Source organism: Actinacidiphila epipremni (genome assembly GCF_012034175.1).
Classification (GTDB): Bacteria; Actinomycetota; Actinomycetes; order Streptomycetales; family Streptomycetaceae; genus Actinacidiphila; species Actinacidiphila epipremni.
The window spans coordinates 114,713-163,091 of sequence record NZ_JAATEJ010000023.1 but is presented as its reverse complement, the minus strand read 5'-3'; the positions used below and the strand labels follow the sequence as shown (position 1 = coordinate 163,091).

43 protein-coding genes and 3 tRNA genes (1 of these 46 only partly in view) are annotated in these 48,379 nt (G+C 73.3%); 36 read left to right on the top strand and 10 right to left on the bottom strand.

What is annotated here, in order from left to right:
- Positions 1-7: 7 nt before the first annotated feature.
- Complete coding sequence (locus HCN08_RS25490) at positions 8-4,198, bottom strand: sensor histidine kinase (RefSeq protein WP_167985566.1); 4,191 nt, start codon at positions 4,196-4,198, stop codon at positions 8-10.
- Positions 4,199-4,779: 581 nt separating this feature from the next.
- On the opposite strand from HCN08_RS25490, the gene HCN08_RS25485 reads away from it, so the two are divergent.
- From HCN08_RS25485 to HCN08_RS25455, 7 genes are all read left to right on the top strand, one after another.
- A complete protein-coding gene (locus tag HCN08_RS25485) occupies positions 4,780-4,980 on the top strand; it encodes a hypothetical protein (protein ID WP_167985565.1) in 201 nt (66 codons plus the stop codon).
- 94 nt (positions 4,981-5,074) lie between these two features.
- A complete protein-coding gene (locus tag HCN08_RS25480) occupies positions 5,075-5,878 on the top strand; it encodes a fumarylacetoacetate hydrolase family protein (RefSeq protein ID WP_167985564.1) in 804 nt (267 codons plus the stop codon).
- Complete coding sequence (gltX, locus tag HCN08_RS25475) at positions 5,871-7,376, top strand: glutamate--tRNA ligase (RefSeq protein WP_167985563.1); 1,506 nt, start codon at positions 5,871-5,873, stop codon at positions 7,374-7,376. The genes HCN08_RS25480 and gltX overlap by 8 nt, the downstream gene beginning before the upstream one ends.
- Positions 7,377-7,385: 9 nt before the next feature.
- The gene (locus HCN08_RS25470) at positions 7,386-8,105 is read left to right on the top strand and encodes an HAD family hydrolase (protein WP_167985562.1); all 720 of its coding nucleotides are present in this window, start codon (positions 7,386-7,388) and stop codon (positions 8,103-8,105) included.
- 83 nt (positions 8,106-8,188) lie between these two features.
- Positions 8,189-8,260: transfer RNA gene (locus HCN08_RS25465), tRNA-Gln, on the top strand.
- Between the two features lie 14 nt (positions 8,261-8,274).
- Positions 8,275-8,347, top strand: a tRNA-Glu gene (locus tag HCN08_RS25460).
- Positions 8,348-8,412: 65 nt separating this feature from the next.
- Positions 8,413-8,485: transfer RNA gene (locus HCN08_RS25455), tRNA-Glu, on the top strand.
- A gap of 163 nt (positions 8,486-8,648) precedes the next feature.
- On the opposite strand, the gene ndgR is transcribed toward HCN08_RS25455, so the two are convergent.
- The gene (ndgR, locus tag HCN08_RS25450; protein ID WP_033173104.1) at positions 8,649-9,365 is read right to left on the bottom strand and encodes an IclR family transcriptional regulator NdgR; all 717 of its coding nucleotides are present in this window, start codon (positions 9,363-9,365) and stop codon (positions 8,649-8,651) included.
- Positions 9,366-9,511: 146 nt separating this feature from the next.
- Between ndgR and leuC the strand changes: the two genes are divergently transcribed.
- From leuC to HCN08_RS25430, 4 genes are all read left to right on the top strand, one after another.
- Positions 9,512-10,936 carry a 3-isopropylmalate dehydratase large subunit gene (gene leuC, locus HCN08_RS25445; protein WP_167985561.1) on the top strand — a complete coding sequence of 475 codons (1,425 nt, stop codon included), beginning with the start codon at positions 9,512-9,514 and terminating at the stop codon, positions 10,934-10,936.
- Between the two features lie 5 nt (positions 10,937-10,941).
- The gene (leuD, locus tag HCN08_RS25440; RefSeq protein ID WP_167985560.1) at positions 10,942-11,535 is read left to right on the top strand and encodes a 3-isopropylmalate dehydratase small subunit; all 594 of its coding nucleotides are present in this window, start codon (positions 10,942-10,944) and stop codon (positions 11,533-11,535) included.
- Positions 11,536-11,731: 196 nt separating this feature from the next.
- A complete protein-coding gene (locus tag HCN08_RS25435) occupies positions 11,732-11,956 on the top strand; it encodes an SCO5555 family protein (protein WP_167985559.1) in 225 nt (74 codons plus the stop codon).
- 131 nt (positions 11,957-12,087) lie between these two features.
- Positions 12,088-12,693 carry an HU family DNA-binding protein gene (locus tag HCN08_RS25430; RefSeq protein WP_167985558.1) on the top strand — a complete coding sequence of 202 codons (606 nt, stop codon included), beginning with the start codon at positions 12,088-12,090 and terminating at the stop codon, positions 12,691-12,693.
- A 155-nt stretch (positions 12,694-12,848) separates the two neighbouring features.
- Here the strand turns inward: HCN08_RS25430 and HCN08_RS25425 are convergent, their stop codons facing one another.
- Both HCN08_RS25425 and cofC read right to left on the bottom strand, forming a co-directional pair.
- Positions 12,849-13,067 carry a hypothetical protein gene (locus tag HCN08_RS25425; RefSeq protein WP_167985557.1) on the bottom strand — a complete coding sequence of 73 codons (219 nt, stop codon included), beginning with the start codon at positions 13,065-13,067 and terminating at the stop codon, positions 12,849-12,851.
- Positions 13,068-13,088: 21 nt separating this feature from the next.
- Entirely contained in the window at positions 13,089-13,730 is a 642-nt protein-coding gene (cofC, locus tag HCN08_RS25420; protein WP_322974673.1) for a 2-phospho-L-lactate guanylyltransferase, read from the bottom strand.
- A gap of 113 nt (positions 13,731-13,843) precedes the next feature.
- Here cofC and HCN08_RS25415 point away from each other — a divergent pair, with 113 nt between their 5' ends.
- Genes HCN08_RS25415 through HCN08_RS25405 form a run of 3 tightly spaced genes read left to right on the top strand, consistent with a single transcriptional unit; the run spans position 13,844 to position 16,761 of the window.
- Positions 13,844-14,566: a lysophospholipid acyltransferase family protein gene (locus HCN08_RS25415; RefSeq protein WP_167985556.1), complete on the top strand. Its 723-nt coding sequence runs from the start codon at positions 13,844-13,846 to the stop codon at positions 14,564-14,566.
- Between the two features lie 50 nt (positions 14,567-14,616).
- Positions 14,617-15,564: an NAD(P)H-dependent glycerol-3-phosphate dehydrogenase gene (locus HCN08_RS25410; protein ID WP_240970443.1), complete on the top strand. Its 948-nt coding sequence runs from the start codon at positions 14,617-14,619 to the stop codon at positions 15,562-15,564.
- 12 nt (positions 15,565-15,576) lie between these two features.
- Positions 15,577-16,761, top strand: coding sequence for a D-alanine--D-alanine ligase family protein (locus tag HCN08_RS25405; protein ID WP_167985554.1), 1,185 nt, complete (start codon positions 15,577-15,579; stop codon positions 16,759-16,761).
- 81 nt (positions 16,762-16,842) lie between these two features.
- Here the strand turns inward: HCN08_RS25405 and HCN08_RS25400 are convergent, their stop codons facing one another.
- Both HCN08_RS25400 and HCN08_RS25395 read right to left on the bottom strand, forming a co-directional pair.
- Positions 16,843-17,328 carry a DUF3515 domain-containing protein gene (locus HCN08_RS25400; RefSeq protein ID WP_322974672.1) on the bottom strand — a complete coding sequence of 162 codons (486 nt, stop codon included), beginning with the start codon at positions 17,326-17,328 and terminating at the stop codon, positions 16,843-16,845.
- Between the two features lie 19 nt (positions 17,329-17,347).
- On the bottom strand, positions 17,348-17,581 hold the full coding sequence (locus HCN08_RS25395; RefSeq protein WP_167985553.1) for an Lrp/AsnC family transcriptional regulator: 234 nt from the start codon (positions 17,579-17,581) through the stop codon (positions 17,348-17,350).
- Positions 17,582-17,742: 161 nt separating this feature from the next.
- On the opposite strand from HCN08_RS25395, the gene HCN08_RS25390 reads away from it, so the two are divergent.
- Together HCN08_RS25390 and thiD are read left to right on the top strand one after the other, a co-directional pair.
- Entirely contained in the window at positions 17,743-18,708 is a 966-nt protein-coding gene (locus tag HCN08_RS25390) for a thiamine-phosphate kinase (protein WP_167985552.1), read from the top strand.
- On the top strand, positions 18,705-19,526 hold the full coding sequence (gene thiD / locus HCN08_RS25385) for a bifunctional hydroxymethylpyrimidine kinase/phosphomethylpyrimidine kinase (RefSeq protein ID WP_167985551.1): 822 nt from the start codon (positions 18,705-18,707) through the stop codon (positions 19,524-19,526). Before HCN08_RS25390 ends, thiD begins: the two co-directional genes overlap by 4 nt.
- 61 nt (positions 19,527-19,587) lie before the next feature.
- Here thiD and rpmB read toward each other — a convergent pair whose 3' ends face one another.
- On the bottom strand, positions 19,588-19,773 hold the full coding sequence (gene rpmB, locus HCN08_RS25380; RefSeq protein ID WP_033173090.1) for a 50S ribosomal protein L28: 186 nt from the start codon (positions 19,771-19,773) through the stop codon (positions 19,588-19,590).
- 568 nt (positions 19,774-20,341) lie between these two features.
- On the opposite strand from rpmB, the gene HCN08_RS25375 reads away from it, so the two are divergent.
- From HCN08_RS25375 to mutM, 9 genes are all read left to right on the top strand, one after another.
- Positions 20,342-22,237, top strand: a complete 1,896-nt coding sequence (locus tag HCN08_RS25375; protein ID WP_322974671.1) for a DAK2 domain-containing protein — start codon at positions 20,342-20,344, stop codon at positions 22,235-22,237.
- A gap of 63 nt (positions 22,238-22,300) precedes the next feature.
- Complete coding sequence (gene recG, locus HCN08_RS25370) at positions 22,301-24,571, top strand: ATP-dependent DNA helicase RecG (protein WP_407648880.1); 2,271 nt, start codon at positions 22,301-22,303, stop codon at positions 24,569-24,571.
- Between the two features lie 124 nt (positions 24,572-24,695).
- The gene (gene rsmD, locus HCN08_RS25365) at positions 24,696-25,277 is read left to right on the top strand and encodes a 16S rRNA (guanine(966)-N(2))-methyltransferase RsmD (protein WP_167985548.1); all 582 of its coding nucleotides are present in this window, start codon (positions 24,696-24,698) and stop codon (positions 25,275-25,277) included.
- 83 nt (positions 25,278-25,360) lie between these two features.
- Positions 25,361-25,840, top strand: a complete 480-nt coding sequence (coaD, locus tag HCN08_RS25360; RefSeq protein ID WP_167985547.1) for a pantetheine-phosphate adenylyltransferase — start codon at positions 25,361-25,363, stop codon at positions 25,838-25,840.
- 10 nt (positions 25,841-25,850) lie between these two features.
- Entirely contained in the window at positions 25,851-27,083 is a 1,233-nt protein-coding gene (locus HCN08_RS25355; RefSeq protein ID WP_167985546.1) for an ATP synthase F0 subunit B, read from the top strand.
- 164 nt (positions 27,084-27,247) lie between these two features.
- Complete coding sequence (locus HCN08_RS25350) at positions 27,248-27,889, top strand: YceD family protein (protein ID WP_167985583.1); 642 nt, start codon at positions 27,248-27,250, stop codon at positions 27,887-27,889.
- 2 nt (positions 27,890-27,891) lie between these two features.
- Complete coding sequence (rpmF, locus tag HCN08_RS25345; protein ID WP_073500419.1) at positions 27,892-28,065, top strand: 50S ribosomal protein L32; 174 nt, start codon at positions 27,892-27,894, stop codon at positions 28,063-28,065.
- A gap of 19 nt (positions 28,066-28,084) precedes the next feature.
- Entirely contained in the window at positions 28,085-28,903 is an 819-nt protein-coding gene (gene rnc / locus HCN08_RS25340) for a ribonuclease III (protein ID WP_167985545.1), read from the top strand.
- Positions 28,904-28,931: 28 nt separating this feature from the next.
- Complete coding sequence (mutM, locus tag HCN08_RS25335) at positions 28,932-29,792, top strand: bifunctional DNA-formamidopyrimidine glycosylase/DNA-(apurinic or apyrimidinic site) lyase (RefSeq protein ID WP_167985544.1); 861 nt, start codon at positions 28,932-28,934, stop codon at positions 29,790-29,792.
- Between the two features lie 67 nt (positions 29,793-29,859).
- On the opposite strand, the gene HCN08_RS25330 is transcribed toward mutM, so the two are convergent.
- Positions 29,860-30,726, bottom strand: coding sequence for a CAP domain-containing protein (locus HCN08_RS25330; protein WP_322974670.1), 867 nt, complete (start codon positions 30,724-30,726; stop codon positions 29,860-29,862).
- Between the two features lie 145 nt (positions 30,727-30,871).
- On the opposite strand from HCN08_RS25330, the gene HCN08_RS25325 reads away from it, so the two are divergent.
- The 5 genes from HCN08_RS25325 to ftsY all read left to right on the top strand — a co-directional run bounded on the left by HCN08_RS25325 (position 30,872) and on the right by ftsY (position 38,588).
- Positions 30,872-31,189: an acylphosphatase gene (locus tag HCN08_RS25325; protein WP_167985543.1), complete on the top strand. Its 318-nt coding sequence runs from the start codon at positions 30,872-30,874 to the stop codon at positions 31,187-31,189.
- A 357-nt stretch (positions 31,190-31,546) separates the two neighbouring features.
- On the top strand, positions 31,547-31,747 hold the full coding sequence (locus HCN08_RS25320; protein WP_167985542.1) for a hypothetical protein: 201 nt from the start codon (positions 31,547-31,549) through the stop codon (positions 31,745-31,747).
- 259 nt (positions 31,748-32,006) lie between these two features.
- A complete protein-coding gene (locus HCN08_RS25315; RefSeq protein ID WP_167985541.1) occupies positions 32,007-35,795 on the top strand; it encodes an AAA family ATPase in 3,789 nt (1,262 codons plus the stop codon).
- A 96-nt stretch (positions 35,796-35,891) separates the two neighbouring features.
- Positions 35,892-37,310 carry a sugar porter family MFS transporter gene (locus HCN08_RS25310; protein WP_167985540.1) on the top strand — a complete coding sequence of 473 codons (1,419 nt, stop codon included), beginning with the start codon at positions 35,892-35,894 and terminating at the stop codon, positions 37,308-37,310.
- A 66-nt stretch (positions 37,311-37,376) separates the two neighbouring features.
- Positions 37,377-38,588, top strand: coding sequence for a signal recognition particle-docking protein FtsY (gene ftsY / locus HCN08_RS25305; protein ID WP_167985539.1), 1,212 nt, complete (start codon positions 37,377-37,379; stop codon positions 38,586-38,588).
- Between the two features lie 155 nt (positions 38,589-38,743).
- Here ftsY and HCN08_RS25300 read toward each other — a convergent pair whose 3' ends face one another.
- A complete protein-coding gene (locus HCN08_RS25300) occupies positions 38,744-39,469 on the bottom strand; it encodes a bifunctional DNA primase/polymerase (protein WP_167985538.1) in 726 nt (241 codons plus the stop codon).
- 354 nt (positions 39,470-39,823) lie between these two features.
- Here HCN08_RS25300 and nsdA point away from each other — a divergent pair, with 354 nt between their 5' ends.
- The 6 genes from nsdA to HCN08_RS25270 all read left to right on the top strand — a co-directional run bounded on the left by nsdA (position 39,824) and on the right by HCN08_RS25270 (position 48,046).
- A complete protein-coding gene (gene nsdA, locus HCN08_RS25295) occupies positions 39,824-41,296 on the top strand; it encodes a transcriptional repressor NsdA (protein WP_322974669.1) in 1,473 nt (490 codons plus the stop codon).
- 256 nt (positions 41,297-41,552) lie between these two features.
- Positions 41,553-42,881, top strand: a complete 1,329-nt coding sequence (locus HCN08_RS25290; RefSeq protein WP_167985536.1) for an ammonium transporter — start codon at positions 41,553-41,555, stop codon at positions 42,879-42,881.
- Entirely contained in the window at positions 42,878-43,216 is a 339-nt protein-coding gene (locus HCN08_RS25285) for a P-II family nitrogen regulator (RefSeq protein WP_167985535.1), read from the top strand. The genes HCN08_RS25290 and HCN08_RS25285 overlap by 4 nt, the downstream gene beginning before the upstream one ends.
- Before the next feature lie 26 nt (positions 43,217-43,242).
- Positions 43,243-45,672 (top strand): [protein-PII] uridylyltransferase, encoded by a 2,430-nt coding sequence (locus HCN08_RS25280; protein ID WP_167985534.1) that lies wholly within the window; start codon positions 43,243-43,245, stop codon positions 45,670-45,672.
- Between the two features lie 253 nt (positions 45,673-45,925).
- Positions 45,926-47,491, top strand: a complete 1,566-nt coding sequence (gene ffh, locus HCN08_RS25275; protein ID WP_167985533.1) for a signal recognition particle protein — start codon at positions 45,926-45,928, stop codon at positions 47,489-47,491.
- 36 nt (positions 47,492-47,527) lie between these two features.
- Positions 47,528-48,046, top strand: a complete 519-nt coding sequence (locus HCN08_RS25270) for a GNAT family N-acetyltransferase (protein ID WP_167985532.1) — start codon at positions 47,528-47,530, stop codon at positions 48,044-48,046.
- A gap of 40 nt (positions 48,047-48,086) precedes the next feature.
- On the opposite strand, the gene HCN08_RS25265 is transcribed toward HCN08_RS25270, so the two are convergent.
- A protein-coding gene (locus HCN08_RS25265) for a DUF402 domain-containing protein (protein ID WP_167985531.1) crosses the window boundary here: on the bottom strand, positions 48,087-48,379 show its 3' portion. The gene runs 229 nt beyond the window's last position; the window shows 293 of its 522 coding nt (coding positions 230-522); its start codon lies off the right edge, out of view; it ends in the stop codon at positions 48,087-48,089.

Below are 48,379 nucleotides of genomic sequence, written 5' to 3'. Positions count from 1 at the left end.
CACTCAACTAACGCTCCTGATGATTCGTACCGAAACCACGGCCGTCGGTGGTGCCACCGGCCTGCCGGCCCTGCTGGATACCCCGGCGGAGATTGGTCAGCCGGCCGCGGACGTCGTCCGGAGCGCGGGACACCTGAGGGCCGCCTGCCTGCGGCTGCGACGGCGCGGCGCCGCCCGCGACGAGGTTCGCCCGCGGGATGCGGCGCGGCAGGCCCGAGGGGGTCGCCCCGCCCGCCGCCGGCTCGCGGACCGCCTCGGCGCGCTGGCGCAGCGCGTCGTTGGGCGAGGACCGCCAGTTCGGCGTCTCGCGGGGGAGCGGCTGCGCCACCGGGCCCGCCTGCGCCTGGCCGCCCTGCGCGCCCTGCGGCGCGGCGGACCGCTGCGGTGCCGCGGCGGCCGGGCGTTCGGTACGGGGCCGCTGCTGCGCGGGCTGCTGCTGACCGGGGCCGGTACGGCCCACCGGGCGGGGCGGCGGGGCCTGCTGGCCGCGACCGCCCTGCTCGACGTGGATCTGCTGCATCCGCTCGGCCTGGCCGGTGCGGAACCAGTCCGACTCGATCGCCGAGAAGATCGGCGTGGGCTCGTCGCCGCGGGTCGGGGCCGGCGGCAGCGCCATCGGCTCGGCCGGCGGCTCGGGCCGCTGCGGCTGGCCGGGACGCGGCTGGAACAGCCCGCGCTGCCCGCCCTCGGGCCCGGCGCCGGGCTGCCCGCCCATCCGCTGCTGCCCGCCGTCGCCGAGTTCGGCGCCGTCCCGGGCCGGCATCTGCGGCCGGCCGGTGTCGTACGGCTGCTGCGGCGCGCCCTGCGAGCGGCCGACGGCCGGGGGCACCGGGAACTGCCCGGTACTGCCGTCGTACGGCCCGTCCGCGCGCACCTGCGGGAACTGCGCGGTGTCGCCCGGACCGCCCTGGCCCTGCTGCGGCGGGCGGTTGCCGCCCACCGGCGGCGGGACCGGGAACTGCCCGGTGCCGGCGTCGTACTGCCCCTCGGCGCGCACCTGCGGGAACTGCGCGGTGTCGCCGGGCCCGCCCTGGAGCGGGAACTGGCCGGTGTCACCGGGGCCGCCGGGACCGCCCTGCGCCGGGAACTGGCCCGGGCCGCCCTGCGCGGGGAACTGGCCGGTCTCGCCGGGGCCGCCCGGGCCGTTCTGCCCGTTCGGGACCGGGAAGCGGCCCGTGTCGCCGGGGCCGCCGGGCAGCCGGAACTGGCCGGTGGACTCGGCGCGGTCGCGCCCGGGGCGGGCGAACTGGCCGGTGTCACCGGGGCCGCCCGGACCGCCCTGCGCCGGGAACTGCCCGGTGCCGTACGTCTCCTGCGGGGTGCGCGGGCCCTGGCCGAAGTCCTGGCCGCCGTCGCCTCCGCCGCGGCGGGCCGGGAACTGCCCGGTGTCCTCGCGCGGGAAGGGGTCCTGCCCGAAGTCGTCGCGGGCCGCGGGCACCGCCGGGAACTGCGCGGTGTCGCCGGGGCCGCCCTGCGCCGGGAACTGGCTCGTTTCGCCGCCGCCCTGCTGCCGGGGGCCGGGACGGCCGCCGAAGACGTCGGAGCGGAAGCCGTTCGGGCCGGTGTTCTGCGGCTGCGGGGCCGGGAACTGGCCGCCGCGGCTGCCGCCCTGGCCTGCGCCGTACGGGTCGTCCGCGCCGCCCTGCCGGAAGTCCGCGCGGGCCGCGCTGTCCGGCATGGGGCCCGCCGGGTCGAAGGAGGGTGCCGCCTCGACGTCCTCGTGGCCGCGCGGGGTGTCCTGCAGGCCGCGGTCGTCGGCCGGGAAGCCGCCCTGGCCCTGCGGTCCCTCCTGCGCCGCCCAGCGCGGCGTCCCGGGCTGCTGCTGCGGGTTACCAGGCTGCTGCGGGCCCCCGGGCCGGCCGGCGCCGGCGCCCAGGGCCGGGCGCTGGCCGCCGCCGGCGACCTGGCCGCGCTGCGGGGTCCTGGCGACCTGCGGGGAGTTGCCGAAGGCGTTGGCGATGCCGTTGCCGCCGCCGGCCTGGCCGCCCGCGGCAGCGCCCTGGCCGCCGGCGCCCGCCGCCGCGGGGGCCGCGCCGGCGCGCTGCCCGCCGGCCATCGCGTTGCCCTTGGCCGCGCCGCCCTGCGTCACGTCGACCGGCAGCATGACCAGCGCGGTCGTACCGCCGGAGTCCGAGGGGCGCAGCTGGATGCGGATGCCGTGCCGCAGGGACAGCCGGCCGACCACGAACAGGCCCATGCGGCGGGAGACCGACACGTCCACGGTCGGCGGGTTCGCCAGGCGCTCGTTGATGTCGGCCAGGTCCTCGGGGGACAGGCCGATGCCGGTGTCGTGGATCTCGATCAGCACCCGCCCGTCGGGCAGGGCGTGACCGGTGACCCGCACCTTGGTCTGCGGGGAGGAGAACGACGTGGCGTTCTCCAGCAGCTCGGCGAGCAGGTGGACGAGGTCGTTGACGACGCGGCCGGTGACCTCGGCCGACGGTACCGACGTCAGTTCGATCCGCTCGTACTGCTCCACCTCGGAGGCCGCGGCGCGCAGCACGTCGACCAGCGGGACCGGCCGGGTCCACCGGCGGCCCGGCTCCTCACCGGCGAGGACCAGCAGGTTCTCACCGTTGCGGCGCATACGGGTCGCGAGGTGGTCGAGCTTGAACAGCGAGGACAGCTGGTCCGGGTCGGCCTCGCGGGACTCCAGTTCGGAGATCAGCGACAGCTGGCGCTGGATGAGGCCCTGGCTGCGGCGGGAGAGGTTGGTGAACATCGCGTTGACGTTGCCCCGCAGCAGGGCCTGCTCGGCGGCGAGCCGCACCGCCTCGCTGTGGACCTCGTCGAAGGCGCGGGCCACCTGGCCGATCTCGTCACGGCTGTTGATGCCGATCGACTCGACGGAGGTGTCGACGTCCTGCGGGTCGGCGTCCGACAGCTGCTTGACCAGCTCCGGCAGCCGCTTCTGGGCGACGTCCTGGGCGGTCTGCTGCAGCCGGCGCAGCGAGCGGATCATGGAGCGGGCGACGACGAAGGCGCCGACGACGGCGACACCGAGCACCAGCAGGATGATCGCACCGGAGATCAGCGCGTCCTGCTTGGCCTGGTCCTGCAGCTCCAGCGACTTCTGCCGCAGTTCGTCGAGCAGCGAGCGCTCGATGCGGTTCATCGCGTCGATCTTGGCCTTGGCGGCGTCGTCCCAGTCCAGGTACGACACGCCGGTCAGGTTCGAGATGCCCGTGGGGTCCTGGGCGATCCGCTCGCGCATCGTGTCGTGCGCGGTGATCGTGCTGTTGCCGCCCTCGATCGGCTTGAGCAGCTCGGCGCTGCGGGAGCCGTAGAGGGTGGAGAACTTGGCGAGGTTGACGTCCTCCTGCGCCGCGGCCGACTTCACCGACTGGTAGTCGCCGGGCTCCATGTAGGGCAGGTGGGTCTTGGGGTCCAGGCCCTTGCCCAGGGCGGCGCTGATGACCGCGCGCTGGATCGACTCGTACTCCTTGGCGGACGAGAACGCCGCCAGGGCACGGGTGCTGGTCACCATGTCCGGGTTCTGGGTGGCCTGCGCCATGTCGACCGACAGGCCCAGCAGGGACTGGATGAGGCTGTCGTAGGACGAGACGGTCTGCGCGATCGAGGAGTCCGTGCTGTACGCGCTGCTGCGCATCTGGCTGAGCGCGGTCAGCTGGGTGTCGATCGTGATGAGGCTGGAGCGGATGCCGCTGAAGAGCGAGTCGTTCGACGAGATGTTGTCGCTCGCCTCGCGGTACAGCTTGTACTCGCGGTCGGTGGCCGCCCGCGACGCGGACACCGCGTCGGTCGGGTGGTTGGACGACAGCGGTCCCGCGGAGCTGTCGCGCTCCTCGGCGAGCGCGTCGGCGAGGTCGGTGGCGTGCTCGGCGATGTCGGTCAGCGAGTTCAGCCGCTGCAGCTGGTTGATGTTCTGCAGCGAGTTGTGGATACGCAGACCGCCGAGGCCGGCGGCGGTGACCACCGGCAGAGCCAGCAGCGACACCAGGCGGGTGCTGATCCGCCAGTTGCGCATGGCTATTCGCGAGCCCGGTTTGCCGTCCAGGCCGGTGATCCGGCCTGCCTCGATCCCGCTGGGCGTGCTCGTCCGTCCGGTGGCCGCAGCGGTGCCCGGCGTGGCACCCCCGGAGTCGCCCGCCGCCTGCGCGGGGCCGTTGCCGGTCCCGCCGGGCTGCTGCTCCGGGTCACCCGCCGCGCCGCTGTCCCTCTTGAAACGTCCCTGCACTAGCGTCGCAACCTCTGGACCAGGCGTCCCCCGCGGTGAGGCGATAGGGACGGTGTCGAGTCATGGGGGCCCCGGGCACCCCGGTTTGCGAGGAGTCCGTGCAGGCCCGTCACCGCCGCTCGGTGCTCGTACGCGCCCCCTGCGCGCCGGCTCGATGTGATGCGGCGGTCCGGGGAATTCCAGCACAGTGCCGGATCTCCCAACAAGGCCCGTAGCCGACCTGTTGGATTCCGTGACTGAGCGTTCACGGCGGCACACGGTGCGTTGACATTGGATCTTGGGAAACCCGGACATCGCGGACCTTGGGGTCATGTGTCCATGAGCGGTGCGCGATGTCGCCGACACTCCGCGACCGGGTGTTTCATGGCGGTCGGCGCCGCATGTCCGATTCCGGTACGCCGAGGAAGCGCCCGTAATGCCGGATTTCCCGCTCGCGTCGTGAGCAAAATCACAGGCCGTCAGATGTCTGGCCCGCTCGGTACGGGGAATTGGCGCGGCTAACGTTGTGCTTGACAAGAGTCGTACTTCTGTCAACCGCGGCCCGCGTCGACGGGCCCCGAGCCCGCGAGGTCAAGTCGGCCGTGAAGACCACCCTGATGTCCCGTCGGAAGACCGCCAACCCGCGGCGTACCACTCTTGCCCATCTGAAGGACGCCTCCGAGCTCGGTGTCGTGCCCGTCGAGCGGGCCGCCGAGGCCGAGGCGCCCCGCCCGCTGCCGGCGACCACCGCCAACCCGCGGCGCACGGTGCTCACCGAACTGCCGACGCGCCCCACCGCCTGACCTCCCTTCTCACCTCCCTTTCGCTTTCTCCAGTTCCCTGACCTGCGGCGACGCCCCGACGGGCGCAGGGGTGCCGGGCCACTAAGCTGAGGCCATGCGCATCGCCAGGTTCTCCATCGACGGCAACGTCGCCTTCGGCGCGGTCAAGGGCGACCCGGCCTCCGGCCCGGGAGGGACGGACGGCCTCGTCGTCGACATCATCAAGGGCGTCCCCTTCGCTGACTTCGAGCTCTCGGGGACGAAGGTGCCGCTGGACAAGGTCAGGCTGCTGCCGCCGGTGCTGCCGAGCAAGGTCGTCGCGATCGGCCGCAACTACGCGGCCCACGCAGCCGAGCTCGGCAACGAGGTGCCGGCCGCGCCCTGGGCCTTCTTCAAGCCCTCCACCTCGGTGATCGGCCCCGGCGACAGCATCGTCTACCCCTCGTTCTCCCGCGAGGTCCACCACGAGGCGGAACTCGCGGTCGTCATCGGCCGGCTGTGCCGCGAGGTGCCGCGCGAGCGCGTCAAGGACGTCGTCCTCGGCTACACCTGCGCCAACGACGTCACCGCCCGCGACACCCAGCAGACCGAGAAGCAGTGGGCCCGGGCCAAGGGCTTCGACTCCTCCTGCCCGCTCGGCCCCTGGATCGAGACCGGTATCGGCCTCGACGCCGCCGCGGACCTCGCGATCACCGCGACGGTCAACGGCGAACTGCGGCAGGCCGGCCGCACCGGGCAGATGATCCACCCCATCGAGGACCTCGTCGTCTCGATCACCGAGGCGATGACGCTGCTGCCCGGCGACGTCATCCTCACCGGCACCCCCGCCGGGGTCGGCCCGCTGCACCCCGGCGACGAGGTCGCCGTCACCATCGAAGGCATCGGCACTCTCACCAACAAGGTGATCTCGCGTGGCTAGCGCCCCCACTTCCCCCGACTCCCCGGCAGGCTCCGACGTCCGCGTCCGCTTCTGCCCCTCGCCGACCGGCAACCCGCATGTCGGCCTGGTCCGCACCGCCCTGTTCAACTGGGCCTTCGCCCGCCACCACCAGGGCACCCTGGTGCTGCGCATCGAGGACACCGACGCCGCGCGCGACTCCGAGGAGTCCTACGTCGCGCTGCTGGACTCGCTGCGCTGGCTGGGCCTGGACTGGGACGAGGGCCCCGAGGTCGGCGGCCCGCACGCGCCCTACCGGCAGTCGCAGCGCATGGACGTCTACGCCGACGTCGCCCGGCGGCTGAAGGAGGCCGGCCACGCGTACGACTGCTACTGCTCGGCCGAGGAGCTGGAGGCCCGCCGGGACGCCGCCCGCGCCGCCGGCCGCCCCTCCGGCTATGACGGCCACTGCCGCGACCTCACGCCCGAGCAGACGGCGCGGTACGTCGCCGAGGGCCGCACCCCGATCGTGCGCTTCCGCATGCCGGACAAGACCATCACCTTCACCGACCTGGTGCGCGGCGAGCTGACCTTCGCCCCGGAGAACGTCCCGGACTACGGCATCGTCCGCGCCACCGGGGCGCCGCTCTACACCCTGGTCAACCCGGTCGACGACGCCCTGATGGGCATCACCCACGTACTGCGCGGCGAGGACCTGCTGTCCTCCACCCCGCGGCAGATCGCCCTCTACGAGGCCCTGATCGAGCTGGGCGTGGCCAAGCAGATCCCGGGCTTCGGGCACCTGCCGTACGTCATGGGCGAGGGCAACAAGAAGCTCTCCAAGCGCGACCCGGAGTCCTCGCTCAACCTCTACCGCGAGCGCGGCTTCCTGCCCGACGGGCTGCTGAACTACCTCTCACTGCTGGGCTGGTCCTTCTCCGCCGACAAGGACGTCTTCACGCCCGCCGAGATGGTCGCGAAGTTCGACATCGGCGACGTCAACGCCAACCCGGCGCGCTTCGACCTGAAGAAGGCCGAGGCGATCAACGCCGACCACATCCGGCTGCTGGCGCCCGCCGACTTCGCCGAGGCGTGCCGGCCGTGGCTGCGCGCCCCGCACGCGCCCTGGGCGCCGGAGGACTTCGACGAGTCCGCCTGGCAGGCCATCGCGCCCTACGCGCAGACCCGGCTGACGGTGCTGTCCGACATCACCGCGAACGTCGACTTCCTCTTCCTGCCCGAGCCCGCCGACGACGAGCCGTCGTGGGCCAAGGCGATGAAGGAGGGCGCGGACGCGCTGCTGGCCACCGCCCGCGAGAAGCTGGCCGGCGCCGACTGGTCGAGCCCGGAGGCGCTCAAGGAGGCCGTGCTGGCCGCCGGCGAGGCGCACGGCCTCAAGCTCGGCAAGGCGCAGGCGCCGGTGCGGGTCGCCGTCACCGGGCGCACGGTGGGCCTGCCGCTCTTCGAGTCGCTCCAGGTGCTCGGCCGCGAGCGCTCACTGGCCCGGATCGACCGTGCCCTGGCCAGGCTCGCGGGTTAGATTGCCTCCATGGCGATCCGCGCGGTGCTGTGGGACATCGACGACACACTCTTCGACTACGACGGCGCGGAACGCACCGGAATGCGGCACCACCTGGCACACGAGGGCCTGCCCGACGCCTACGACGGCGTCGAGCAGGCCCTCGACCGCTGGCGGGACCTGACCGTACGGCACTGGCAGCGCCTCGCCGCCGGTGAGACCGACTTCCCCGGCCGGCACTGGGACCGGGTACGGGACTTCCTCGGCCGCCCGCTGTCCGACACCGAGGCCGAGGAGTGGTTCGAGCGCCACCGGCGGCACTACGAGGCCGCCTGGGCGCTCTTCCCGGACGCCGTGCCCGCCCTGGACGGCCTGGCCGCCGGCTACCGGCACGCGGTGCTGTCCAACTCCGCCTTCGAGCACCAGGACCGCAAGCTGCGCGCCCTCGGCGTGCGGGACCGCTTCGAGGTGCTGCTGTGCGCCGCCGAGCTCGGCGTCTCCAAGCCCGAGGCCGCGGCCTTCCACGCCGCCTGCGACGCCCTGGGGCTGCCGCCGCACGAGGTCGCGTACGTCGGCAACGAGCCGGACATCGATGCCCGCGGGGCGACCGAGGCGGGGCTGCTGGGCATCTGGCTGGACCGCCGCGGAACCGGCGACCGCCCCGACCTCACCCGCATCACCGGGCTCGCCGAGCTGGCCCCGATGCTGCGCCCCGATACTCGTTTTGGAGCGGTGTCCCTGATCGGGTAATGTTCTTCCTGCGCCGCCCGAGAGGGCCGAAAGGCCCGGCCGGGAGCGCAAGCCGAACAAGACCCCCAGGGGTTGCGTTCCGGTGGGGTATGGTGTAATTGGCAACACGGCTGATTCTGGTTCAGCTATTCTAGGTTCGAGTCCTGGTACCCCAGCGCGTCTCATGCGAGCCCCCGTTGTGTAGCGGCCTAGCACGCTGCCCTCTCAAGGCAGTAGCGCCGGTTCGAATCCGGTCGGGGGTACTGATCCTTTATTCCGTCCCCTCCGGGTCGCTCCCGGTCGTGATGATGTGAGGATCGCCAGGCCTGCCCCCGTTGTGTAGCGGCCTAGCACGCTGCCCTCTCAAGGCAGTAGCGCCGGTTCGAATCCGGTCGGGGGTACGCATTCGCAGAGCCTGCGAAACCGAGCCCGTCGCGCCAGCCGCGGCGGGCTCCGGTGTTTCCCGGGCCCGTCTCGTAAGCTCGCCCCTGCCCCGTCTCGTACGGACGCTCCGGCCCGCGGCGACGTCGGCGCGGACCGGGGCGTACCCGTGGACGTAAGAGATCAGCCGGAGCGGCGCAGCGCCTCGCTGAGCCGGGCGGCGGCGTCCACCACGGCCTGGGCGTGCATACGGCCCGGGTGCCGGGTCAGCCGCTCGATCGGCCCGGACACCGACACCGCGGCCACCACCCGGTTCGACGGCCCGCGCACCGGCGCCGAGACCGACGCCACGCCCGGCTCGCGCTCACCGATCGACTGCGACCAGCCGCGCCGCCGCACCCCGGACAGCGCCGTGGCCGTGAAACGCGCCCCCTGGAGCCCGCGGTGCAGCCGCTCCGGCTCCTCCCAGGCCATCAGCACCTGCGCCGCGGAGCCGGCCTTCATCGGCAGCGTGGAGCCGACCGGCACGGTGTCCCGCAGTCCGGACAGCCGCTCGGCCGCGGCCACGCAGATGCGCATGTCGCCCTGCCGGCGGTAGAGCTGGGCGCTCTCGCCGGTCACGTCCCGGAGGTGGGTGAGCACCGGTCCGGCCGTCGCGAGCAGCCGGTCCTCGCCCGCGGCGGCGGCCAGCTCGGACAGCCGGGGGCCCAGGATGAAGCGGCCCTGCATGTCGCGGGCCACCATGCGATGGTGTTCGAGCGCGACCGCCAGCCGGTGCGCGGTGGGGCGGGCGAGGCCCGTGGCGCCGACAAGGCCGGCCAGGGTGGCCGGTCCTGACTCCAGTGCGCTCAGCACCAGAGCCGCCTTGTCGAGAACGCCGACGCCGCTAGAGTTGTCCATGCAACGATATTCGCGTCTCACACTGTGAAACGCAAGTTCAATTTTTCCCGGAAGCCGTCAGGCTGGACACACAGCGCACCACAGGGCGCGGAAAACACACCGAGTTGGCCGGGGGCGACGATGCCTCGCGGGCCGGGAGGACAGCGATGGGTAGGACACTCGCGGAAAAAGTCTGGGACGACCATGTCGTCCGCCGCGCCGAAGGCGAGCCCGATCTGCTCTTCATCGATCTCCACCTGCTCCACGAGGTGACCAGCCCGCAGGCGTTCGACGGGCTGCGGATGAACGGCCGGCAGGTGCGCCGCACCGACCTCACCATCGCCACCGAGGACCACAACACCCCCACCCTCGACATCGACAAGCCCATCGCCGACCCGGTCTCGCGCACCCAGCTGGAGACGCTGCGCAAGAACTGCGCGGAGTTCGGCGTGCGGCTGCACCCGCTCGGTGACGTCGAGCAGGGCGTGGTGCACGTCGTCGGCCCGCAGCTGGGCCTGACGCAGCCCGGCACCACCGTGGTGTGCGGCGACAGCCACACCTCCACCCACGGCGCGTTCGGCGCGCTGGCGTTCGGTATCGGCACCTCGCAGGTCGAGCATGTGCTGGCCACCCAGACGCTGCCGCTGGCGCCGTTCAGGACGATGGCGGTCACCGTCGACGGCGAACTGCCCGAGGGCGTCACCGCCAAGGACCTGATCCTCGCCGTGATCGCCCAGATCGGCACCGGCGGCGGCCAGGGCTACGTCATCGAGTACCGCGGCTCGGCCATCGAGAAGCTGTCGATGGAGTCCCGGATGACCGTGTGCAACATGTCGATCGAGGCGGGCGCGCGGGCCGGCATGATCGCCCCCGACCAGACCACCTTCGACTACCTCAAGGGCCGGGTGCACGCCCCCGCCGGCGAGGACTGGGACGCGGCGGTGGCGTACTGGAAGACGCTGCGCACCGACGACGACGCGGTCTTCGACCACGAGGTCCGCATCGACGCCGCCACCCTGTCGCCGTTCGTGACGTGGGGCACCAACCCCGGCCAGGGCGCGCCGCTGAGCGCGTCGGTCCCGGACCCGGCGTCCTTCGCCGACCCCGGCGACCGGCTGTCGGCGCAGAAGGCGCTGGAGTACATGGGCCTGAGCGCCGGGCAGCCGCTGCGCGAGGTCGCGGTGGACACCGTCTTCGTCGGCTCCTGCACCAACGGCCGGATCGAGGACCTGCGGGCCGCGGCCTCGGTCGTCGAGGGCCGCAAGGTGGCCGACGGCGTCCGCATGCTGGTTGTGCCGGGCTCGGTAAGGGTCGCGCTGCAGGCCGTCGAGGAGGGGCTGGACAAGGTCTTCACCGCGGCCGGCGCCGAGTGGCGGCACGCGGGCTGCTCGATGTGCCTGGGCATGAACCCCGACCAACTCGCGCCCGGCGAGCGCAGCGCGTCCACGTCCAACCGCAACTTCGAAGGACGGCAGGGCAAGGGCGGCCGTACCCACCTGGTCTCCCCGCAGGTCGCCGCGGCGACCGCGGTGGTGGGCCGGCTGGCCTCGCCCGCCGACCTGTCCGACGCGCCCGTCCTGACGGAGGTCTGAGCCCCATGGAAGCATTCACCACCCACACCGGCCGGGCCGTGCCGCTGCGCCGCGGCAACGTCGACACCGACCAGATCATCCCGGCGCACTGGCTGAAGAAGGTCACCCGCAACGGCTTCGAGGACGGGCTGTTCGAGGCCTGGCGCAAGGACCCGGAGTTCGTGCTCAACGCCCCCGAGCGGCAGGGCGCGACCGTGCTGGTCGCCGGGCCCGACTTCGGCACCGGCTCCTCGCGCGAGCACGCCGTGTGGGCGCTGCAGAACTACGGCTTCAAGACCGTGCTCTCGTCCCGCTTCGCCGACATCTTCCGCGGCAACTCGCTGAAGAACGGCCTGCTCACGGTGGTGCTGCCGCAGGAGACCATCGAGCAGCTGTGGAAGCTGACCGAGGCCGACCCGGCCGCCGAGATCACCGTCGACCTGGTCGACCGCGAGGTGCGCGCCGAGGGCGTCACCGCGCCGTTCGAGCTGGACGACAACGCCCGCTGGCGGCTGCTGGAAGGGCTCGACGACATCAGCCTGACGCTGGCCAACGAGGCGGACATCGCCGCTTACGAGGCCCGCCGGCCGTCGTTCAAGCCCAGCACCGTCCGGGTCTGACCGCACCCCGGCCCGAACCTCCCGCCGTACGGCGCTTCCCGTACGGCCCAGGCGCCCTCCGCGACATGCGCGGGGGGCGCTTTCGCGTGCCCACGCGCCCCCGGCGCGCTCGGCCGAAGGACCGGTCCGGGAGCCCCGGAGCACCCGGTTGGCCCTGTCATGGCCGACAACTCGCCGCAGATGGCACAATCGACGCATGGAACCCGACGGCCAACTCCAGCTCTACGGGGTTCTCGCCGCGCGTCTGAAGCAGGCGCACACCCGGGTCGCCAATCCCGAAGTCCCTGATGAGACCAGGCGGGAGCTCACCCGCAGGCTGCTCGCCGTGACCGCCGCCGCCAAGCACGACCTGGCCGACGCCGCCCGGCGTCTGGACGTCCTGACCGCCGAGTTGGACGCCCTCCAAATCCCCGATCGCTGATCACGTAACGCCCGATCTTGTTGCGGCACAAGGGTGATTCGCCCGTTTCGTATTTGATTTGCGGTATATATCCGCCTAGCGTGCGAAAAGGCCCGCACTCATTCGCCGGGCAAGTTTCCGAAGGGGAAGACGTGAACAAGGCGCAGCTCGTAGAAGCGATTGCCGACAAGGTAGGCGGCCGGCAGTCCGCCGCGGACGCGGTTGACGCGGTTCTCGACGCGATCGTCCGCGCGGTGGTGGCCGGCGACCGGGTGTCGGTCACCGGCTTTGGCTCGTTCGAGAAGGTCGAACGGCCGGCCCGCTACGCTCGCAACCCCCAGACCGGGGAGCGGGTCCGGGTCAAGAAGACCTCCGTGCCGCGCTTCCGGGCCGGCCAGGGCTTCAAGGACCTGGTCAGCGGGACGAAGAAGCTGCCGCGCACCGGCGAGGTGTCGGTCAAGAAGGCCCCCAAGGGCAGCCTGACCGGCGGCGGCGCGTCCACCACCGCGCGGACCGCCACGAAGAAGGCCGCCGCCAAGAAGGCCACCACCGCCAAGAAGACCGCGGCGAAGAAGACCACGGCCGCCAAGAAGACCGCCTCGAAGTCCACCACGGCGAAGAAGGCGACGCCGAAGAAGGCCGCCGCGAAGAAGACCACCGCCAAGAAGGCCCCGGCCAAGAAGGCGACCGCCAAGAAGACCCCGGGCAAGAAGGCCTCGGCCCGCAAGACCTCGCCCCGGCGCACCGCCGCCAGGTAGGCCGCCGCACCGCACGACCCCGCTCCCACCGCACCACCGCACCGGGCCGGGCACCCCGAGGGTGACCCGGCCCGCGCCATGCCGTGCTGTTCTGTGCTGCTGTGCCGTCCTGCTGTGTCCCGGCTCCTACCGGCTGTCACCGGCTGCTACGCGTGTTACGCGCCCGGGTCCGGATACGTCTGCAGCGTCACGAACACCACCCGGCGCGCGGCGCCCTCGCCCTCGGTGCGGATCCGCACCCGCTGGCCGGCCCGCAGCAGCCGCAGGCCCCCCGCGTCGAAGGCCGCGGCGTCGAACGGCACCGGCGTCCCGTCGTCCAGCAGCACGCTGCCCGCACGGGTGCCCGGGTCAAAGGTGAACGCGGTGGCTTGCATACGCCCACCTTAGGGGGTGGCCTAGGCCGTACACGTCGGCAGCAGCCGCGCGGTGCGCGGGCCCACGCCCAGCGCCCGGGCCTCCTCCAGGTCCGCGCCGGTGTCCACGTCCCGGCGGACCGACTCCACGTCCGGCAGCGTGATCTCCCGCGCCCCCGACGCCAGGTGCCGGGCCCGGGAGGCACCGCCGAAGCCGGGGGAGAGCGGCACACCCGGCGACGCGGTGAGCAACGTTGTCCCCACGCCGGCCGCATCGGCCAGGAAAGCCCGCCCCGGCAGCCGCGCGGCCTCAAGCAGCACCGCGGTGAGCTCCGCGGGCCGCAAGGCCGGCAGATCGCCGTTCAGCGCCCCGACCGCCGCCCCCGCCGACCGCAGCCGTACCCGCTCCGCCCCGTACCGCAGCGCCGCGTTCAGCCCCGCCGCCGGTACGTCGGCCACCACCAGCGCGCCCAGCGCCGCCACTTCCGCGCCCGCCACCGGGTCGTCGGTCACCACCGTGACATCCGCCACGCCCGCGCATTCCAGCGCCCCGGCCACCGTGTCGAGCACGAAAGCCAGCGCCAGCGCCGGGCGCACCGCACCGGCCGCCCGCGCCAACCGGCTCTTGGCCACCGCGAGCGGCTTGAGCGGCACGACCAGCGACCACCTACGCGTCACATCCACCGGACCATTGTCACCGAGTGGCAGAGGTGCCCCCCTGCGGCCGGAGACCTGGCGTTAGTCTCTGGTAGCCGCGATGCTGAGCGGCAGCGCCAACGCAACGAAGAGGAGTCCGGGTGTCTGGCCGCAGAATCGGTTTCTGGTACCGCCTGGCGGCAGTCCTCGTGAAACCGCCGCTCATTGTGCTGTTCAAGCGGGATTGGCGCGGAATGGAGCACATTCCGGCCGAGGGCGGATTCATCACCGCGGTGAACCACAACTCGTACCTCGACCCGCTGTCGTACGCGCATTACCAGTACAACACCGGCCGGGTACCGCGCTTCCTGGCCAAAGCCGCGCTGTTCAAGCCGGCCGTCGTCGGCACGATGCTGCGCGGCACCGGCCAGATCCCGGTCTTCCGGGACACCACCGACGCCGCCAACGCCTTCCGCGCCGCCGTCGCCGCCATCCACGCCGGCGAATGCGTCGCCTTCTACCCCGAGGGCACCCTCACCCGCGACCCCGACCTGTGGCCGATGGTCTCCAAGACCGGTATCGCCCGCGTCGCGCTGCTCACCAAGGCTCCCGTCATCCCGGTCGCCCAGTGGGGCGCCAACGAGGCCGTGCCGCCGTACGCCAAGACCAAGCGGGTACGCCTCTTCCCGCGCAAGACGCTGCGGGTGCTCGCCGGACCGCCGGTGGACCTGAGCGCCTACTACGGCCAGGAGCCCACCGCCGAGCTGCTGCGCGAGGTCACCGAGACCGTCATGCGCGCGGTCACCGCACTCCTCGCCGAACTGCGCGGCGAGCCCGCCCCCGACGGGCTGTACGACCCGCGCGCGGCACGGGAGGCCAAGTGACGGCGCGCTGCGCGGTCTACGGCACGGGCTCGTGGGGCACCGCCTTCGCGATGGTGCTGGCCGACGCCGGCTGCCAGGTGTCGCTGTGGGGCCGCAGGCCCGAGGTCGTCGACGCCATCAACACCGGCCGCCGCAACCCCGACTACCACCCCGCGCTCGAACTGCCCGCCGCCGTCACCGCGACCGCCGACCCGGCCGAGGCCGCCCACGACGCGGAACTGGTCTTCCTCACCGTGCCCTCGCAGACGCTGCGCGGCAACCTCGCCGCGTGGGCGCCGCTGCTGCGCCCCGACGCGGTGCTGGTCAGCCTCATGAAAGGCGTCGAACTCGGCACCGCCAAGCGGATGACCGAGGTCATCGAGGAGGTCGCCAAGGCCGGGCCCGAACGCGTCGCGGTGCTCTCCGGCCCCAACCTCGCCCCGGAGATCGCCGAACGGCAGCCCGCCGCCTCCGTCGTGGCCTGCCGGGACGACGCCGTGGCCCGCCGTATCCAGGCCGCCTGCCACACCGCCTACTTCCGGCCGTACACCAACACCGACGTCGTCGGCTGCGAACTGGGCGGCGCCGTCAAGAACGTCATCGGCCTGGCCGTGGGCATCGCCGACGGCATGGGCCTGGGCGACAACACCAAGGCGTCGCTGATCACCCGCGGCCTCGCCGAGACCACCCGGCTGGGCCTTGCCATGGGCGCCGACGCGTACACCTTCGCCGGCCTGGCCGGCATGGGCGACCTAGTCGCCACCTGCTCCTCGCCGCTGTCGCGCAACCACACCTTCGGCACCAACCTCGGCCGCGGCATGAGCCTGGCCGAGACCATCGCGGTCACCCGGCAGACCGCCGAGGGCGTCAAATCCTGTGAGTCGGTGGCGGAACTCGCCCGCCGCCACGGCGTGGACATGCCGATCACCGAGACCGTGGTCGATATCGTTCACAACGGAAAACCGCCGGTCGTGGCCGTGCGGGAATTGATGTCACGGTCCGCGAAGCCCGAAAGGTAAGGTCGACGCGACATGACCCACCTGCCTTCACCCCCCAGCCCGGGAGGCGCCGAACCCGGCCGCCCCTCCCCGTCGGGGTACACCCGCAAACCGCGCGTCGCCGTCGTCTTCGGCGGACGCAGCTCGGAACACGGCGTCTCGGTGGTGACCGCGGCCAGCCTGCTGCGCGCCATCGACCGCGACAAGTACGACGTCCTGCCCATCGGCATCACCGCCGAGGGCCGCTGGGCGCTGACCGCCGACGAACCCGAGCGGATGGGCATCGCCGACCGGAAGATGCCCACCGTCGAGCAGGTCGCCGACCACGAGGGCGCCGTCGTGCTGCCGGTGGACCCCGGCAACCGCGAGGTCGTCTACACCGAGGCCGGCGCGGTCCCCAAGGCGCTCGGCGAGGTCGATGTCGTCTTCCCGCTGCTGCACGGCCCCTACGGCGAGGACGGCACCCTCCAGGGCCTGCTGGAGCTGTCCGGCGTGCCGTATGTCGGCGCCGGCGTGCTGGCGTCGGCCATCGGCATGGACAAGGAGTACATGAAGCGGGTCTTCACCTCCTTCGGCCTCGCCGTCGGCCCCTACACGGTGATCCGCCCGCGCGACTGGGACCGCGACCGGGGCGCGGCGCGCGACCGCGTCCTGGCCTTCGCCGCGACCCACGGCTGGCCGCTGTTCGTCAAGCCCGCCCGCGGCGGCTCCTCCTTCGGCATCAGCAAGGTCGAAGGGCCCGAAGGGCTGGACGCCGCGATCGCCGAGGCCCGCCGGCACGACCCGAAGGTCGTCGTGGAGGCGCTGCTGCGCGGCCGGGAGATCGAGTGCGGGGTGCTGGAGTTCGAGGACGGGCCGCGCGCCTCGCTGCCCGCCGAGATCCCGCCGGTCACCGCGCACGCCTTCTACGACTTCGAGGCGAAGTACATCGACTCCGCCGAGGGCATCGTGCCGGCCCCGCTCACCCCCGAGCAGACCGCCGAGGTCCAGCGGCTCGCCGTCGCCGCTTTCGAGGCCGCCTCCTGCGAGGGCCTGGTGCGGGCGGACTTCTTCCTGCTCGACAGCGGCGAGTTCGTCATCAACGAGATCAACACCATGCCGGGCTTCACGCCCATCTCGATGTACCCGCGCATGTGGCAGGAGAGCGGCGTCGGCTACCCCGAACTCGTCGACCGGCTCATCCAGGCCGCGCTGCGCCGCTCCACCGGGCTGCGCTGAAACGTCCCTGCTGTGCCCGTCCCGACCCGGTACGCGCCCCCGCGGCCGTACCGGGTCCGGCCGTTGCGCCACGGCGCCGGCCTACAGGTCGGGGATCGTGCGCTTCACCGGCCCGGCGAGGTCGGACAGCGCGGTGAGACCCGCGGCGTACTGCTTGGGCAGCGTCACCTCGACGTACACCGAGCGCAGCGTCGTGGTCAGCAGCAGCCCGCCGCCGGGGCCCTCCTCGACCGACCAGCTGACCCCGTCGACGCCGATGCCGTCCGCGTCGTCGTCGTTGTCGATCTCCGGACGCGGCACCCCGCAGCGCAGCTTGATCGACGGACTTCCCCACCCGGCCGTCAGGTCGGAGGCCGGCTTGAGATCATGCCGGGGGAGGCCGTCGACCTCCTGCGGCAGCGCGTCGTGCAGCGCCCGGCAGTACCCGGCGGCGACCGGGTCAGGAACCGGTACGGCCACGGTGTCGTCATCACCGCTGCCGGACACGGCGAAACCGTAGGCCGCCGCCGCTGCAAGGCACGCGACGGCGGACACGTTGATCAGGACGATCCGGTGAAACCATGCCACCGGCCGAGCATATCGGGGGCTAGATATGGACCACCGGGCAGGTGAGCGTACGGGTGATGCCGTCCACCTGCTGGACCTTGGCCACCACCATCCGGCCGAGCTCGTCGACCGTGTCCGCCTGGGCCCTGACGATCACGTCGTACGGGCCGGTGACATCCTCTGCCTGGATGACGCCGTCGAGTTTGGAGATCACCTCCGCTACTGCCGAGGCCTTGCCGACCTCGGTCTGGATCAGGATGTAAGCCTGTACCACGGAACCTCCAGGGCGGCTACGAGGATCATGTGGGAAGGGGGACGCCACGTTATCGCGTCGTCGCGACCAGCGGGGAGACCCGCGCGGTACCTGCCCCCCGTATTGACGCCGAAACACGCAAGCGAGCCGGCTGGACGCCGCGACCAGAGGGGACGGAAGACATGAAGGGGACCGTGGGCGAACTGGGGGAGTTCGGGCTCATCAGAGAACTCACCTCACGCCTCACCTCCACCCCGGCCGTGAAGATCGGGCCCGGCGACGACGCGGCCGTGGTGGCCGCGCCCGACCGGCGGGTGGTCGCCACCACCGACATCCTCATCGAGGGCCGGCACTTCCGCCGCGACTGGTCCACCGCCTACGACGTCGGCCGCAAGGCCGCGGCGCAGAACCTCGCGGACATCGCCGCCATGGGCGCCGTCCCCACCGCCGTGCTGCTGGGCCTGGTCGTCCCCGTCGAACTGCCCGCCACCTGGCCGGTCGAGCTCATGGACGGCATCCGCGACGAGTGCCAGGTCGCCGGCGCCGCCGTCGTCGGCGGGGACGTCGTCCGCGGCGACACCATCACCGTCGCCGTCACCGCGCTGGGCGACCTGCGCAACCGCGCCGCCGTCACCCGATCGGGGGCACGTGCGGGCGATGTCGTCGCCGTCACCGGCTGGCTCGGCTGGTCCGCGGCGGGCCTGGCCGTGCTCTCCCGCGGCTTCCGCTCCCCGCGCGCCTTCGTCGAGGCCCACCGCCGCCCCGAGCCGCCCTACCACGCGGGACCCGCCGCCGCGGAACTCGGCGCCACCGCCATGACCGACGTCAGCGACGGCCTGGTCGCCGACCTCGGCCACATCGCCGCCGCCAGCGGCACGGACATCGACCTGCGCTCGGCGGCCATAGACATCCCCGCCCAGATGACCGACATCGGCCAGGCCGTCGGCGTCGACCCGCTGCACTGGGTGCTCACCGGCGGCGAGGACCACGCCATCGTCGCCACCTTCCCGCCGGACGTGAAGCTGCCCGCGCGCTGGCGCGTCATCGGCTCGGTCGGCTCCCCGGCCGGCCGCGTCCCGCAGGTCACCGTCGACGGGGCGCCCTGGGAGAAGGCGGGCGGCTGGGACCACTTCGGCGCCGACACATGAGCCGGGCCCCGGCCCGTACCCCCGCCCGGGTGCTCACCGTCGCCGGGTCCGACTCCGGCGGCGGGGCCGGCATCCAGGCCGACCTCAAGACGGCGCTCGCGCTCGGCGCGCACGGCATGAGCGTCGTCACCGCCGTCACCGCGCAGGACTCGCACGGCGTCCACGGCACCTGGGAACTTCCCCCGGAAGCGGTACGCGCGCAATTCCGCGCCGTCGCCGGCGACATCGGCGTCCAGGCCGTCAAGACCGGCATGCTCGGCTCCGCGCGCACCGCCGCGACCGTCGCCGACCTGCTCACCGGCCTCGCCGCCCCGCTCGTCGTCGACCCGGTCGGCGCCTCCAAGCGCGGCGACACCCTGCTGCACGAGGACGCCACCGAGGTCGTACGCAGCCGGCTGCTGCCGCTCGCGACCGTCGTCACCCCCAACCTCGACGAGGTCACCCGGCTCACCGGCGTCGTCGTCACCGACGAGGCCGGCATGCGGACCGCCGCCGACGCCGTCCTGGCGCTCGGCCCCCGCTGGGTGCTCGTCAAGGGCGGCCACCTCCCCGCCGCCCGGCCCGGCACCGACTGCCCCGACCTGCTCACCGACGGCCGCACCGAGCACTGGCTGCGCGCCCCGCGCCACCCCAACCCGCACACCCACGGCACCGGCTGCACCCTCGCCACCGCCCTGGCCACCCACCTCGCCCTCGGCCGCCCCGTCCCCGAGGCAGCCGCCGCGGCGAAGACCTACGTCACCGGCGCGATCGCCGCGGGCTTCCCCCTCGGCACCGGCACCGGCCCGGTCGACCACGCCTGGCGCTCCCGCGCCTGAGGGCACGCAAAAAGCCGGCTCACCACAGGTGAGCCGGCTTGCGCAGTGCCGGGGCCGCTCGCTAGCGAGAGACCTTGCCGGCCTTGATGCACGAGGTGCAGACGTTGAGCCGCTTCGGCGTCTTCCCCACAACCGCGCGCACCCGCTGGATGTTGGGGTTCCAACGGCGCGGGGTACGGCGGTGCGAGTGGGAAATGCTGTTGCCGAAGCCCGGCCCCTTGCCGCAGACGTCGCAGTTGGCAGCCACGGGACACTCCAAAGACTTCAGATGCATTTACGAGGAAATGCCCGGGAGCCCCCCAGGCAACCGAAGCAGCATACAACGCCGCCCCGACACCCACGAAATTACCACGCCCCGAGCCTTGCCCCTTCCGCCGGAGCGCCAGCCCCAGGGGCGCGTGGGGGTACCCCCACGCGAAGCGCTGGGGGAGGACGGAGCGACAAGCCACAGCGGACGGAAGGTCCCGCGACGACAGTACGAGGCGTTCCGCCGGGGAGGGGCGCGGGGAACTGCGCGCCCAGCTGAAGCGGACGGAAGTTCCCGCGACAGCAGTACGGGGCAGCCCGGAGGGCTGAAGCGGACGGAAGGTCCCGCGACGACAGTACGAGGCGTTCCGCCGGGGAGGGGCGCGGGGAACTGCGCGCCCAGCCGAAACAGACAGAAGTTCCCGCGACAGCAGTACGGGGCAGCCCGGAGGGCTGAAGCGGACGGAAGGTCCCGCGACGACGGCCCCCCCACGCACGTGGGGCCCCACCCCCCACCTCGCGGGCGACTACGCTCAGAAACGCCCACCCACCCCCGCCAGGAGGATTCCGTGCCGCCCTCGCTCGACGCACCCACGGTGCGCACCTGGTGCCGGCTCGCCCTCGCCGCCCTGGGCCGTGCCCGCGAGGACATCGACGCGATCAACGTCTACCCCGTCGCCGACGGCGACACCGGCACGAACCTCTACCTCACCATGGAGTCCGCCGCCCAGGCGGTGGAAGCCCTCTACGGGGACCCGGCGGCCCCGGCCGCCCCCGCCCCCACCCTCACCGAAGCCTTCCGCGCCATGGCGCACGGCGCCCTCATCGGCGCCCGCGGCAACTCCGGCACGATCCTGGCCCAGCTGCTGCGCGGCATGAACGATTCCCTCCGCCGAAGCGCAAGCAGCGCCGACCCCCCCGCGGCAGCGGACATGTGCCGCGCCCTGCGCACCGCCGCGGACTCCGCGTACGAGGCCGTCGCCCGCCCCACCGAGGGCACGATGCTCACCGTCGCCGCGGCAGCGGCCTCCGCGGCCGAAGCAGCCGCGCAGGCGGCTCCGCCCCGCCCGGAGGCCGACCGCCTCGCCGCCGTCGTGCGCGCCGCCCACGACGGCGCCCGTACCGCCCTCACGGCGACGCCCGACCAGCTCGGCGTGCTGCGGGCCGCCGGGGTCGTGGACGCCGGCGGCCTCGGCCTGGTCGCGGTGCTCGCCGCCCTCGTCGCGGCCGTCACCGGCGAGGCCCCGCACCACGGCGACCTCCCGCCCCGTACCGCCCGCCCCACCGCGGCCCCCGACCCGGCGGGCGGCACCCCGCCGGGCCCCACCGCGCCCCCGGCGGCGCCCACCGCCACCCTGACCCGCCCGGCGCCCGCCCACGCCCCCGCGGGCGGCGAGCCCGGCACCGTCCCCCGCCAGCACCCCCACGACCCGGCGGCCGGCGGCCCCGGCGAGCGCGCCGAAGTCCTCGCGCCCGGCGCGGCCCCGCACGGCTGCCCGGACGCCGGCGCAGCCGACGGCGGCCCCGCCTTCGAGGTGCTCTACCTGCTCGACGCCCCCGCCGACGCCGTCACCGCCCTGCGCACCCGGCTGGACGGGCTCGGCGACTCCCTGGTCGTCGTCGGCGGCGACGGCCTGTGGAACGTCCATGTGCACGTCGACGACGTCGGCGCCGCCATCGAGGCGGGCATCGAGGCGGGCCGCCCGCACCGCATCCGGGTCACCCACTTCGGCGCCCAGGCCGGCGCCGGGCCCGCCGGCCGGACCGGCCGCCCCGACGGCGCCGGCCCCGCCACCGGCCGGCAGGGCCGGGCGGTCGTCGCGCTCGTCCGCGGCGACGGCATGGCGGCGCTGTGCGAGCAGGCCGGCGCCACGGTCGTCGCCGTCCGCGCGGGCGAGCCGCCCGCGAGCGCCGAGATCGCCGCGGCGGTCCGCCGTACCGGCGCCCGCGAGGTCGTCGTGCTGCCCAACGACAGCGACCTGCGCCCGGCCGCCGGCGCCGCCGCCGAGCAGGCCCGCGCCGAGGGCGTCCGCGTCTCCCTCATCCCGACCCGCTCCGTCGTCCAGGGCATCGCCGCGCTCGCCGTGCACGAGCCGCGGCGCAGCTTCGACGAGGACGTCGTCGCCATGACCTCCGCCGCCGGCGCCACCCGCTACGCCGAACTCGCCGTCGCCGAGCACGAGTCGTGGACGATGGCCGGCGTCTGCCAGGCCGGGGACGTCCTCGGCCTCATCGACGGCGACGTCGCCCTGATCGGCTCCGACGTCGCCGGCGCCGCCGTCGAGGTGCTGGACCGGATGCTCGCCGCCGGCGGCGAGATGGTCACCCTGGTGCTCGGCGCGACCGCCCCGCCGGGCCTGGCCGACCTGCTGGAGGCGCATGTGCGCGACACCCACCTCGCGGTGGACACCGTCATCTACGAGGGCGGCCAGGCGACCTGCCCGCTGCTCATCGGCGTGGAGTAGCCCCGCGGGCGGTGGGGGAGCGGCGCACCCCGGTTGTCGGCGGTGTGCGCCAAGATGGGAGCGATGACTGGCAACCCGTTGGACGAACCGCTCCGCAAGCTCGTCGGCGACCGCACCGCCAAAGTGCTCGGCGAGCATCTCGACCTGCACACCACCGGCGACCTGCTGCACCACTACCCGCGCCGGTACGCCGAGCGCGGCGAGCTGACCCGGCTGGCCGACCTGCCCGTCGACGAGTACGTGACGGTGGTCGCGCAGATCGCCAAGGCGGACAAGCGGACGTACGGCGGCGGCTCCGGCGTACGTCTTGAGGTCGTCGTCACCGACGGCAGCGGCTCGCTCACCCTGGTCTTTTTCAGCAAGGCCGCCCACGCGCACGCCCACCGCCTCATCCCGGGCCGGCGCGGCATGTTCTCCGGCAAGGTCTCGGTCTTCAACCGCACCCGCCAGCTCGCCCACCCCGACTACCAGCTGCTGGACGCCGACGACGGCGAGCAGGCCAAGGAGGCCGTCGACGCCTTCGCGGGCCGGCTCATCCCGCTCTACCCGGCGTGCAAGCAGATCACCTCCTGGAAGATCGCCCAGGCCGTCGAGACCGCGCTCAACTCGCTGGCCGCGACCGGCTGGGCCGGCGTCGGCGAACCGCTGCCCGAGCAGCTGCGCACCGCCCGGGGCCTGGCCCCGCTCCCGGAGGCGCTGGAGAAGGTGCACCGGCCGCGGACGAAGGCCGACATCGGCGCCGCCCGCGACCGGCTGCGCTGGGACGAGGCGTTCGTGCTCCAGGTCGCGCTGGCCCGCCGCCGGGCCGCGGAGTCCGCGCTGCCCGCCGTGCCGCGCCGCCCCACCGACGACGGGCTGCTCACCGCCTTCGACGCCCGGCTGCCCTTCACGCTCACCCGGGGCCAGGAAGCGGTCTCCGCGGAGATCTTCGCCGACCTGGCCACCGACCACCCCATGCACCGCCTCCTCCAGGGCGAGGTCGGCTCGGGCAAGACGCTGGTCGCGCTGCGCGCCATGCTCGGCGTGGTCGACGCCGGCGGGCAGGCCGCGATGCTCGCCCCCACCGAGGTGCTGGCCCAGCAGCACCACCGCTCCATCACCGAGATGCTGGGCGATCTCGCGGAGTCGGCGAGCATGCTCGGCGGCTCCGACGTCGGCACCAAGGTCGTGCTGCTGACCGGCTCCATGGGCACCGCCGCCCGCCGCCAGGCGCTGCTGGACCTGGTGACGGGCGAGGCCGGCATCGTCGTCGGCACGCACGCGCTGATCGAGGACAAGGTCAAATTCCACGACCTGGGCCTGGTCGTGGTCGACGAGCAGCACCGCTTCGGCGTGGAGCAGCGCGACGCGCTGCGCGCCAAGGCCCCCAAGCCGCCGCACCTGCTGGTGATGACCGCCACCCCGATCCCGCGCACCGTCGCCATGACCGTCTTCGGCGACCTCAACACCTCCGTGCTGGACCAGCTGCCCGCCGGCCGCTCGCCGATCGCCACCCATGTCGTGCCCGCCGCCGAGAAGCCGCACTTCCTCAGCCGCGCGTGGGAGCGGGTGCGCGAGGAGGCCGAGGGCGGCCACCAGGCGTACGTGGTCTGCCCGCGCATCGGCGACGACGAGGACGGCAAGGACGGGAAGGACGGCAAGACCGGCGCGAAGGGCGGCGCCAGGAATGTTGCGAAGAGCGGCGCCAAGGAGGCGGCGCCGGCCGACGACGCCGAGCGCCGCCCGCCGCTCGCGGTCGTGGACGTCGCCGAGCAGCTCGCCGCCGGGCCGCTGCACGGCCTGCGCGTGGAGGTGCTGCACGGCAGGATGGCGCCCGACGCCAAGGACGACGTCATGCGCCGCTTCGCCGCCGGCGAGGTGGACGTCCTGGTCGCCACCACCGTCATCGAGGTCGGCGTCAACGTGCCCAACGCCACCGCCATGGTCATCATGGACGCCGACCGCTTCGGCGTCTCGCAGCTGCACCAGCTGCGCGGCCGGGTCGGCCGCGGCTCCGCCCCCGGCCTGTGCCTGCTGGTGTCCGAGGCGCCCGAGGCGAGCCCCGCGCGCGGCCGGCTGGACGCGGTCGCCGGCACCCTGGACGGCTTCGAGCTCTCCGAGATCGACCTCCAGCAGCGCCGCGAGGGCGACGTCCTCGGCCAGGCCCAGTCCGGCAGCCGCTCCAGCCTGCGGATGCTCACCGTCATCGGCGACCGCGACATCATCGAGCAGGCCCGCGAGGAGGCCGTCGCCGTGGTCACCGCCGACCCGGAGCTCACCGCCCACCCGGACCTGCGCAGCGCCCTGGACAGCCTGCTGGACGCCGACCGCGAGCGCTACCTGGACAAGGGCTGACGGGGGACGGCGAGGGATGACGGGGGCAGACCGGGCATGACGGGGCATGACGGGGAAGGCGGACCGGGAAGGCCGGCCGGGAAGGCGGGAGGGCAGCGGCTAAGGTGCGGAAGGTGAGCAGCACATGACCCGCGTGATCGCCGGCGCGGCCGGCGGCCGGCGGCTGGCCGTACCGCCCGGCACCGGCACCCGCCCGACCTCGGACCGCGCCAAGGAGGGCTTGTTCTCGACCCTGGAGTCGCTGCGCGGCACCCTGTCCGGCGCCCGCGTCCTGGACCTGTACGGCGGCTCGGGCGCGGTCGGCCTCGAAGCGCTCTCCCGCGGCGCCGAGCACGTCCTGCTCGCCGAGTCCGACCCGCGCGCCCTGCGCGCCATCCGCGACAACGCCCGTACCGTCGCCCTGCCGGGCGTCGAGGTGCGCGCCGGGCGGGCCGAGAAGGTGGCCGCGCAGCCCCCGCCGGAGCGGCCGTACGACGTGGTCTTCCTCGACCCGCCCTACGACGTCCCGGACGGCGAGGTGCGGGAGATCCTGCTCACACTCGCGGCCGGCGGCTGGCTCGCCGGCGGCACACTCGTCACCGTGGAACGCAGGACCCGCGGCGGCGCTTTCGGCTGGCCGGCCGGCTTCGAGGAGCTGCGGTCCCGGCGCTACGGCGAGGCGACTCTTTGGTACGGTCGCGCCGCCGAAGTTACCGCCGGGTCATGAGCCCGCGGAACGGCCGCGCGCCCACCCGCGGGCCCGCCGGCCGATCCCAGGTAACGCCCCGTCCGCAGAGCGAGGAGCCACCAATGCGCCGCGCAGTCTGTCCAGGGTCCTTCGACCCCGTCACCAACGGACACCTCGACATCATCGCCCGCGCGTCCCGGCTGTATGACGTCGTGCACGTCGCCGTCATGATCAACAAGTCCAAGCAGGGCCTGTTCGCCGTCGAGGAGCGCATCGCCCTCATCGAGCAGGTCACCGCCGACCTGGACAACGTCCAGGTGGAGGCCTTCCACGGGCTGCTGGTCGACTTCTGCAAGCAGCGCGACATCCCCGCCATCGTCAAGGGGCTGCGGGCCGTCAGCGACTTCGACTACGAGCTGCAGATGGCCCAGATGAACATCGGGCTGTCCGGCGTGGAAACGCTGTTCGTCCCCACCAACCCCGCCTACAGCTTCCTGTCCTCCTCGCTCGTGAAGGAAGTCGCCCAGTGGGGCGGGGACATCTCGCACCTGGTTCCCGTCCCCGTCCTGGAGGCGCTGAACTCCAAGCTGCGGCAGCGCTAGAGTCTGAGCCGTGGACGTCCAGAAGAAGCTCGATGAGATCGCGGCCACCGTGGCGAACGCCCGGTCGATGCCGATGTCGGCCTCCTGCGTGGTGAACCGGGCCGAGCTGCTGGCCCTGCTCCAGGAGGTGTCCGCCGCCCTGCCCGACTCGCTGGCCCAGGCCCAGGACCTGCTGGGCGACCGCGAGCAGATGGTCGAGCAGGCCAGGGGCGAGGCGCAGCGCATCATCGAGCAGGCGCACGCCGAGCGCGGCTCGCTGATCTCCGAGACCGGCGTGGTGCGGCAGTCCAAGGACGAGGCCGAGCGCATCCTGGCCGAGGCCCGCCGCGAGGCCGACGAGATCCGCGCCGAGGCCGACGACTACGTCGACAGCAAGCTCGCCAACTTCGAGGTCGTCCTCACCAAGACCATCGGCTCGGTCGACCGGGGCCGGGAGAAGCTGCTCGGCCGCAGCCCCGACTACGACCAGGGCTACGACGGGCAGGGCTACGCCGAGGACGACCCGGAGGCCCCCGAGCGCAGCTCCGACCCCGAGACGCTGCGCCGCCGCGCCGACGAGTACGTGGACGCCAAGCTCGGCGCCTTCGAGGCGGTCCTCACCAAGACCCTGGAGGCGGTCGGCCGCGGCCGGCTCAAGCTCACCGGCCACAACCCCATCGACGACCTGGCCGCGCAGATCGCCGCCGCCGACCGCGAGGGCGAGGGCGCCGACTCCCACCACCGGCAGTCCGACGCCGACTACCTCGCGGGCCTGGCCGCCCCGGTCGCCGCCGAGCAGGCCGACCTCTCGCAGTACGGCTACCAGCCGCAGCAGCCCCCGGCGCCGCCCGCCGACCCGCAGGAGACCGGCTACGGCTACGGCCAGGAGCAGCCCTACCAGCAGGGCTACGCCGCCGCCGAGCACGGCGGCGACGGCTACCCGCAGGAGGACGGCTACCCGCAGGAGTACGCCCCGCAGCCCGGCTACGCCGACCCGTACGCCCCCCAGCAGGCGTACGGGCACGAGCAGCAGGGCTATGCGCCCGAGCCCGACGGCTACGACTACGGGCAGCAGCAGCCCGGGTACGACCCGCAGCAGTACCCGCCGCAGATCCCGTACCAGCAGCAGGGCCAGGGCTACCCGCAGCACCAGCCCCAGCAGCCGCAGCACCAGCCGCAGCCCGCGGCGCTGGACGAGACCAGCTTCTTCGACACCGGCATGATCGACCTCGACCGGCTGCGGGAGCTGGAGCAGGGCCGCTGACGTGGTGCGCGGCCCGCGGGCGGCGGCGGCCGGCGCGGGCGCGCGTTTGGGCGGGGGCGGCGCGTCCAGTATCCTGTCAGTTCCAGCCGTGTGAATCGCCGGCGCTTCTGCCTGCCCACTCGCCATGAGCGACCGGGCGGGCGTGACCGAGGAAAGCAGGAGCCCTGAACACCCGCCTAGACCACCGCAACCCCCTCGTGTTCGACACGCACGAGCTGGGGAGGCGTCCTGGCGCGATGAAGAAGGTCACCCGCACGGTGCCGGCGCCCAAGGACCTCGGCATCGCCGACGTCATCGGCGTCCCCGAGGGCTCCGACGTCGTGCTGGACCTCCGCCTGGAGTCGGTCATGGAAGGCGTGCTGGTCACCGGCACCGCCGAGGCGACCGTCACGGGGGAGTGCGTAAGGTGTCTGGAGCCGCTCGGGCAGGAGCTCGAAGCGGACTTCCAGGAGATGTTCTCCTACCCCGACGCCGACACCAGGACCGCCCGCAGGGGCGAAGCCGGTGACGACGCCGAGGACGGGGACGACGAGGACACGCCGGTCTTGGAGGACGATCTCTTCGACCTCGAACCGGTGCTGCGCGACGCGGTGGTGCTCGCACTGCCGATGCAGCCGGTGTGCCGGGACGACTGCCCGGGCCTGTGCCCCACATGCGGGGAGCGGCTCGCGGACGACCCGGACCACCACCACGAGGTCACCGACATCCGGTGGGCGGCCTTGCAGGATCTGGCGGTCGACCCCGCCGATCCGACGACCCAGCAAAACGGTGCCGGCGACGGCCCCGATGACGACCAGGAGAAGTAGCCGTGGCTGTTCCGAAGCGGAAGATGTCGCGCAGCAACACGCGTCACCGCCGTTCGCAGTGGAAGGCTGCGCCCGTGAGCCTGGTGGCGTGCGAGCGCTGCCACGAGCCGAAGCTGCAGCACATCGCGTGCCCCAACTGCGGCACCTACAACCGCCGTCAGGTTCTCGACGTCTGATCGGCAGGTGACAGGCTTTATGTCAGACGCCTCAGCGCCCAAGCAGGCCGCGACGGACGCCACGACGCAGACAGCCTCGTCCCACACGCTTCTGGAAGGGCGGCTCGGGTACCACCTCGAGCCCGCCCTTCTGGTACGTGCGCTCACCCACCGCTCGTACGCGTACGAGAACGGCGGGCTGCCCACCAACGAGCGGCTGGAGTTCCTGGGGGACTCCGTGCTCGGCCTGGTGGTCACGGACACCCTCTACCGCACCCACCCCGACCTGCCCGAAGGCCAGCTGGCCAAGCTGCGGGCCGCGGTGGTCAACTCGCGGGCGCTGGCCGGCGTCAGCCGCGGGCTGGACCTCGGCGCGTTCATCCGCCTGGGCCGCGGCGAAGAGGGCACCGGCGGGCGGGACAAGGCGTCGATCCTCGCGGACACCCTCGAAGCGGTCATCGGCGCCGTCTACCTCGACTGCGGCCTCGACGCGGCCTCGGAGCTGGTCCACCGGCTCTTCGACCCGCTCATCGAGGAGTCCTCGAACCTCGGTGCCGGCCTGGACTGGAAGACCAGCCTCCAGGAACTCACCGCGAGCGAGAGCCTCGGCGTGCCCGAGTACGTCGTCTCGGAGGCCGGTCCCGACCACGAGAAGACCTTCACGGCTGCCGCCCGCGTCGGTGGTGTCGAGTACGGCACCGGCACCGGCCGCAGCAAGAAGGAAGCCGAGCAGCAGGCGGCCGAGGCCGCATGGCGCTCCATCCGCAAGGCCTCCGCCCCCGCTTCGGTTTCCTCCGCCTCCTCGACCTCTTCTTCCTCTTCTTCCTCTTCCTCCACGACCACCGCTGCCGCCGGCTGACCCCCTCGGCACCGCACCGAAGGACGTCATGCCGGAGCTGCCCGAAGTCGAGGTGGTGCGCCGCGGGTTGGCCCGATGGGCCGCCGGGCGCACCGTGGAGACGGTGGAGGTTCTGCATCCGCGAGCGGTCCGGCGGCACGCCGCCGGACCCGAGGACTTCGCCGCGAGCCTGCGCGGCCGGGAACTGGGCGAGCCCCACCGCAGGGGCAAGTACCTGTGGCTCCCGGTCGCGCCGGACGCGGCCCTGGTCGGGCACCTCGGGATGAGCGGGCAGTTCCTCGTCCGGCCGGCCACCGCCCCGTACGAGACGCATCTGCGGATCCGCTTCGGCTTCGACGACGCGATCGGCACCGAGCTGCGCTTCGTCGACCAGCGCACCTTCGGCGGCCTGTCGGTGCAGCCCACCGTGCCGGGCGACCCGGAGGACCTGCCGCAGGCGCTCGCCCACATCGCCCGCGACCCGCTGGACCCGGCGTTCGACGAGGACGCCTTCCACGCGGCGCTGCGCCGCAAGCGCACCACCGTCAAACGCGCCCTGCTGGACCAGAGCCTGATCAGCGGCGTCGGCAACATCTACGCCGACGAGGCCCTGTGGCGCAGCAAGCTCCACTACGAGCGCCCCACCGCGACCCTGACCCGCCCGCGCACCGCCGAACTCGTCCGGCACATCCGCGAGGTCATGGGCGACGCGCTGGCCGCCGGCGGCACGAGCTTCGACAGCATGTACGTCAACGTCAACGGCGAGTCCGGCTACTTCGACCGCTCCCTGGACGCCTACGGCCAGGAAGACCGCCCCTGCCGCCGCTGCGGCACCCCCATCCGCCGCCGCCCCTGGATGAACCGCTCCAGCTACTTCTGCCCCCGCTGCCAACCCGCCCCGCGCCCCTGACGCGGAACCGGCTCGCAAGGCCACGGAGGCCGCGGAACCTCCAGAAGCCTCAGAAGCCTCAGAAGCCTCAGAAGCCGAAGTCCTGGGTCCACCAGGGGCCGCCGGTGCCGAAGTGGATGCCGACGCCGAGGGTGGTGTAGTCGCAGTTCAGTATGTTCGCCCGGTGGCCGGGGCTGTTCATCCAGGCGTCCATCACCGCCTGCGCGGTCGCCTGGCCGCGGGCTATGTTCTCGCCGCCGAGGTTGGTGATGCCGCGGGCCTTGGCGCGGTCCCAGGGGTCGTTGCCGTCGGGGTCGGTGTGGTCGAAGAAGCCGCGGGCGGCCATCTCGTCGCTGAAGGCCTGCGCGAGGCCGTCGAGCGAGGAGCTGGCGGTGAGCGGCTTGCAGCCGGCCGTCGCTCGCTGCTCGTTGACCAGCGACAGGATCGCCGCCCGGGTCGAGGCCAGGGAATCGCCGGCCGGGGTGCTCGGGGCCGCCTTGGTCGGGGTCGCGGTGCGCACCGGGGTGGTGGGCGCGGCGGTGGTACGGGTCGGCGTCGCGGTCGCGCTCGGGCGGGTCGCGGTCGGCGTGGGGGAGGCCGTACGGGTGGCGGTCGTACTCGGGCCCGGGCTCGGCGTACCGGAGGCCGACGGGGAGGCCGAGCCGGGCAGCGGGGTGCCGGTGCCGCTCAGCGGGGAGGGGGCGTCGCTGCCGTCCTGGGAGGGGCCGGTCGGGCCGTCGGCCTGCGTGTTGCCCGTGCCGTCGTCCGGCCCGAAGCCGCCGGTGACGCCGGACAGCAGCCCGGAGGAGGCGGCGACCGCGCCCACCGCCATCGCGGCGGACGTCGCCAGCAGCCCGGTGCGCACCGGGTGGTGCCTGCGGCGCCCGCGGTGGCTGCGCGGCGCGGCGGGCTGCGGCGGCGCGGCCGGCTGCACCTGTCGGCTGTGTCGGCCCACGTGCGCTCCTCCATGCTCCGACGGCCTCACCCGTTCGAGTGAAGTCCTGCTGGGGGGCGACTGTAGCGAATCCGGCCCGCCCGCGCCGTGACGCGGGCACAACCGGGGCCGCGGCGACCGGACACCGTCGCGGTACCGTCGCCGTATGCACGAGCCTTTGGACCCCCGCGAGGACTCCGCCGCGCACGGCCCCGTCCGGCTGACCGCCTGGGTGCGCGGCCGGGTGCAGGGCGTGGGCTTCCGCTGGTGGACGCGGGCGACCGCGCTGGAGATCGGCGGGCTGGCGGGCTACGCGGGCAACCTGGCCGACGGGCGCGTGCAGGTCGTCACCGAGGGGGAGCGCGGCGACTGCGAACGGCTGCTGGCGTGGCTGCACGGCGCCGACACGCCCGGAAAAGTCGACGGGGTGACGGAGATCTGGTCGGAGCCGCGCGGCGGCTACGCCGGATTCGAGATCCGCTGACCGCGACGATCACACTGCGCTGCCGCCGCCCGGATGGCCGAGCCTTTGCCATGAGACGCGGACGACCGGTTGCCATATCGCGGATGTCGTGTCAGGCTGCCCCCTACGAGAATGATCTCGCTCCCCACGCGGGCAGCCCACGGCGTGTCTTTGCCGTGTTTTCTGAGGCGCACCCGACGACTGGGCTGTGATCGTGTTGACCGTCCACTTATTTGGTGAGACGCTGGAAGCCCAGCGCGACGTGGCTCCATGGAATGTTCAGTGCGAACCACGGCATGACAGCGCGCGGGTTCATACACCCTCACCCACGACCTGTACCGCTTTCGGTCGGTCACTCAGCGTGGAGGACCACTCATCATGGCAAAGGCGCTTCTCGGTTACGTCGGCGGTCCCGACCCGCGACTCCTCGCCGAGATGCGAAGGCTGCAGCAGCGCGTTCAGGACCTGGAAGCCGAGCTTGTCAGGATGCAGGCCCAGAACGACGCCCTGACTGTCGCGTCGCACGAAGAGTCGCTGCGCAGCATCGACGTCGCTCACGCGGAGCCCGTGCTCGCCTGAGTCGGCTCGATCGGCATCGCAGCGTCGGCATCGCAGCATTCTCGGATCGCCGCAGTAACCGCAGCACTCGCAGTACCGCAAGGGACGCTTCGGCGTCCCTTCGTCGTGGCACCCTCCCCCTCCGCGGCCCTGCGGCCTTGTCGTCACCCTCGCGCAGACCCACGCTTGCCGGCTCTTCACCGCCTCGTACGGTTCTTAACCCTGATGTGCCCTGCACATTCAGCGGTGAAACCGCGGGCGGCTAGTAGAGTCGGCGGGCGTGCATCTCAAGAGCCTCACGTTGCGCGGCTTCAAGTCCTTCGCCTCGGCGACGACGCTGCGCTTCGAACCCGGAATCACCTGTGTGGTCGGCCCCAACGGATCAGGCAAGTCCAATGTGGTCGACGCGCTGTCCTGGGTTATGGGCGAGCAGGGGGCCAAGTCGCTGCGCGGCGGCAAGATGGAGGACGTCATCTTCGCCGGCACCACCGGCCGGCCGCCGCTGGGCCGCGCCGAGGTGTCGCTGACCATCGACAACACCGACGGCGCCCTGCCGATCGAGTACGCCGAGGTCACGATCACCCGGATCATGTTCCGCAACGGCGGCAGCGAGTACCAGATCAACGGGGACACCTGCCGGCTGCTGGACATCCAGGACCTGCTGTCGGACTCCGGCATCGGCCGCGAGATGCACGTCATCGTCGGCCAGGGCCAGCTGGACTCCGTCCTGCACGCCGACCCGATGGGCCGCCGGGCCTTCATCGAGGAGGCCGCCGGCGTCCTGAAGCACCGCAAGCGCAAGGAGAAGGCGCTGCGCAAGCTCGACGCGATGCAGGCCAACCTCGCGCGCGTCACCGACCTCACCGGCGAGCTGCGCCGCCAGCTCAAGCCGCTCGGCCGGCAGGCCCAGGTCGCCCGCCGGGCCGCCGTCATCCAGGCCGACCTGCGCGACGCCCGGCTGCGGCTGCTCGCCGACGACCTGGTCACCCTGCGCGAGGCGCTGCGCGCCGAGGTCGCCGACGAGGCCGCGCTCAAGGAGCGCAAGGAGGCCGTCGAGGCGGAACTGGCCGCCGCCGTGCAGCGCGAGGCCCGGCTGGAGGAGCAGGTCCGCGCGCTGACCCCGCGGGTCAACGAGGCGCAGGCCACCTGGTACGCCCTCTCCCAGCTCACCGAACGGGTCCGCGGCACCGTCGGCCTCGCCGAGCAGCGGCACCGGCACGCCACGAGCCAGCCCGCCGAGGAGCGGCGCGGCCGGGACCCGGAGGACATGGAGCGCGAGGCCGCCCGCATCCGCGAGCAGGAGGCCGAGCTGTCCGAGGCGCTGGAGGCCGCGCAGCGCGCCCTCGACGACACCGTCGACCACCGCGCCGAGCTGGAGCGCCGGCTCACCGAGGAGGAGAACCGGCTGCGCACCGCCGCCCGGGCCATCGCCGACCGCCGTGAGGGCCTGGCCCGGCTCAGCGGCCAGGTCAACGCCGCCCGCTCGCGTACCGCCGCCGCCGAGGCCGAGATAGAGCGGCTCACCGCCGCCCGCGACGAGGCCCGCGAGCGCGCCGAGACCGCGCAGGGCGAGTACGAGGAACTGGCCGCGCAGGTCGAGGGCCTGGACGCCGACGACTCCGAGCTGGAGGAGCGGTTCGAGGCCGCCCGCGCCGAGCAGGCCGCCGCCGACGAGGATTTCAGCGCCGCCCGGGAGGCCGCCACCGCCGCCGAGCGCCGCCGGGCCGCGGTCGCCGCCCGGCGCGACGCCCTGGAGCCGGCGCTGCGCCGCAAGGACGGCAGCGGGGCGCTGCTGGCCGGCGCGCCGGGCGCGGACGGCGCCGGTACGGGCGGCGGGCTCGCCGGGGTGCTCGGGCCGGCCGCGGCGCTGCTGAAGGTGGCCGCCGGCTACGAGGTGCCGCTCGCCGCGGCCCTGGGCGCCGCCGCCGACGCCGTCGCCGTACGCGGGGTGGGCGCGGCGGTGGAGGCCCTGCGGCTGCTGCGCAAGGAGGACGCCGGCCGCGCCGCCCTGCTGCTCGCCGGAGCACCCGAGCCGGCGGCGCCGGACCTGCCCGCCCCGCGCCCGGGCACGGCGGAGGCGCCGGCCGGGGCGCAGGGTCCGGGGGCGGGACCTGTGCCCGGTCGTGCGGCGGCCCTGGAGCAGGGCCCGGCGGCCGGTTCCGCGCCCGCGTCCGGCCACGCGGCGGCCTCCGCCGAGGTGCTGGCCGCGACTCCGGCCATGGCGCCGGCCCCTGCGCTGCCCGCCGGGGCGCGGTATGCCGTCGAGCTGGTCACCGCCGGGCCCGAGCTCGCGCCCGCGGTGCGTACGCTGCTGCGGGACGTCGTGGTCGTCGACTCCCTCGACGACGCCGAGGCGCTGCTCGCCGCCCGGCCCGGGCTCACCGCCGTCACCGCCGAAGGCGACCTGCTGGCCGCGCACACCGCGGTCGGCGGCAGCGCCAAGGCGCCCAGCCTGCTGGAGGTGCAGGCCCAGGTCGACGAGGCCACCGCCGAGCTGGAGCGGCTGGCGGAGCAGTGCGCCGAGCTGGCCGAGCGTCAGCTGCGGGCCAAGGAGCGGCGGTCCGCCGCCGCCCGGGCCGTCGACGAGCTGGGGCAGCGGCGCCGGGCCGCCGAGAAGGCCAAGTCCTCCGTCGCCCAGCAGCTGGGCCGGCTCGCCGGGCAGGCCAGGGCCGCCGGCGGCGAGGCGGACCGGGCCGCGACCGCGGTCGGCCGCAGCGAGGAGTCGCTGGCCGCCGCCCGCGAGGCGTTCGAGGAGCTGTCCTACCGGCTCGGCGAGGCCGAGGCCGAACCCGCCGAGGAGGAGCCCGACACCTCGGTGCGCGACCGGCTCGCCGCCGACGGCGCCAACGCCCGGCAGACCGAGATGGAGGCCCGGCTCCAGCTGCGTACCCACGAGGAGCGCGTCAAGGGCCTGGCCGGCCGCGCCGACGGCCTGGACCGGGCCGCCCGCGCCGAGCGCGAGTCCCGCGCCCGCGCCGAGCGCCGCCGGCTGCGCCTGGCCTACGAGGCGTCGGTGGCCGCCGCCGTCCGCGACGGCGCCCGCGGCCTGCTGGACTGCGTCCAGGTCTCACTCGCCCGAGCCGAGGCCGAACGGGTGGCCGCCGAGCAGGCCAGGGCCGAGCGGGAGGCGGAGCTGGGCCAGGAGCGGCGCCGCGGCCGGGACCTGAAGAGCGAGCTGGACCGGCTCACCGGTGACGTCCACAAGGGCGAGGTGCTGGGCGCCGAGAAGCGGCTGCGCATCGAGCAGCTGGAGGCCAGGGCGCTGGAGGACCACGGCATGGAGCCGGCGGGCCTGGTCGCCGAGTACGGCCCCGACCAGCCCGTGCCGCCCTCCCCGCCCGCCGAGGGCGAGATCCTGCCCGAGGACCCGCAGGACCCGCGCAACCTCCCCCGCCCGTACGTCCGCGGCGAGCAGGAGAAGCGGCTCAAGGCGGCGGAGAAGGCGTACACCCAGCTCGGCAAGGTCAACCCGCTGGCGCTGGAGGAGTTCGCCGCGCTGGAGGAGCGGCACAAGTTCCTCACCGAGCAGCTGGAGGACCTGCGCAAGACCCGGGCCGACCTGCTCCAGGTGGTCAAGGACGTCGACGAGCGCGTCGAGCAGGTCTTCACCGCCGCCTTCCACGACACCGCCCGGGAGTTCGAGGGCGTCTTCTCCCGGCTCTTCCCCGGCGGCGAGGGCCGGCTGATCCTGACAGACCCGGACAACATGCTCACCACAGGTGTGGAGGTTGAGGCCAGGCCGCCCGGGAAGAAGGTCAAGCGGTTGTCGCTCCTGTCGGGCGGTGAGCGCTCGCTGACCGCGGTGGCGATGCTGGTGTCGATCTTCAAGGCACGGCCCAGTCCGTTCTATGTGATGGACGAGGTCGAGGCCGCGCTGGACGACACCAACCTGCAGCGGCTGATCCGGATCATGGAGGAGCTCCAGGAGAGTTCCCAGCTCATCGTCATCACGCACCAGAAGCGGACGATGGAGGTCGCCGACGCGCTCTACGGCGTGTCCATGCAAGGCGACGGCGTCTCCAAGGTGATCAGCCAGCGGCTGCGGGAGGGCAAGCGGAAGACCGCCTGACGGCCCCCTTCGAGTGGTGGGCCGCACACGGTCCGCCAAGACTTGAAGATCCGGCCCCCGGTGAGGGGGCCGGACCGCCGGGCGCGAGGAGATCCTGTGACCAGCAGTACGGAGTCGACATCGGGGACGAGCAGCAGCGCGTCGCCACCGGAACACCTGGGCCATGTCATCTTCATCACCGCGGCGGCGGCGATGGGCGGCTTCCTGTTCGGCTACGACAGCTCCGTCATCAACGGCGCCGTCGAGGCCATCCGGGACAAGTACGACATCGGCTCCGGCACTCTCGCGCAGGTCATCGCGATCGCCCTGATCGGCAGCGCCATCGGCGCGGCCACCGCCGGCCGGATCGCCGACCGGATCGGCCGGATCCGCTGCATGCAGATCGCCTCGGTCCTGTTCACCATCAGCGCCGTCGGCTCGGCGCTGCCCTTCGCCCTGTGGGACCTCGCCTTCTGGCGGATCATCGGCGGCTTCGGCATCGGCATGGCCTCCGTCATCGGCCCCGCCTACATCGCCGAGGTCTCGCCGCCCGCCATCCGTGGCCGCCTCGCGTCCTTCCAGCAGGCCGCGATCGTGCTCGGCATCGCCGTCTCGCAGCTGGTCAACTACGGCATCCTGCAAACCGCGAACGGCGACCAGCGCGGCCACCTGATCGGCCTTGAGGCCTGGCAGGTCATGCTCGGGGTGATGGTCGTCCCCGCGGTGATCTACGGGCTGCTGTCCTTCACCATCCCCGAGTCCCCGCGCTTCCTGCTCACCGTCGGCCGGGACGCCGACGCCCGCGCGGTGCTCGCCGACGTCGAGGGCAAGGACACCGACCTCGACGCCCGGGTCACCGAGATCCGCACCGCGATGCGCCGCGAGCACAAGTCGACCTTCTCCGACCTACTCGGCTCCCGGCTCGGCTTCCTGCCCATCGTCTGGATCGGTATCGGCCTGTCGGTCTTCCAGCAGCTCGTCGGCATCAACGTCGCCTTCTACTACTCCTCGACGCTGTGGCAGTCGGTCGGCATCAACCCGTCCGGCTCGTTCTTCTACTCCTTCACCACCTCGATCGTGAACATCATCGGCACGGTGATCGCCATGGTCTTCGTGGACCGGATCGGCCGCCGCCCGCTCGCCCTCATCGGCTCCACCGGCATGGCGGTCTCCCTCGCCCTGGAGGCATGGGCCTTCTCCTACAAGCACGGCGACAAGCTCCCCACCGCCCAGGGCGCGGTCGCGCTGGCCTCCGCGCACTTCTTCGTGCTGTTCTTCGCCCTGTCGTGGGGCGTGGTGGTGTGGGTGCTGCTCGGCGAGATGTTCCCCAACAAGATCCGCGCCGCGGCCCTGGGCGTCGCCGCCTCCGCCCAGTGGATCGCCAACTGGGCGATCACCGCGAGCTTCCCGACCCTGGCGGACTGGAACCTGTCGGGCACCTATGTGATCTACACATGCTTCGCGGTGCTCTCGATCCCGTTCGTGGTCTTCTTCGTGAAGGAGACGAAGGGGAAGTCCCTCGAAGAAATGGGCTGAGGGGCGCGGCGCCGCCGCCCGCACCGTCCGACGCCGCGGCAAGGGGCCGTGGATACTGGTCGGGTTATGGAAATCGTCATCCTTGTCGTAGTCATCGCCCTGGTCGTGATCCTCGGCGCCGGCGGGCTGGTGATCGGCAGCCGCCGCAAGAAGAAGCAGCTGCCGCCCACCAAGCCGCCGAGCGCGCCGACGATCACCGCCCCGCCCGCGGAACCGCACGTCGGGGACGAGGCGGAGGCCCCGCGGGAGGAAACCCGCCGGACCATCGAAGAGGTCCCGCTGCCGGGACCGACGTCCGTGCCCGAGACCGTCGAGGAGATCGAGCTCCCGCCGGCGCCCGTCATCGAGCAGCCCGAGCCCACCGCCGGCCGGCTGGTCCGGCTGCGCTCGCGGCTGTCGCGCTCGCAGAACACCCTCGGCAAGGGCCTGCTGACGCTGCTGTCCAGGGAGCACCTGGACGACGACACGTGGGAGGAGATCGAGGACACCCTCATCACCGCCGACGTCGGTGTCGCCCCCACCCAGGAACTCGTCGAGCGGCTGCGCACCCGGGTGCGGGTGCTCGGCACCAGGACGCCCGCCGAGCTGCGCGGCCTGCTGCGCGCCGAGCTGCTCACCCTCGTCGACCCGTCGCTGGACCGGGTGCTGCGCACCGAGAGCCACGAGGAGTCCCCGGCGGTCGTCATGGTCGTCGGCGTCAACGGCACCGGCAAGACCACCACCACCGGCAAGCTCGCCCGGGTGCTGGTCGCCGACGGCCGCAGCGTCGTGCTCGGCGCCGCCGACACCTTCCGCGCCGCCGCGGCCGACCAGCTCCAGACCTGGGGCGAGCGGGTCGGCGCCCGTACCGTCCGCGGCCCCGAGGGCGGCGACCCGGCCTCGATCGCCTTCGACGCGGTCAAGGAGGGCATCGCCGAGGGCGCCGACACCGTCCTGATCGACACCGCGGGCCGGCTGCACACCAAGACCGGCCTGATGGACGAGCTCGGCAAGGTCAAGCGGGTCGTGGAGAAGCACGGCCCGGTCGACGAGGTGCTGCTCGTGCTGGACGCCACCACCGGCCAGAACGGCCTGGTCCAGGCCCGGGTCTTCGCCGAGGTCGTGGACATCACCGGCATCGTGCTGACCAAGCTGGACGGCACCGCCAAGGGCGGCATCGTCATCGCCGTGCAGCGCGAACTCGGCGTGCCGGTCAAGCTCATCGGCCTCGGCGAGGGCGCGGACGACCTCGCCCCGTTCGAGCCCGAGGCCTTCGTGGACGCCCTCATCGGCGAGTAGGCCCTGCCATGGCGCAGCCGTCCCGTACGGCTGCGCCATGGGCCACGTGTAAGGGGCGCCCGCCCATGGTGGGTGCCCCTTACGCATGCGTACGTCGCCGGTCCCGCGCCGGGTCCCGCGTCCGGCCCCGGGGCCGTGGTTCCTGGTGCGTGGTGCTACGCCGGCGCCTTGTCGCGGTGGCAGACGTACGCCAGGGTGCCCAGCAGCAGCCGCGCCTCCGGCGGCTGGCGTACGCCCTCGGTCAGCGGCTCGCGCAGCCACCGCACCGGGCCCAGGCCGCCGTGGTCCGACGGGGGAGCGGTGACGTGCTCGCCCGGGCCCAGGCAGCGCAGGTCCAGCTCCGCGTCGTCCCAGCCCATCCGGTACAGCAGATGCGGCAGCTCGGCCGCCGCGCCCGGCGCGACGAAGAACTGCGCCCGCCCGGCCGGCGTCACCAGCACCGGGCCCAGCCGCAGCCCCATCCGCTCCAGCCGCACCAGCGCCCGCCGGCCCGGCGCCTCGGCCACCTCGATCACGTCGAAGGCCCGCCCGGTCGGCAGCAGCACCGCGGCGCCCGGCACCCTCGCCCACGCCTGCGCGGCCAGTGCCGCCGGCGCGCCCGCCGGGATCTCGTCGGCGAAGGGCAGCGGATGCGCGCCCGGCGCCGTACACGCAGCGTCCCCGCACGAGCACGGCCCGCCGCCGCGGGCGACCCGCGCGCCGGGCACCACGGCCCAGCCGCAGCGACCCGTGTAGTCACCAACTGTGGTGCACATTCCCGCGTGCGACCGACGGCGTACGCCGGGGCGCGCATGAGGGCGCGTCCGGGGGATTTCCCGGACGCCCTCCTGCTGCTGCCGCGAGTCCCGCATGTCCCGCAATCCGCTGATCGTGAACACCATGACACCTCCAACGGATGCCGCCGCCGATGGTTACGGGCCCGCCCGGCCTCGTGCGACCGGCATGTGTCAAGTGAATCGCCTGTTGCCGCCCAGGAGTTCATTCGAAGGGGTGGCGAATGGTGGCGTTTCGCCATGCGCCCTCGCCCGGTGCGTGATCGTAGGGCTACTTTCGGTTGGTGGGTCCCCGGTGTGGACCGCTCGTGCCCCGGCGCCTATGCCGCAGGCAGTTCCGGGCGGCGCCGCACCGCAGCGCCGGACCACCCGGCACTTTCCGCAACCGGCGGACAGGACTCGGCCGACCCTGGTAATCACTGGGTGGATGGGGTCGGGCAAGACCAGGATGGGGGCTTGACCGTGGGCGGCGCAGCAGACAAGCAGCCCAATGCGCAGTTGAATTCGTGGTTCGTGCGCAGCGGCTGGTCCAAGGGCGAACTCGCCCGCCAGGTCAACCGCAGAGCGCGCCAGCTGGGCGCGCACCACGTCAGCACCGACACCTCCCGGGTGCGCCGCTGGCTCGACGGCGAGCAGCCGCGCGAGCCGATACCGCGCATCCTGTCCGAGCTGTTCTCGGAGCGCTTCGGGTGCGTCGTCCCCGTCGAGGACCTGGGCCTGCGCCCGGCGCACCAGCCGCCCGCCGGCGGCGACGTGGACCTGCCCTGGGCCGGTCCGCAGACCGTGGAGATGATCAGCGAGTTCTCCCGCAGCGACCTGATGCTGGGCCGCCGCGGCTTCCTCGGCGCCTCGCTCGCGCTGTCGGCCGGCCCCGCCCTGATCGAGCCGATGCAGCGCTGGCTCGTCCCGACCTCGCCGTCCGGCGCCGGCGGCGCCGGCGGGTCCGCCGCCGGCCCGGGCCCCGGCCACCCCGGCACCCGGCCGTCCCGGCTGTCGGAGCAGGAGCTGGAGCTGCTGGAGTCCACCACGGTGATGTTCCGCCAGTGGGACAACCAGTGCGGCGGCGGCCTGCGCCGCAAGGCGGTCGTCGGACAGCTGCACGAGGTCACCGACCTGCTCCAGGAGTCCCACCCCGAAGCCGTCGGCCGCCGGCTCTACCGGGTCACCGCCGACCTCGCCGCGCTCGCCGGCTGGATGAGCTACGACGTGGGGCTGCAACCCACCGCGCAGAAGTACATGGTGCTGGCGCTGCACGCCGCCAAGGAGGCCGGAGACCGGCCGCTCGGCGCGTTCATCCTCTCCTCGATGAGCCGCCAGATGATCCACCTGGACCGCCCCGAGGACGCCCTGGAGCTGATCCACCTCGCCCAGTACGGCAGCCGCGACACCGCGACCGCCACCACCCAGGCCATGCTCTACGCCCTGGAGGCCCGCGCCTACGCCAACATGGGCCAGGTCAACAAGTGCCACCGGGCCGTACGCGCCGCCGAGGACACCTTCACCGACACCCGCCCCGGCGAGGACCCCAGCTGGATCAGCTTCTTCAACGAGGCCGAGCTGCACGCCGAGAACGCCCACTCCTACCGCGACCTGGCCTATGTCGCCGGCCGCAGCCCCGCCTACGCCTCCCTCGCCCACCCGGTGATGGAGAAGGCCGTCGAGGGCTTCCGCGGCGACACCGTCCACCAGCGGGCCTTCGCCCTCAACCTGGTGGGCCTGGCCAGCGTGCACCTGCTCGAACGCGAACCCGAGGCCGCGGCCGAATGCACCCGGCAGGCGATGGCCGTCGCCACCAGGATCCGCTCGGAAAGGGTCAACACCCGGATCCGTAAAACCACCCGCACCGCGGTGCGCGACTTCGGCGATCTGCCCGCCGTCGTCGAACTCGGCGAACTGATCTCCCGGGAACTGCCCGAGGTCGCCGAAACCGCCTGACACAGGGCCGGCCGCGCCCGCCGGGCGCGGCTCCCCGGAGATCCCCGTTCCCCCGGTTGCGATCTCTGATCCCACCCGTATACGGCTTTCACCGAACCGGGGGACGGTTCATCGTCACGTAACACATCCGACTTCTTCGTCACCGCGGTGAAACACCGTGCGGCATCGGCGGAAACCCGGCTCAGCCACTCTCATGGCGAAAACCGGCCCACTTCGCTCCACCCGCTCGGGCCGTTCGGACGACGAGGAGACGCCGATGGCACCAGCCATCTTCACACTGGCCGCAGATGCGCCCAAGCTCGACTCCGGCAATACCGCGTTCCTGCTGCTGAGCGCCGCGCTGGTGATGCTGATGACACCGGGCCTGGCGTTCTTCTACGGCGGCATGGTCCGGGTGAAAAGCGCCCTGAACATGCTGATGATGAGCTTCATCAGCCTGGGCATCATCACCTTGCTCTGGACCGGCTACGGATTCAGTTTCGCCTTCGACGGCGACCACGGCGGATTCATCGGCGGCACCAACTGGCTGGGCCTGCGCGACATCGCTCCCGATGACCTGTGGGGGGCCACCGGGACGCCGATATTCGCCTTCGCCGCCTTCCAGTTGATGTTCGCGATCATCACTCCCGCGCTGATCAGCGGTGCACTCGCCGACCGCGTCAAGTTCACCGCGTGGTCGGTCTTCATCGCGCTGTGGGCGACCGTCGTGTACTTCCCCGTGGCCCACTGGGTGTGGGGCGGCGGCTGGCTCGGCACCAAGGGCGTCATCGACTTCGCCGGCGGTACCGCGGTGCACATCAACGCCGGTGCCGCGGCCCTCGGCGTGATCCTGGTGATCGGCAAGCGGGTGGGCTTCAAGCGCGACCCGATGCGCCCGCACAGCATGCCGTGGGTCATGCTCGGCGCCGGCCTGCTGTGGTTCGGCTGGTTCGGCTTCAACGCCGGCTCGGAGATCACCTCCGACGGCGTGGCCTCCACCGTCTTCATCAACACCCAGATCGCCACCGCCGCCGCGATGATCGGCTGGCTGATCTACGAGCGGCTGCGGCACGGCTCCTTCACCACCCTCGGTGCCGCCTCCGGCGCCGTCGCGGGCCTGGTCGCCATCACCCCGTCCTGCGCGTCGGTCAGCCCGCTGGGCGCCATCGCGGTCGGTGTCATCGCCGGTGTGGTCTGCGCCGCGGCGGTGGGCCTGAAGTACAAGTTCAACTACGACGACTCGCTCGACGTGGTCGGCGTCCACATGGTCGGCGGTATCGTCGGCTCCCTGCTCATCGGCCTGCTGGCCACCGGCGGCGTCGGCCAGGACGTCAAGGGCGTCTTCTACGGCGGCGGATGGCACCAGTTCGGCATCCAGGCCATCGGTGTCTTCTCCGTCCTGGGCTACTCGCTGGTCGCCTCCGCGATCCTCGCCAAGGCCATCGACCTGGTCATGGGCTTCCGGGTGCCCGAGGAGATCGAGATCAGCGGCATCGACCAGGCCGAGCACGCGGAGACCGCGTACGACTTCACCGGCATCGGCAGCACAGGACACGCGGCGGCCCCCCTCGGCGCCCCCGCGGCGAGCAAGAAGGTGGACGCGTGAAGCTCATCACCGCCGTCGTCAAGCCGCACCGGCTCGACGAGATCAAGGAAGCCCTCCAGGCCTTCGGCGTCCACGGCCTCACCGTCACCGAGGCCAGCGGATACGGCAGACAGCGCGGCCACACCGAGGTCTACCGCGGCGCCGAGTACACCGTCGACCTCGTCCCGAAGATCCGGATAGAGGTCCTCGTGGAGGACGCCGACGCCGACCAGCTGATCGAGGTCGTGGTGAAAGCGGCCAGAACCGGCAAAATCGGAGACGGCAAGGTGTGGTCCCTCCCGGTCGACACCGCCGTGAGGGTACGCACCGGCGAGCGCGGACCCGACGCGCTCTGACCCCCGAACCCAGCGCTGGAGAACGAGTGACCGACAGCGTCGAAGCGCAGGACGACAGTTACGCGGCGGCCCGGCTGCGCCTTCTCACCCAGGAGGCGCGGTCCGGGCCGCCGCGCCGCGCGGAGCTGGCCGCCCTCACCGACCGCTGGCTCGCCGACCTGGCCGGCGCCGCCGCGCAGGCCACCGGCGCCACCGGCTGGGCCCTGCTGGCCGTCGGCGGCTACGGCCGCGGCGAGCTGTCCCCGCGCAGCGACCTGGACCTGGTCCTGCTGCACGACGGCCACCAGCCCGTCGCCGCCTTCGCCGACCGGCTCTGGTACCCGGTGTGGGACCTGGGCCTGGCCCTCGACCACTCCGTGCGCACCCCCGAGGAGGCCCGCAAGGCCGCCACCGACGACCTCAAGGTCCAGCTCGGCCTGCTCGACGCCCGCCACCTGGCCGGCGACACCGCCCTCAGCTCCGCCCTGCGCACCTCCGCGCTCGCCGACTGGCGCAACCAGGCCACCCGGCGGCTGCCGGAGCTGCGCGAAATGTGCCAGGAGCGCGCCGAGCGCCAGGGCGAGCTGTCCTACCTGCTGGAACCGGACCTGAAGGAGGCCCGCGGCGGCCTGCGCGACGCCACCGCGCTGCGCGCCGTCGCCGCCTCCTGGCTCGCCGACGCCCCCCGCGAGGGACTGGAGGAGGCCCGCACCGGGCTGCTGGACACCCGCGACGCCCTCCACCTGGTCACCGGCCGGGCCACCGACCGGCTCGCCCTCCAGGAGCAGGACCAGGTCGCCGCCGCCCTCGGCCTGCTCGACGCCGACGCACTGCTGCGCCGGGTCTACGAGGCCGCCCGGCGCATCTCCTACGCCGCCGACGTCACCTGGCGCGAGGTCGGCCGGGTGCTGCGCGCCCGCGAGACCCGGCCCCGCCGCCGGCTCCTCGGCCGCGGGCGCGGCACCCCCGCCGCGGGCGTACCCGAACGCGTACCGCTCGCCGAGGGCGTGGTCGAGCAGGAGGGCGAGGCGGTGCTCGCGCTCGCCGCGAAACCCGACCGCGACCCCGTCCTGCCGCTGCGGGCCGCCGCCGCGGCGGCACAGGCCGGTCTGCCGCTGTCCCCGCACGCCGTACGCCGGCTGGCCGCCGCTGCCCGCCCGCTGCCCGTACCGTGGCCCGCGGAGGCCCGTGAGCAGCTGCTCACGCTGCTCGGCGCCGGGGAGCCCACCGTGCAGGTGTGGGAGGCGCTGGAGGCCGAGGGGCTGGTCACCCGGCTGCTGCCGGACTGGGAGCGGGTGCGCTGCCGCCCGCAGCGCAACGCCGTGCACCGCTTCACCGTCGACCGGCACCTGGTCGAGACCGCCGTGCAGGCCGCCCGGCTCACCCGCCGGGTCGGCCGCCCCGACCTACTGCTGACCGCCGCGCTGCTGCACGACATCGGCAAGGGCTGGCCCGGCGACCACAGCGAGGCCGGCGAGGTCATCGCCCGCGACGTCGCCCTGCGGATCGGCTTCCCGGCCGCCGACGCCGACACCCTGGCCCTGCTGGTGCGCCACCACCTGCTGCTCATCGACACCGCGACCCGGCGCGACCTGGACGACCCGGAGACCGTCCGGGCGGTCGCCGGCACCGTACGCGACACCTCCACCCTGGAGCTGCTGGCCGCGCTCACCGAGGCCGACGCGCTCGCCACCGGGCCCGCCGCATGGAGCACCTGGCGGGCCTCGCTGCTGGCCGACCTCGTCGAGCGGGTCGCCGGCGCCCTGGACACCGGGGCGCTGCCGGAGGCCGCCGAGCGGGAGTCCAGCGCCGAGGAGGAGCGGCTGGCCGTCGAGGCCGCCCGCACCGGGGGGCCGGTCCTCGCGCTGCACGCCCACGCCGAGCCCGACGGCGAGGGCGACGCGCTCGACGAGGCGCTGGGCGTGGAACTGCTGCTGGCGGTGCCCGACCGGCCCGGGCTGCTCGCCCAGGCCGCCGGCGTTCTGGCCCTGCACCGGCTCGGCGTCCGGGCCGCCGACCTGCGGGCCGTCGACCCGATCGGGGAGGGGCCGGTGGCGCTGCTGAGCTGGCGCGTCTCGGCCGAGTACGGCGCCCTCCCGGAGGCCGCCCGGCTGCGCGCGGACCTCGCCCGGGCCTTCGAGGGCACCCTGGACATCGAGGCCAGGCTCGCCGAGCGGGAGGCGTCCTACCCGCGGCGCCGCGGGATCACCCCGCCGCCGCCCCGGGTCACGGTCGCGCCGGGCCACACCTCGCAGACCGCGACGGTCCTGGAGGTCCGCGCCCATGACGCCCCGGGCCTGCTGCACCGCATCGGGCTGGCCCTGACCGCGACGGGCGTCACCGTGCGCTCCGCTCGTATCTCGACGCTGGGGGCGAACGCCGTGGACGCCTTCTACGTCGTCGGCAAGGACGGCAAGGCGCTGCCGCCGCACCGCGCGACCGAGGTCGCCCGGCAACTGGAGGCCGCCCTGCGCTGAGCCCGTGCCGTACCGTCCGCCGACCGGGCGCCGTGACGTCCGCGGGGTCCTGTGCCGTCCGCCGACCCGGCGCCGTACCGTCCGCGGGTCCTGTGCCGTACCGTCCGCGGGCGCCCTTCGCCGGGCCCGGCGGCGGTCCGCGCCTCCCGGAATCCGGCAGGCGCGGGCTGCACCACGTGCGGGCCGGATACCCTGGAAGGCGATCGCCGGACGGCGACCGTCTCCGCCCCCGACCCGAGGATCTGCAGCCACCGTGTTCGATACGCTCTCCGACCGCCTCGCAGCGACCTTCAAGAACCTCCGGGGCAAGGGCCGGCTGTCCGAGGCGGACATCGACGCCACGATGCGCGAGATCCGGATCGCCCTGCTCGAAGCCGACGTCGCGCTGCCCGTCGTGCGGGCGTTCGTCGCCAGCGTCAAGCAGCGCGCGCTTGGCGCCGAGGTCTCGCAGGCGCTCAACCCCGCGCAGACGGTCATCAAGATCGTCAACGAGGAGCTCGTCGGCATCCTCGGCGGCGAGACCCGCCGGCTGCGCTTCGCCAAGCAGCCGCCCACCGTGATCATGCTCGCCGGCCTCCAGGGCGCCGGCAAGACCACGCTGGCGGGCAAGCTCGGCCGCTGGCTCAAGGGCCAGGGCCACACCCCGCTGCTGGTCGCCTGCGACCTCCAGCGCCCCAACGCGGTCAACCAGCTCAGCGTCGTCGCCGAGCGGGCCGGTGTCGCGGTCTTCGCCCCCGAGCCCGGCAACGGCGTGGGCGACCCGGTGAAGGTCGCCCAGGACTCGATCGACTTCGCCCGGTCCCGGCAGTACGACATCGTGATCGTCGACACCGCCGGCCGCCTCGGTGTCGACCAGGAGCTGATGCAGCAGGCCGCCGACATCCGCGACGCGGTCCGCCCGGACGAGATCCTCTTCGTCGTCGACGCGATGATCGGCCAGGACGCGGTCAACACCGCCGAGGCGTTCCGCGACGGCGTCGGCTTCGACGGCGTGGTGCTCTCCAAGCTCGACGGCGACGCCCGCGGCGGTGCCGCGCTGTCGATCGTGCACGTCACCGGCAAGCAGATCATGTTCGCGTCCAACGGCGAGAAGCTGGACGACTTCGACGCGTTCCACCCGGACCGGATGGCCTCCCGGATCCTGGGCATGGGCGACATGCTGTCGCTGATCGAGAAGGCCGAGCAGACCTTCAGCCAGGCCGAGGCCGAGAAGATGGCCGCCAAGCTGGCCAAGGGCCCCAAGGAGTTCACGCTCGACGACTTCCTGGCGCAGATGGAGCAGGTCCGCAAGATGGGCTCCATCTCCAAGCTGCTCGGCATGCTGCCGGGCATGGGCCAGATCCGCGAGCAGATCAACAACCTCGACGAGCGGGACGTGGACCGCACCGCCGCGATCATCAAGTCGATGACGCCGGGCGAGCGCGCCGACCCGCACATCATCAACGGCTCGCGCCGGGCCCGTATCGCCAAGGGCTCGGGCGTCGAGGTCAGCGCGGTCAAGGGCCTGGTGGAGCGGTTCTTCGAGGCCCGCAAGATGATGTCGCGGATGGCGCAGGGCGGCGGCATGCCGGGGATGCCCGGGATGCCGGGCAGCGGCGGCGGTGGCGCGCGGCAGAAGAAGCAGCAGAAGCAGGCCAAGGGCAAGCGCCAGTCCGGCAACCCGATGAAGCGCAGGGCCGAGGAGGCTGCGGCGGCTGCCCGCCGCGAGGAGCAGCAGCAGGGCGGCGAGCTGCCGGGCCAGGGCGGCAGCCCGTTCGGCCTGCCGGGCGGCGGCAAGGACTTCGAACTGCCCGACGAGTTCAAGAAGTTCATGGGCTGACCGCGGCGCCCGCGGGGGCCCGGGGATGATGGACGCATGCGTGTATCGATCAGAGAACCCAGGCCCAGTGACGTCGAGGCGCACCGCAGCGCGGTGCTGCGGTCGGTGGAGCACCTCAGCCCGTGGAATCCGGTGGAGCCGGACGTCCTGCCGGACCTGCTGCGCCGGCAGGGCGCCGGGCTGCGGACGTTCCTGGTCATCGACGACGAGGACGGCGGCATCGTCGGCAAGTGCAACGTCGCCAACATCGTGATGGCCCGCTTCCGCAACGGGGCCCTCGGCTACGACAGCTACGTGCCCTACAACGGCACCGGCCGGATGACCGAGGGCCTGCTCCAGGTCGTGGACCGCTGCTTCATCCCCGAGGCCGACGGCGGCCTCGGGCTGCACCGGCTGGAGATCAGCGCGCAGCCCGACAACGAGCGCTCCATCGCGATGGCCAAGCGGCTGGGCTTCCGGCACGAGGGCTTCTCGCCGCGGATGCTGTTCATCAACGACGCCTGGCGCGACCACGAGCGCTTCGCCCTCACCGCCGAGGAGTGGCCGGGCCTGTAGCGGGTACGTCGCCCGGTACGTCCTTCGAGCCGGCCCGCCGTCAGCCGGTGAGCGCCGCCAGCCCGCCCTCGCGGCCGGCCCGCGCCTCCAGCTCGTCCAGCGCGGCCACCGCCCGCGCGGCGGCGCCCGGGTCCCGCCCGGCCAGGCCGCTGTCGGCGAACTCGTCCTCGTCCAGCCGCAGTACGGTGCCGCCGTCGCCCGACACCCACAGGTCGAGGTCGAGGTCCTCCGAGGTCAGCTCGGCGCCGGCGACGGCCACCGGGCGGGTGATGTCGCAGTACCAGCCCTTGAGGGCGCCGTGCGGATCGCGCACCTCCTTGACCGCGTACCAGC

What these genes read in the sequence shown, in the direction of transcription:
- HCN08_RS25480 (WP_167985564.1), top strand. Translation starts at nt 5,075, where the DNA reads ATGCGCATCGCCAGGTTCTCCATCGACGGCAACGTCGCCTTCGGCGCG.
- HCN08_RS25470 (WP_167985562.1), top strand. Translation starts at nt 7,386, where the DNA reads ATGGCGATCCGCGCGGTGCTGTGGGACATCGACGACACACTCTTCGAC.
- ndgR (WP_033173104.1), bottom strand. Translation starts at nt 9,365, where the DNA reads ATGGACAACTCTAGCGGCGTCGGCGTTCTCGACAAGGCGGCTCTGGTG.
- leuC (WP_167985561.1), top strand. Translation starts at nt 9,512, where the DNA reads ATGGGTAGGACACTCGCGGAAAAAGTCTGGGACGACCATGTCGTCCGC.
- leuD (WP_167985560.1), top strand. Translation starts at nt 10,942, where the DNA reads ATGGAAGCATTCACCACCCACACCGGCCGGGCCGTGCCGCTGCGCCGC.
- HCN08_RS25435 (WP_167985559.1), top strand. Translation starts at nt 11,732, where the DNA reads ATGGAACCCGACGGCCAACTCCAGCTCTACGGGGTTCTCGCCGCGCGT.
- HCN08_RS25425 (WP_167985557.1), bottom strand. Translation starts at nt 13,067, where the DNA reads ATGCAAGCCACCGCGTTCACCTTTGACCCGGGCACCCGTGCGGGCAGC.
- HCN08_RS25410 (WP_240970443.1), top strand. Translation starts at nt 14,617, where the DNA reads ATGGTGCTGGCCGACGCCGGCTGCCAGGTGTCGCTGTGGGGCCGCAGG.
- HCN08_RS25405 (WP_167985554.1), top strand. Translation starts at nt 15,577, where the DNA reads ATGACCCACCTGCCTTCACCCCCCAGCCCGGGAGGCGCCGAACCCGGC.
- HCN08_RS25390 (WP_167985552.1), top strand. Translation starts at nt 17,743, where the DNA reads ATGAAGGGGACCGTGGGCGAACTGGGGGAGTTCGGGCTCATCAGAGAA.
- thiD (WP_167985551.1), top strand. Translation starts at nt 18,705, where the DNA reads ATGAGCCGGGCCCCGGCCCGTACCCCCGCCCGGGTGCTCACCGTCGCC.
- recG (WP_407648880.1), top strand. Translation starts at nt 22,301, where the DNA reads ATGACTGGCAACCCGTTGGACGAACCGCTCCGCAAGCTCGTCGGCGAC.
- rsmD (WP_167985548.1), top strand. Translation starts at nt 24,696, where the DNA reads ATGACCCGCGTGATCGCCGGCGCGGCCGGCGGCCGGCGGCTGGCCGTA.
- coaD (WP_167985547.1), top strand. Translation starts at nt 25,361, where the DNA reads ATGCGCCGCGCAGTCTGTCCAGGGTCCTTCGACCCCGTCACCAACGGA.
- rnc (WP_167985545.1), top strand. Translation starts at nt 28,085, where the DNA reads ATGTCAGACGCCTCAGCGCCCAAGCAGGCCGCGACGGACGCCACGACG.
- mutM (WP_167985544.1), top strand. Translation starts at nt 28,932, where the DNA reads ATGCCGGAGCTGCCCGAAGTCGAGGTGGTGCGCCGCGGGTTGGCCCGA.
- HCN08_RS25325 (WP_167985543.1), top strand. Translation starts at nt 30,872, where the DNA reads ATGCACGAGCCTTTGGACCCCCGCGAGGACTCCGCCGCGCACGGCCCC.
- HCN08_RS25320 (WP_167985542.1), top strand. Translation starts at nt 31,547, where the DNA reads ATGGCAAAGGCGCTTCTCGGTTACGTCGGCGGTCCCGACCCGCGACTC.
- ftsY (WP_167985539.1), top strand. Translation starts at nt 37,377, where the DNA reads ATGGAAATCGTCATCCTTGTCGTAGTCATCGCCCTGGTCGTGATCCTC.
- HCN08_RS25300 (WP_167985538.1), bottom strand. Translation starts at nt 39,469, where the DNA reads ATGGTGTTCACGATCAGCGGATTGCGGGACATGCGGGACTCGCGGCAG.
- HCN08_RS25290 (WP_167985536.1), top strand. Translation starts at nt 41,553, where the DNA reads ATGGCACCAGCCATCTTCACACTGGCCGCAGATGCGCCCAAGCTCGAC.
- HCN08_RS25270 (WP_167985532.1), top strand. Translation starts at nt 47,528, where the DNA reads ATGCGTGTATCGATCAGAGAACCCAGGCCCAGTGACGTCGAGGCGCAC.